This window comes from Pseudomonas sp. G.S.17, assembly GCF_038096165.1.
Taxonomy (GTDB): Bacteria; Pseudomonadota; Gammaproteobacteria; order Pseudomonadales; family Pseudomonadaceae; genus Aquipseudomonas.
The window spans coordinates 4,500,610-4,558,280 of record NZ_CP151076.1 but is presented as its reverse complement, the minus strand read 5'-3'; the positions used below and the strand labels follow the sequence as shown (position 1 = coordinate 4,558,280).

Annotated in this window: 40 protein-coding genes and 2 tRNA genes (2 of these 42 only partly in view); 15 read left to right on the top strand and 27 right to left on the bottom strand. The window is 58.6% G+C overall.

Annotated elements, in window-relative coordinates; all coding sequences use genetic code 11:
* The 6 genes from AABC73_RS21305 to AABC73_RS21280 form a co-directional block, all read right to left on the bottom strand.
* A protein-coding gene (locus tag AABC73_RS21305; protein ID WP_341520836.1) for an ABC transporter ATP-binding protein crosses the window boundary here: on the bottom strand, positions 1-297 show its beginning. The gene continues 708 nt to the left of window position 1, outside the view; the window shows 297 of its 1,005 coding nt (coding positions 1-297); its start codon is at positions 295-297; its stop codon lies off the left edge, out of view.
* Positions 294-1,031, bottom strand: a complete 738-nt coding sequence (locus AABC73_RS21300) for an FCD domain-containing protein (RefSeq protein ID WP_341520835.1) — start codon at positions 1,029-1,031, stop codon at positions 294-296. The genes AABC73_RS21305 and AABC73_RS21300 overlap by 4 nt, the downstream gene beginning before the upstream one ends.
* 593 nt (positions 1,032-1,624) lie before the next feature.
* On the bottom strand, positions 1,625-1,885 hold the full coding sequence (locus AABC73_RS21295) for a hypothetical protein (RefSeq protein ID WP_341520834.1): 261 nt from the start codon (positions 1,883-1,885) through the stop codon (positions 1,625-1,627).
* 60 nt (positions 1,886-1,945) lie between these two features.
* Positions 1,946-2,662, bottom strand: coding sequence for a hypothetical protein (locus tag AABC73_RS21290; RefSeq protein ID WP_341520833.1), 717 nt, complete (start codon positions 2,660-2,662; stop codon positions 1,946-1,948).
* A gap of 2 nt (positions 2,663-2,664) precedes the next feature.
* A complete protein-coding gene (locus AABC73_RS21285) occupies positions 2,665-5,349 on the bottom strand; it encodes a hypothetical protein (protein WP_341520832.1) in 2,685 nt (894 codons plus the stop codon).
* Between the two features lie 1,048 nt (positions 5,350-6,397).
* Positions 6,398-7,531 carry a cupin-like domain-containing protein gene (locus AABC73_RS21280; protein ID WP_341520831.1) on the bottom strand — a complete coding sequence of 378 codons (1,134 nt, stop codon included), beginning with the start codon at positions 7,529-7,531 and terminating at the stop codon, positions 6,398-6,400.
* A 286-nt stretch (positions 7,532-7,817) separates the two neighbouring features.
* On the opposite strand from AABC73_RS21280, the gene AABC73_RS21275 reads away from it, so the two are divergent.
* The 3 genes from AABC73_RS21275 (at position 7,818) to AABC73_RS21265 (ending at position 24,153) form a co-directional block, all read left to right on the top strand.
* On the top strand, positions 7,818-18,188 hold the full coding sequence (locus AABC73_RS21275; protein ID WP_341520830.1) for an amino acid adenylation domain-containing protein: 10,371 nt from the start codon (positions 7,818-7,820) through the stop codon (positions 18,186-18,188).
* Positions 18,185-21,319, top strand: coding sequence for an amino acid adenylation domain-containing protein (locus AABC73_RS21270; protein ID WP_341520829.1), 3,135 nt, complete (start codon positions 18,185-18,187; stop codon positions 21,317-21,319). The genes AABC73_RS21275 and AABC73_RS21270 overlap by 4 nt, the downstream gene beginning before the upstream one ends.
* Positions 21,320-21,702: 383 nt before the next feature.
* Positions 21,703-24,153 (top strand): TonB-dependent siderophore receptor, encoded by a 2,451-nt coding sequence (locus AABC73_RS21265; RefSeq protein WP_341520828.1) that lies wholly within the window; start codon positions 21,703-21,705, stop codon positions 24,151-24,153.
* Positions 24,154-24,230: 77 nt separating this feature from the next.
* Here AABC73_RS21265 and AABC73_RS21260 read toward each other — a convergent pair whose 3' ends face one another.
* Positions 24,231-25,196, bottom strand: coding sequence for a bile acid:sodium symporter family protein (locus AABC73_RS21260; protein WP_341520827.1), 966 nt, complete (start codon positions 25,194-25,196; stop codon positions 24,231-24,233).
* A 150-nt stretch (positions 25,197-25,346) separates the two neighbouring features.
* Positions 25,347-26,267, bottom strand: a complete 921-nt coding sequence (gene rdgC, locus AABC73_RS21255) for a recombination-associated protein RdgC (protein WP_020289237.1) — start codon at positions 26,265-26,267, stop codon at positions 25,347-25,349.
* Positions 26,268-26,428: 161 nt separating this feature from the next.
* Between rdgC and AABC73_RS21250 the strand changes: the two genes are divergently transcribed.
* The 6 genes from AABC73_RS21250 (at position 26,429) to AABC73_RS21225 (ending at position 29,436) form a co-directional block, all read left to right on the top strand.
* Positions 26,429-26,504: transfer RNA gene (locus AABC73_RS21250), tRNA-Val, on the top strand.
* A gap of 19 nt (positions 26,505-26,523) precedes the next feature.
* Positions 26,524-26,600, top strand: a tRNA-Asp gene (locus AABC73_RS21245).
* A 381-nt stretch (positions 26,601-26,981) separates the two neighbouring features.
* Positions 26,982-27,743 (top strand): FKBP-type peptidyl-prolyl cis-trans isomerase, encoded by a 762-nt coding sequence (locus AABC73_RS21240; protein ID WP_341520826.1) that lies wholly within the window; start codon positions 26,982-26,984, stop codon positions 27,741-27,743.
* A 390-nt stretch (positions 27,744-28,133) separates the two neighbouring features.
* Positions 28,134-28,586, top strand: coding sequence for a YkvA family protein (locus AABC73_RS21235; protein WP_341520825.1), 453 nt, complete (start codon positions 28,134-28,136; stop codon positions 28,584-28,586).
* Between the two features lie 134 nt (positions 28,587-28,720).
* A complete protein-coding gene (locus tag AABC73_RS21230; protein WP_341520824.1) occupies positions 28,721-29,074 on the top strand; it encodes a helix-turn-helix transcriptional regulator in 354 nt (117 codons plus the stop codon).
* Positions 29,071-29,436 carry a hypothetical protein gene (locus tag AABC73_RS21225; RefSeq protein WP_065831301.1) on the top strand — a complete coding sequence of 122 codons (366 nt, stop codon included), beginning with the start codon at positions 29,071-29,073 and terminating at the stop codon, positions 29,434-29,436. Before AABC73_RS21230 ends, AABC73_RS21225 begins: the two co-directional genes overlap by 4 nt.
* Before the next feature lie 28 nt (positions 29,437-29,464).
* On the opposite strand, the gene AABC73_RS21220 is transcribed toward AABC73_RS21225, so the two are convergent.
* Both AABC73_RS21220 and AABC73_RS21215 read right to left on the bottom strand, forming a co-directional pair.
* Complete coding sequence (locus AABC73_RS21220) at positions 29,465-31,240, bottom strand: bifunctional diguanylate cyclase/phosphodiesterase (RefSeq protein ID WP_341520823.1); 1,776 nt, start codon at positions 31,238-31,240, stop codon at positions 29,465-29,467.
* A gap of 119 nt (positions 31,241-31,359) precedes the next feature.
* Positions 31,360-33,441, bottom strand: coding sequence for a carboxy terminal-processing peptidase (locus tag AABC73_RS21215; RefSeq protein ID WP_341520822.1), 2,082 nt, complete (start codon positions 33,439-33,441; stop codon positions 31,360-31,362).
* Positions 33,442-33,581: 140 nt separating this feature from the next.
* On the opposite strand from AABC73_RS21215, the gene AABC73_RS21210 reads away from it, so the two are divergent.
* Complete coding sequence (locus tag AABC73_RS21210) at positions 33,582-34,544, top strand: NAD(P)H-quinone oxidoreductase (protein ID WP_341520821.1); 963 nt, start codon at positions 33,582-33,584, stop codon at positions 34,542-34,544.
* Positions 34,545-34,666: 122 nt separating this feature from the next.
* Here AABC73_RS21210 and AABC73_RS21205 read toward each other — a convergent pair whose 3' ends face one another.
* The 6 genes from AABC73_RS21205 to AABC73_RS21180 form a co-directional block, all read right to left on the bottom strand.
* Complete coding sequence (locus tag AABC73_RS21205; RefSeq protein WP_341520820.1) at positions 34,667-35,320, bottom strand: HAD family hydrolase; 654 nt, start codon at positions 35,318-35,320, stop codon at positions 34,667-34,669.
* 84 nt (positions 35,321-35,404) lie between these two features.
* On the bottom strand, positions 35,405-36,394 hold the full coding sequence (locus tag AABC73_RS21200) for an ABC transporter ATP-binding protein (RefSeq protein ID WP_341520819.1): 990 nt from the start codon (positions 36,392-36,394) through the stop codon (positions 35,405-35,407).
* A gap of 1 nt (position 36,395) precedes the next feature.
* Positions 36,396-37,193 carry an ABC transporter permease gene (locus AABC73_RS21195; RefSeq protein ID WP_341520818.1) on the bottom strand — a complete coding sequence of 266 codons (798 nt, stop codon included), beginning with the start codon at positions 37,191-37,193 and terminating at the stop codon, positions 36,396-36,398.
* Positions 37,180-38,022 carry an ABC transporter permease subunit gene (locus AABC73_RS21190; RefSeq protein ID WP_020289248.1) on the bottom strand — a complete coding sequence of 281 codons (843 nt, stop codon included), beginning with the start codon at positions 38,020-38,022 and terminating at the stop codon, positions 37,180-37,182. Before AABC73_RS21190 ends, AABC73_RS21195 begins: the two co-directional genes overlap by 14 nt.
* On the bottom strand, positions 38,019-38,825 hold the full coding sequence (locus AABC73_RS21185; protein WP_341520817.1) for an alkaline phosphatase family protein: 807 nt from the start codon (positions 38,823-38,825) through the stop codon (positions 38,019-38,021). Before AABC73_RS21185 ends, AABC73_RS21190 begins: the two co-directional genes overlap by 4 nt.
* Positions 38,826-38,948: 123 nt before the next feature.
* On the bottom strand, positions 38,949-40,016 hold the full coding sequence (locus AABC73_RS21180) for an ABC transporter substrate-binding protein (protein ID WP_341520816.1): 1,068 nt from the start codon (positions 40,014-40,016) through the stop codon (positions 38,949-38,951).
* Positions 40,017-40,375: 359 nt separating this feature from the next.
* Between AABC73_RS21180 and AABC73_RS21175 the strand changes: the two genes are divergently transcribed.
* Positions 40,376-41,095, top strand: a complete 720-nt coding sequence (locus tag AABC73_RS21175) for a UTRA domain-containing protein (RefSeq protein WP_341520815.1) — start codon at positions 40,376-40,378, stop codon at positions 41,093-41,095.
* A 136-nt stretch (positions 41,096-41,231) separates the two neighbouring features.
* On the opposite strand, the gene AABC73_RS21170 is transcribed toward AABC73_RS21175, so the two are convergent.
* The 7 genes from AABC73_RS21170 to minC all read right to left on the bottom strand — a co-directional run bounded on the left by AABC73_RS21170 (position 41,232) and on the right by minC (position 48,613).
* Entirely contained in the window at positions 41,232-43,409 is a 2,178-nt protein-coding gene (locus AABC73_RS21170) for a mechanosensitive ion channel domain-containing protein (RefSeq protein ID WP_341520814.1), read from the bottom strand.
* A gap of 155 nt (positions 43,410-43,564) precedes the next feature.
* On the bottom strand, positions 43,565-43,729 hold the full coding sequence (locus tag AABC73_RS21165; RefSeq protein ID WP_170826270.1) for a hypothetical protein: 165 nt from the start codon (positions 43,727-43,729) through the stop codon (positions 43,565-43,567).
* 195 nt (positions 43,730-43,924) lie between these two features.
* The gene (locus tag AABC73_RS21160) at positions 43,925-45,214 is read right to left on the bottom strand and encodes a M18 family aminopeptidase (RefSeq protein ID WP_341520813.1); all 1,290 of its coding nucleotides are present in this window, start codon (positions 45,212-45,214) and stop codon (positions 43,925-43,927) included.
* Between the two features lie 654 nt (positions 45,215-45,868).
* Positions 45,869-46,504: an RluA family pseudouridine synthase gene (locus AABC73_RS21155; RefSeq protein WP_065831313.1), complete on the bottom strand. Its 636-nt coding sequence runs from the start codon at positions 46,502-46,504 to the stop codon at positions 45,869-45,871.
* Between the two features lie 93 nt (positions 46,505-46,597).
* Entirely contained in the window at positions 46,598-46,852 is a 255-nt protein-coding gene (minE, locus tag AABC73_RS21150) for a cell division topological specificity factor MinE (RefSeq protein ID WP_020290796.1), read from the bottom strand.
* Positions 46,852-47,664: a septum site-determining protein MinD gene (gene minD, locus AABC73_RS21145; RefSeq protein WP_020290795.1), complete on the bottom strand. Its 813-nt coding sequence runs from the start codon at positions 47,662-47,664 to the stop codon at positions 46,852-46,854. Before minD ends, minE begins: the two co-directional genes overlap by 1 nt.
* A gap of 208 nt (positions 47,665-47,872) precedes the next feature.
* Positions 47,873-48,613, bottom strand: a complete 741-nt coding sequence (gene minC / locus AABC73_RS21140) for a septum site-determining protein MinC (protein ID WP_341520812.1) — start codon at positions 48,611-48,613, stop codon at positions 47,873-47,875.
* Between the two features lie 119 nt (positions 48,614-48,732).
* Here minC and AABC73_RS21135 point away from each other — a divergent pair, with 119 nt between their 5' ends.
* Together AABC73_RS21135 and AABC73_RS21130 are read left to right on the top strand one after the other, a co-directional pair.
* Positions 48,733-49,665 (top strand): lipid A biosynthesis lauroyl acyltransferase, encoded by a 933-nt coding sequence (locus tag AABC73_RS21135; RefSeq protein ID WP_341520811.1) that lies wholly within the window; start codon positions 48,733-48,735, stop codon positions 49,663-49,665.
* 18 nt (positions 49,666-49,683) lie between these two features.
* On the top strand, positions 49,684-50,865 hold the full coding sequence (locus AABC73_RS21130) for a patatin-like phospholipase family protein (RefSeq protein WP_341520810.1): 1,182 nt from the start codon (positions 49,684-49,686) through the stop codon (positions 50,863-50,865).
* Between the two features lie 122 nt (positions 50,866-50,987).
* Here the strand turns inward: AABC73_RS21130 and AABC73_RS21125 are convergent, their stop codons facing one another.
* Positions 50,988-51,842, bottom strand: a complete 855-nt coding sequence (locus tag AABC73_RS21125; RefSeq protein WP_341520809.1) for a pirin family protein — start codon at positions 51,840-51,842, stop codon at positions 50,988-50,990.
* A 350-nt stretch (positions 51,843-52,192) separates the two neighbouring features.
* Here AABC73_RS21125 and AABC73_RS21120 point away from each other — a divergent pair, with 350 nt between their 5' ends.
* On the top strand, positions 52,193-52,579 hold the full coding sequence (locus AABC73_RS21120; RefSeq protein WP_020290790.1) for a DUF805 domain-containing protein: 387 nt from the start codon (positions 52,193-52,195) through the stop codon (positions 52,577-52,579).
* Positions 52,580-53,027: 448 nt separating this feature from the next.
* Here AABC73_RS21120 and AABC73_RS21115 read toward each other — a convergent pair whose 3' ends face one another.
* Both AABC73_RS21115 and AABC73_RS21110 read right to left on the bottom strand, forming a co-directional pair.
* Positions 53,028-53,840, bottom strand: coding sequence for a VacJ family lipoprotein (locus AABC73_RS21115; protein ID WP_341520808.1), 813 nt, complete (start codon positions 53,838-53,840; stop codon positions 53,028-53,030).
* The gene (locus AABC73_RS21110; protein ID WP_065831319.1) at positions 53,833-55,131 is read right to left on the bottom strand and encodes a serine/threonine protein kinase; all 1,299 of its coding nucleotides are present in this window, start codon (positions 55,129-55,131) and stop codon (positions 53,833-53,835) included. The genes AABC73_RS21115 and AABC73_RS21110 overlap by 8 nt, the downstream gene beginning before the upstream one ends.
* Positions 55,132-55,368: 237 nt before the next feature.
* On the opposite strand from AABC73_RS21110, the gene AABC73_RS21105 reads away from it, so the two are divergent.
* Positions 55,369-55,740: a hypothetical protein gene (locus tag AABC73_RS21105; RefSeq protein ID WP_341520807.1), complete on the top strand. Its 372-nt coding sequence runs from the start codon at positions 55,369-55,371 to the stop codon at positions 55,738-55,740.
* Positions 55,741-56,441: 701 nt separating this feature from the next.
* On the opposite strand, the gene AABC73_RS21100 is transcribed toward AABC73_RS21105, so the two are convergent.
* Positions 56,442-57,671: the 3' portion of a glycosyl hydrolase family 17 protein gene (locus AABC73_RS21100; protein WP_341524298.1), read on the bottom strand. Its footprint extends 360 nt past the window's final position; 1,230 of the gene's 1,590 nt are visible here — the last part of the coding sequence; its start codon lies beyond the right edge, outside the window; it ends in the stop codon at positions 56,442-56,444.

Genomic DNA, 57,671 nt, shown 5'->3' with positions numbered 1-57,671 from the left:
CATCGCCATGCGATTGCCGCGCACGTCCAGCAGACGTTCTTCAGGCATGCCCAGCAGCGGTTCATCCAGCAGGCCGGAAGCGCTGGCGCCGACCGTTGCGCTGTCGGGCAGCAAGCCCATCAACGCCATGGACGTCACGCTCTTGCCACAGCCGGACTCGCCGACAATTGCCAAGGTTTTGCCCCGTTGCACCTTGAATGAAACGCCGTCGACGACATTGGCGGGCGCGCCGGCAAAGCGCACGGTCAAGTCGCTGATGCTGAGTACCGGATGGCTGTCGTGGCTGGTCGCAGTCATACACTCGCCTCCAGGTCTTGATTGATAACGGTGTCGAGCGCCTGTTGCAGCGCTCGCAGATGGCCGCGCATGGCGGTGGCGGCCTTGATCGGATCGCGGCTTTCAATGGCCCCGACAATGTCGTCGTGGTCGTGGCGATACGTGTTGAGGCGATCGGTATTGCGCGCCCGCTGCCGCAAATCGCGCCACGCGGGGTCGAGGCGAATCGCGTCGAGCATTTCGAAGATATCCAGCATCAGCCGATTACCTGCCGCTTCGGCGATACCCCGATGCAGCGCGCTGTCCCACAGTTCCAGACCTTCGGCATCGATTTCAGCGGCGTCCTGCTGGCGCGTGGTGCGCTCGGCCAGGCGCCGCAGAATCGCCATCTGCTCGCCGTTGGCCCGCACCGCCGCCAGCGAAGCCAGCGCGGGCTCCAGATGCAGCCGCGCTTCCATGACCTCACTGAAATTGGTCCGCCCGGACAACCGCGCAAAACTCAACGCCGCGCTGGGCGGCGTCGGCCCCACAAACGTGCCCTTGCCCTGGCGCCGCCAGATCTGCCCTTCGGCTTCCAGCACCGACAAAGCCCGGCGAATAGCCCGGCGACTCACGCCAAAATCCGTCGCCAGATCCCGCTCCGTCGGCAACGCCCGCTGGGGAAACGCCGCATGCTGCGCCACCATCTGCCGCAAGGCATCCAGCGCCAGCTTCGAAGCGTTATCGATGGTTGTGTCGGGGACGAACCTTTGCATCGTGGTCACTCGCACCAGGCCGAAAAAGAAGCCCTTGATCGCGATAACGCTGGAACCAGGGCTTCTGGGGTGGGTGCAAGAGCGATGCCAATGGAAATTGGTTCACTGGATTGGGCTATGGCCTTGCCGCGTTAATGCCTGCTTTCGCAGCGAGCGGGCCAATGGCCAATGGTTCGGGGAGTTGGTTCAGTGGCAGGGAAGGGGATTGGTTCGCGTGAAGGTGAACCAATTTATGGGTGGGGGCGGGGTTGTGCATATTTTTGGGCGGGGAGTGCGTTGTGCTGGGGCGTGGTGCACATGACAAACGACTAGGCCAGCAGCTTTTTCACTGTGATCAGGGCAGGTGATATCCCAAAAGCGATATTCAACTCCTCGTTGTCATTCTGCGATTGCTTTAGCAAGCCATGAACACCGAGTGATCTGGTCGTTAACTCGACCCCTGGTAGTGTTTTGATCGTTACATTTAGACGATACGCTCGGCGCCCTATCAGTACTCCGTATGAATATACGATCCCACTAAGTTTTGGACGAGCGCCCCGTCAACGTAATCCATTGGAAGTGAAAACGAGCAAATATGTTGATCCGCTTGCGTGCTATACAGGGTTAACCCACTCGGTTTCGTAGTCGATGATCAGTTGCGAGATGGATTGGGCGTGGGCCGGCAGGTTGAGGGCGGCCTGTATTTCGTCACCGGATATTTTGCCGTCGCGGTCGATGATGTCGAACAGACGGCTCATGACCGGCCCTTGGTCTACGTCGTCGGCCAGTAATCCGAAGTGATACCAATTACAGGCTCTCCAGTCGTGGGCGGCCGCTTGCGCCCTTTTTTCGGAGGGAATTCGATTTATTGACATTGGTGGACTTCTTCGGGCCTTGAATTTAGATCGATTAACTAGAGTATCAGTCGATTTTCTCTATTCGCAGCTCTCAACTGCGATTCTTATCAAGTCGTTTTCATCTAGGCGCTTAAATATTTTTGGATCATGAGACTGCACCACATCCAAATATCTTAGGCGTGAATTTTCTTCTTTTAAAAAAACTAAAAACACTAGGGAATTACCGAAATCAAAGCAACCTAAGGCGCTTTTGATATGTTTCTGAGGCGAGGCATTCTCAAGTGCCTCTAATGACGAATATCTATCATAGATATCGACTTCCCCAATCCTCCCGAGGGGAAAATTGGCTGAGAAACCACCTTTAATAACTTGGCTAGTATCAAAAGAAAAGAGTGACGCTTGCCATTCGTCTGAATAGGCCCGCCCTATTTCATCATAGGATTTACCAAGAGCCGCATTGATTCCGCAAATCGCAGCAGAAACTCGGGCTCCATTATTCTGGTTTCTAGTATCAGAATATGCGCAATCTATTAATAAGCCATTTCGTCCCGCCTTGAGTGTGTAGTAATATGTATCGCGATCGAGAAGAAATAATGCGGGAGTGTTGTTAATGCTTGTTAGACCCTTGCTGATACCATACGAGTTTCCCGTTATATTTTCATACACAGTTTCTTGACCATCACGCAATAACTTAATACTTCCGCTCTCCTTTTCATTAAAAATCTCTATGGTCTGCGCTGTCGCACATGTCAAAAATAGGGATAGATATGCAATGATAGATTTTCTTAGCGGCATCCTCATAACTCCACTGACAATTGAGAAGTTTTTTTAAGGATTTTTTCAAATCTAACCGCATAGGAGGCAATCAGTTCTTTTTGATTGGTACCATTTATAATGTATCTGGCTGATGAATAATCTATTTTAGTTGCACTAAAATAATCACCAAGTTTTTTTCCGGTGAACAATCCTTTAGTCATACCTACGATCATTATCGGTACCGAATACTCAAATTTTGCTGCGGCACTTGGATCGGTTACAAAATCAAATGACAACAATTTTGAAAATTTTCTGTAGTTATTTTTCCATGTCAAATGCACGCAACCACGACCTCTATATTTGTATCCATCACCCTCCTCGGTATTTCCGTTCATCTTAGCCCTTTCCCTGCCCTCATGATCCGCGGCAAAAACCGGATCGTATTTGTTAAAATAAGAAATCCCGCCCACTTCAGGCTTCTCACTAAAGTACTCCCCAGTAGGATAGTGATATGTCTCATGCCTAGCAGTCGCCAACATATAAGACACTTCGTATATATTAGGTCGCAGAGCAGCTGATGCATAATAGATATTTATGGCGCTAATTATTTTTCTCAGATTCTCCACTGAGTCGGTACTAAGGGCAGGTGTGCCTGGCGCAAAAAAAGTATGTTCTTGCTCATACTGCACCAAAAATTCCTCCACATTAATCAATCCAGAGGGTTTAGCAAAACACCCCACCAACCCCACCGGATGAAAGTGACAAACCTTCGCCCACGAATCCAGCCCCACTTTCTCCGCAACTTCATCCCACCAACTCAGTTGTTTGATGCGCTCTTTTTCCGCCAGCCAGTTCAGGTGCGGGGTTGACCCGCTGTGGCCGAGCATTTCGTCCATGGCGTCCCACTTGCGTGGTCGGTGTACCCACTCGGTTTCGTAGTCGATGATCAGTTGCGAGATGGATTGGGCGTGGGCCGGCAGGTTGAGGGCGGCCTGTATTTCATCGCCGGACATTTTGCCGTCGCGGTCGCGGTCGATGATCTCGAACAGGCGGCTCATGACTGGCCCCTGGTCCACATCGTCGGCCAGAGCACCGTATTGCGCGAGTTGCGCTTCGCTGAACTGGTTGACGGCGCGCAGGTAGGAGGCGAGGAATTTGCGCGGCACGTCGTAGTTGAAGATGACGTCGTAACCTTCCCATGCCCACGGACTGAACCATGGGGTAACGCCCACTTCCTCGCGGACCCAGCCGTCGAGCAAAGTGTTGTTGGCGTCATGCAGCAGACCATCGAGGCGATACCAGTTACAGGCTTTTTTGTCCGGGGTGGCCGCGACCGCGATTTTCTTTTCAGGGGGCAGCCCGTCGAGCAGGCTTTTTGGAACGAGCAGGTCGGCGTCGCTGAGGGCGTGGGGCGCGTTTAGGGTGGGTGGCTGTTTGGCGTTGAAACGCTCTTGATGGGTCACCACGGCGCTGCCTTTGGCGAGTTTCAGCCAGGTCTTGCTGGTGGCAGGTAAACGCTGCGCCCAGGCGCGACTGGCCGCGATAAACGCTTTGACGTTATCGCCGCTGAACACCTCCAAATGCAGTTTCTGTTCCGGCTGGTCCGCGTAGCAGTCCTGATACTGACCAATGTGGCCGATCAGGTCCCCGGCTTTGATCGGCACGGGCTTTTCCAGCACCACCACCTGATCGTGAGCCTGGGGTTCAAGGGCACTTAGCAAGGACTTGAAATGAACGTACTGGTTAACGCGCTCCAGCTTGCGGTAGTGGCCGGTGCCGCTGACGGTGACTTCCGTGCCGTGGGGCAGTTCGCCGATGACCTTGCTGTCAAAGTTCGCTTCGGCCCGGACCCTGAGCGAGCTGTCGCATCTGATCCGATACTCGCCTGCGGCCAGGGGCTCCAGATAATGGCTGGCGAGGTAGCCGAGCAATTTCCCGTCACCATCTTGCAGAAAGGTCGGCCCCGGGGTGTTTTCCAGTTTGCGGAAGTCACCCTGGCCGCTGATCGTGACCTCTGCACCTCTTGGCAGCAGGTCGAGCACCTTGCCTTGCCAGTTCTTGTTGCGCACGTTCAAGCCCACCTGCTCCGGTTGACCGGGACGGGGGTCTTTGACGTCAGACTTGACCCGTCGAATCGCCGCTTCGGGCCAGAACGGCGGGCGGGTGATGGCAGGATCATCCCGGTAAACGGCCCAGTCCTGCAGGTGCATGTACAGGCTGAAGAAGGTCAGGCTGGGCGGCGTATCGGCGCTGCCGTCGATCTTCGGCGCCTGAAGACGGTGCCGCACCAGCACAAAATTGCGCGAGAAAGGTTTCTGCACCGAGAGCTTGTTGACGAAAAACCCCGTGGTCGGTGAATGCTGATCAATGCGGTAGGCCACCACCTCGCCATCGGCCAGACAATGCACGCTGGACTGATCGAGTGTGCCAGCGGTACCGCCATCGAAATGCACCCCGCCGTGCCACAGGCCGCTGCGGCCCAGCGGATAAAAGCCGGCCGCCGCTTTGGCCATCTGGGTCAATTGCAGCAACGGGTCGCGCTTGTCCCTGAAGGGGTGGCTCCAGTTCTTCACCGCAGGCAGTGCGGCGATAGCGGCATCGACGGGTGAAGAAGGGCGAACCGGGCCTGCGTCGGGGGTGGGCAGGACAGGGCGAGGATGGGTTTCTGACCTCGTTTTTCGATCAGGGGCGGGATGCCAAAACAGCCAATCGAACCATTTAGCCATAACGTATTTGCTCCTTGCATAAGGTCAGCCAGAGAAGTGCCGAAGTCCTTGGGATTCGGTGTCGTGCTCGGTGAGTTGGGGGGATGGCGGCATGGCCGGGGCTTCTGTCGAATGACGCAAAGACATCAAGAACGTGGAGTGTGCGGTGGTTGAGGTCGGGAACGCGCGCGGTGCTTTCTACATGTTCAGGACTACTGGGTGATGTGGACGGAGCCGTCGAACCGGGTGGTGAAAAGAAGTAGAGACATTGGAAGTCGCTGGAGATTGACCCAATACGCCAAAAGGCTAGATCCGGTTTCGTGCAGGAGTAGTTTGCAGGCATAGATGAGCCTTCTTTCAAGATTTCAAAATAAATGTTTAAAATAGATCGTTAAGTTGTGTGGCTTCCCGAATTCAGGTCGGGCTGTTGGTAGGCTCCAGATATACGATCCGTTTAGTTGGTAATAAACATGTCGTGAGTGTCGCAGGCAAGTTTCTACAGGCTTTGTGAGTAAGTCGGCCCGAGACAATGCATTGTTTTAGAGAAATATCCAACCCCCTAAAGCAAGGTTCGGAAAATTCCAGCTAGATATCGGAAAAGACCTACAAGAATTTCTTGTTCTCTTCGAAAGCAATGAAGCTCTTATCGCTGTTAGCTCTTAATAGATGATTTCATCACGCACACAGTCTAAGTTTCTTGGTCTCGCTGGGTCTCGAAAGTTTTCGTTCTGAGTGGCGATGCGTTTGGCAAATATATACACATCGGCCTGTGTCAAAAAAACTTGGGGGCGGCGGTGGTGATTTTTTTATATTTCGCTTTTCAATGTTGACACTTTAAAACGATTGAGTCTTACAATCTATTTAATGTTGCAGTTATCAAACTCCCAACAATAACCGCCGTGATAAGCATCATCATCCTTGATAAGTCAGATAGGACAGGTCGTAGCGTTTTTTGTCTGATGCAGATCGTTGTATAAATTGCAGCAAAAACCAAAATGCTACAGCTGAACGTTATTAATGCTTCCGTCATTTACTGTCAGGCTTCCGTACTAAGGAGTTCATCTATGCGCTACCAACCCCGCCCCGAATTCACCCAGAAGTTCACCGACAGCGACGTGGTAATTGATTCCACCTGATGAAACCAGCCTTCGGGCAGGAACAGCAGGTCGCCGGCTTGCAGGGTGATGCGCAGGAAGGTTACGTCGCGGGCGGTGGGGAAGCGTTGGTAGTCGGGGGTGTCGGGGTTGAAATCGCAGCCGTCCAGGCCGCCTTTGGGGGAGGTCGACCAGGTACCCAGCGCTTCACGGTGATGGGGCGCGGCGAGGATGAAGGATTTCTGGCCCCAGACCTGGGCGAACAGGTTGTCGGTGTCGTCCCGATGCAACGGGGTCAGCGTGCCTTTGGGGCCGATCCAGATGCGCGGGGCGATGTACAGCGATTGCTCGAAGTAGGGCGGGTACTTGATTTGCGCCAGTAATTGCGCAGGCAGGATGTTGTTGCCCATGTACGCCGGCGGCTGGCCATCGGCGCCTTTGCTGGCGGGTTTTTCCAGCGAGGCGATGAAGTCGGCCATGGACGTGGAACGGAAGTCGCGGTCGGTGGAGAAGGTTTTCTTCACGTAGTCGCCGTGACGGGTGATGCCCTGCAATTCGGCGAAATGGCTCAGGGATTGTTCGCGACTCATGTTGAGCAGCGGCCAGTCTTGCAGGGCGTCGCTGATGATCAGCGGAATGCCTTCGAGCAAATAGTGGTTCCTGAATTCACTGACCGTCACTGCGCTGCGCGGTCGTCTTTCGACGCTGACCTGGGTTGGCAGGCTGGCCGAGACGCGTTCGCTGAAACGCGGCGGGGTCGGGTAGCGCTGGTTGATGTCGACTTTTTCCTGCTTGACGGTGCCGCGTCGGGCGCTGTCGATGATTTGCGGCAGCAACGTCGCCAGCCCCATATTGCCGCCGATCTTCAAGCGTCCGCTGGCAAACAGTTCTTCGACATTGGCGACGCCGCTCATGATGCCGAGAAAATCAGTCTTGCTGACTTCAATGGTCACGTCCGGTCGCGCGTGGCGGCCGGTTTCGGTCACGGTGCGCGCCTGCACATCGGACCAGATCGCCAGCTCGGCACCGAAGATGAACTGAAAGACGCCTTCGATACCGACCGAGCCGGCATTGACGAACAACTTTGACAGGACGGGTTGCAGATCCACGGCGCTCACTCTTGTTGGTTTGGGCTTGAAGGGGGAACGAGTGAGCGGCCGGGAAATTTATTGGAGTGGGCCGTATGCCACGGGCAACACAGAACTTCGTGGGAGCGAGCTTGCTCGCGAAGGCAATATTTCAGGCCCAAGGCATGTGGTGGCGGCACCGACCGCTTCGCGAGCAAGCTCGCTCCCACAGGAAATGGGCACGCGCTAATTTTTGCCCCATGCCATCCGTTTTCTGAGGACTGGTCGAGCCCATGGCTCCCACTCTTCTTTGGACGGATGCCTGCTGATGAATGCACAAGACTCCCTGAAACTCGCCCGCCGCTTCATCGAGTTGCCGTTGCAGAAACGTCAGCTGTTTCTCGATGGTTTGCGCCGCGAAGGGATCGATTTTTCGGTGTTTCCGATCCCTCAGGGAGTGGCGGCCGAAGACCGCGATGCGTTGTCTTACGCCCAGCAGCGCATGTGGTTTCTCTGGCAGCTGGACCCGCAGGGAGCGGCGTATAACTTGCCGGGCGCGGTGCGGCTGACCGGTCCGCTGGATGAAGCTGCCTGCGAGCAGGCGTTCGCCAGTCTGATCCAGCGTCACGAAACCCTGCGCACGGTGTTTGAACGTCAGGCCGATGACAGTCTGCGCCAGGTGCCGTGCGCCGCCGCGCTGGTTATCGAGCGTGAGGACTTCAGCGATTTGCCCGCTGCCGAGCGCGAAGCCAGAGTGCTGGAGCAGGCGCAGCAGCAAGCAACCCAACCGTTTGATCTGGCTCGCGGGCCTTTACTGCGAGTCAAACTGCTCAAGCTCGATGCTCAGGAGCATGTGCTGCTGTTGACCCTGCACCACATCGTCTCCGACGGTTGGTCGATGAACGTATTGATCGACGAGTTCACCCGTTTCTACGACGCCCATCAGCTGGGTCGCGCCGCGCAGATGGCCGAGTTGCCGATCCAGTACAGCGATTACGCCTTGTGGCAGCGGCGCTGGCTGGAAGCGGGCGAGCAGGCGCGGCAGCTGGAATATTGGCAGGCGCAACTGGGCGACGAACATCCTCTTCTGGAGTTGCCCACCGATCATTCCCGACCTGCGGTTGCCAGCTATCGCGGCGTGCGTCACGAATTTGCCGTGGACGGGCAACTGGTCGAACAGCTGCGCAGCCTGGCCCAGCAGCACAACGTCACTTTGTTCATGCTGTTGCTCGGTTCGTTCAATGTGCTGCTGCATCGCTACAGCGGCCAGCGCGATATTCGCGTCGGCGTGCCGATTGCCAACCGCAATCGCAGCGAAATCGAGGGTTTGATCGGCTTTTTCGTCAATACCCAGGTCCTGCGCTGCCAGCTGGACGGCCAGACTCGCGTCAGCGATTTGCTGCAAGGCATCAAGGAAACCGCACTCAGCGCCCAGGCGCATCAGGACTTGCCGTTCGAGCGTCTGGTCGAAGCGCTCAAGCTGGAACGCAGCCTCAGCCACACGCCTTTGTTTCAGGTGATGTACAACCATCAGCCGCACGTCGCCGACATCAGTTCGATCACCACGGCTTCCGGCCTGATCCTCGGGGTGGTGGAAAATCAGGGCCGCACCACGCAGTTCGACCTGACCCTCGACACCTGGGAAAAGGCTGGCAAGCTGCAAGCGGCGCTGACCTATGCCAGCGATCTGTTCGAGCCCGCGACCATCGCGCGGATGGCTCGTCATTGGACCAACCTGTTGCGGGCAATTGTCAGCGATCCTCGGCAATGCATCGGCGAGTTGTCGATGCTCGACCCGGAGGAATATCAAACCCTGATCCATGCCTGGAATCCCAAGGCTGATGTTCAACAGCCGGGCCGCTGCATCCACCAGTTGATCGCTGAACAGGTCGCGGCGATGCCGGACAGCGTGGCGCTGATCCACGGCGAGCAGCGCCTGACGTATCGGCAACTCGACACTCGCGCCAACCAGCTGGCACACAAACTGATCGAGCTTGGCGTTGACCCGGAAGTGCGGGTTGGTGTGGCCATGGCGCGCAGTGATGGCTTGATCGTTGCCTTACTGGCGGTGCTCAAGGCCGGTGGCACTTACGTGCCGCTGGACCTGGAATACCCCGCCGAGCGCGTCGCCTACATGCTGCACGACAGTCAGGCTCAGGTCCTGCTGACTGAAAGCGCGGTCATGGGGGGGGTGCCGGAGACTCAGGCGGCCGTGGTGTTGCTCGATCATGCCGGATGGCTGGCGGATTACCCCCAAGTTGCGCCGCAATCGAGCGTGTCGGCGCAGAACCTGGCCTATGTGATTTACACTTCGGGTTCGACCGGTAAACCCAAAGGCGTGGCGATTGCCCATGGCAACGTTGCGGCGCTGATCCATTGGTCGCAGCAGGTTTACAGCCGGGAGGATGTGCAGGGCGTACTGGCCTCGACGTCGGTGTGCTTCGATCTTTCCGTCTGGGAGATTTTCGTCACCCTGGCCAGCGGTGGCTTCATCATCCTGGCGCGTAATGCGCTGGAATTGCCGCAACTGCCAGCGCGTAATCAGGTGCGGCTGATCAACAGCGTGCCGTCGGCGGTCGCGGCGCTGCAGCGCAACGGCGAGATTCCCGACAGCGTGCGGATCATCAATCTGGCCGGCGAGCCGCTCAAGCAATCGCTGGTCGAGGCGCTGTATCAACAGCAGACCATCGAGCACGTTTACGATCTGTACGGCCCGTCGGAAGACACCACGTATTCCACCTGGACCCGCCGCGAAGTCGGTGGCAGCGCCAATATTGGCCGACCTTTGAGCGGCACTCGCAGCTACATGCTCGACGTCGATCTGCAACCGGCCCCGGTGGGTGTCGCCGCCGAGTTGTATCTGGCGGGCGCCGGGATTACCCGAGGCTATCTTGAGCGCCCAGGGCTTACGGCGGAACGGTTCGTGCCTGATCCGTTCGCCGCAAACGGCGAGCGTCTGTATCGCACCGGCGACCTGACCCGTTATCGCCCGGATGGCGTGATCGAGTACGTCGGGCGCATTGATCATCAAGTGAAGTTGCGTGGTTTTCGTATCGAACTGGGCGAGATCGAAGCGCGCTTGCTCAGCCATGCGCGGATCAAGGACGCGGTGGTGCTGGTTCACGACGGCAAGACCTTGCTGGCGTACGTCGTGCCGGATGTCGCGCCCGAAGATCCTGCGGCACTCAATCAGCAGCTCAAGGATTACGTGCTGCTGACGCTGCCGGAATACATGGTGCCGAATCTGTTCGTGCAGCTCGACCAGTTGCCGACCACGCCCAACGGCAAGCTGGATCGCCAAGCGCTGCCGCAACCGGATGCGGCTCAGGCCCAGCGCTTCACCGCGCCCGGCACCGTCAAGGAGCGGGCCTTGGCGGAAATCTGGCAGCAAGTGCTGGACGTTACTCAGGTTGGGCTGGACGACAATTTCTTTGAGTTGGGCGGTGATTCCATTGTCTCGATTCAGGTGGTCAGCCGCGCGCGGCAGGCCGGTCTGACGCTGACGCCACGGGATCTGTTCCAGTATCAAACCCTGCGCAGCCTTGCCGAAGTCGCCCGCGAAGACACACCGCTGTTGCTCACTCAGCAGCCGGTGACCGGTCCGGCATTGCTGACGCCGATTCAGCAGTGGTTTTTCCAGCAGCCCATCCCGGAACGTCAGCACTGGAATCAGGCGGTTTTGCTGACGCCCCAACAAACGGTGGATAGACCGGCGTTGCAGCGCGCGCTGGACTGGCTCACTCAACAGCACGATGCGCTGCGCCTGCGTTTCACCCTCAACGCTGCGCAGGACTGGCAGCAGTGGCATGCCGAAGCGCAGCCCGTGGAACTCTGGCAACGTGCGGCAACTGGCGACGAGCAACTGCGTGAACTCTGCAACGATGCGCAGGCCAGCCTGAACCTGAGCCAAGGCCCGTTATTGCGCGCGCTGCTGGTGGACATGGCCGATGGCAGTCAGCGTTTACTGCTGGTGATCCACCATTTGGTGGTGGATGGGGTTTCCTGGCGCGTTTTGCTTGAGGATCTGCAGCAGGCTTATGCCCAGGCGCAAGCCGGGCAGGAGCTGCCTGCGGCGTACAAAACCAGCGCCTATCAACAGTGGGCGGCGCGGCTTGCCGAATACGCCTCAAGCCCGGCGCTGCAGGCTGAGCTGCCGTATTGGCAGGCACAGCTGCAACAGGCGGCGCCGGACCTGCCTTGCGACAATCCGCACGGCGGCCAGACCAATGCCGTGGCGCGGCGCATCAGCCTGCGTCTGGACCAGCAGCGCACCCGGCAATTGCTGCAACAGGCTCCGGCGGCGTATCGCACCCAGGTCAACGATTTGCTGCTGACTGTTTTGAGCCGGGTGATCTGCAACTGGACCGGCCACGCCTCGACCCTGATTCAACTGGAAGGCCATGGCCGGGAGCAGCTGTTCGACGACATCGACCTGACCCGCAGCGTTGGCTGGTTTACCAGCCTGTATCCGCTGCGTCTGCTGCCTGCGGCCGATCTCGGCGATTCGATCAAGGCCATCAAAGAGCAATTGCGTGGCGTGCCGAATAAAGGCGTCGGTTATGGCGTGCTGCGTTATCTGGCGCGCAGTCCGTCTCTGGCAGATGCGCCGCAACCGCGCATCACCTTCAACTACTTGGGCCAGTTCGATCAGCAGTTCGACGAGGGCGCGTCGTTCATGCCTGCCAGGGAAGGCAGCGGCTCTGGGCAAAGCGATCAAGCGCCGCTGGCCAACTGGCTCAGCATCGAAGGTCAGGTGTCCGGCGGGGAATTGCAGCTGGACTGGAATTTCAGTCACGAAATGTTCCATGACTCAACCATTCAGCGTCTGGTGGATGACTACGCCCGTGAACTGACGGCGCTGATCGAGCACTGCACGGCCAGCGTCAATCAGGGAATGACGCCTTCGGATTTTCCGTTGGCGCGCCTGAGCCAAAAACAACTGGATGGCCTGACACTGACGGTCAGTGACGTCGAGGATATTTATCCACTGGCGCCCATGCAGCAAGGCATGCTGTTCCATAGCCTGCTGGAGCAGAGCGGCGGTGATTACATCAATCAGATTCGGCTGTCGATTGGCGGGCTGGATACCCAGCGCTTCCGCGCGGCATGGCAGGCGGCTGTGGATTGTCACGATGTCCTGCGCAGCGGGTTCATTGTCGAAGCTCCCGGACAAGCCCAGATTTGTGCAAAACCCGGCAGGAGGGGACTTGTCCCCGATGGCGTTGGATGCCCCGGCTCAATCTGCCTGAATCAACGCCTTCCCGGACAAGTCCGGTCCTACCGAATCTGTGCGAGTCCGGGTAGGAGGGGACTTGTCCCCGATGGCGTAAGTCCGGACAACCTTGAACTGGAGCAGCCGCTTCAGGTGGTCTTCAGGAACATCGAGGTGCCATTCAACGTGCTGGACTGGCGTGATCAGGCCGACCCACATGCCGCATTGCAAACCCTGGCCCAGGCCGAACGCGACCGGGGCTTCGATCTCACCCAGGCGCCCTTGCTGCGCCTGTTGCTGGTGCGCACCGCTGATGATCGCCACGAGCTGATTTACACCAGCCACCACATTCTCATGGACGGCTGGAGTAATTCGCAGCTGTTGGGCGAGGTCTTGCAGCGCTATCAAGGACAAGCGCCGCAGCGGCAGGTCGGGCGTTATCGGGATTACATCGACTGGCTGCAAGTTCAGGATGCCGGACTCAGCCAGGGATTCTGGACCGAGCAGCTTGCCGTCTTGCAGGAACCTACTTTGCTGGCGCCGGCCATAACCGCAGCCACTGGTTTACAAACCAAGGGCTACGGCGACCTTTACCAGCGCTTCGACGTCGGCCAGAGCCAACGCTTGAGCGAGTTTGCCCGCCAGCAAAAAGTCACCGTCAACACGCTGCTTCAGGCGGCGTGGCTGCTGCTGTTGCAGCGTTATACCGGCCAGGACTGCGTTACCTTCGGCGCCACAGTTGCCGGACGTCCGGCGGACATCGACGGCATCGAGCAGCACATCGGCCTGTTCATCAACACCTTGCCGGTGATCGCCAGCCCGCGCAGTGAGCAGCCTGTCAGCCAATGGCTGCAAACGGTGCAGACGCAGAACCTGGCGTTGCGCGAGCACGAACATACGCCGTTGTTCGATATCCAGCGCTGGGCCGGGCAGGGCGGCGCGGCGCTGTTCGACACGATCATGGTCTTCGAAAACTATCCGGTCGCTGAAGTGCTGAAAAGCAGCGCGCCGCAGGGTTTGCAGTTCGGCGAGCTGCTCAATCATGAACAAACCCATTACCCGCTGACATTGGCGGTAGGCCTGGGTGCGACTCTGGATGTGCATTTCAGCTATGACCTGCGGCACTTTACCCAAGCCAGCGTCGAACAGTTGAGTCGGCATTTGTCGGCGCTGTTGCTGGGTATGCTTGAGCAGCCACAATTGGCCGTCGGTGAGCTGGCGATGCTGGCTGCGGACGAAGCTCGGGCCATTCTCGCGCTCAATCCGCCATTCACGGATGTTGCGCCCACGCCGGTGCCGCAATTGATCGAGCAACAGGCCCAGCGCACGCCCGACGCTGTGGCGCTGGTGTTTGGCGCCCAGAAAATGAGTTATCAACAGCTCAACGTCCAGGCCAATCAGCTGGCGCACGCCTTGATTGCACGCGGTGTCGGGCCGGATGCACGAGTGGGCATCGCGGTGGAGCGTGGTCTGGAAATGATCGTCGGTCTGTTGGCGATCCTCAAGGCGGGCGCGGCGTATGTGCCGTTGGACCCGGCCTATCCAGAGGAACGGCTGGCGTACATGGTGCAGGACAGCGGCTTGAAGCTGCTGCTGACCCAGCGTCATTTACTGGCGCAGCTGCCGATCCCGGCTGATGTCGAAACGCTGATCGTCGAACTGGCTGATAACCCACCCAATGCCGTCAATCCGCCGCAACGTTGCGCCCCGGAAAACCTGGCTTACGCCATCTACACCTCGGGTTCCACCGGCAAGCCCAAGGGCGTAATGGTGCCTCATGGCGCGCTGAGCAATTTCCTGTGGAGCATGGCGAAAAAACCCGGCCTGACAGCCGAGGATCGCATGCTGTCCCTGACGACGTTTTCCTTCGACATTTTCGGCCTGGAGATTTACCTGCCGCTGATCGTCGGTGCCCGCGTGGTGCTGGTGGATAAAGACACGACCATGGACGCGGACGGCATCCTCAACATCGTTGCCGATCAGAAAGTCACTGCGCTGCAAGCCACACCGTCAACCTGGCGCATGGTGCTGGACAGCCCGCAGGCCAGCGCCTTACGCGGTCGAAAATTACTCTGTGGCGGCGAGGCCCTGGCCGATGAGCTGGCGTTGCGCATGGCCGGGTTGGGCGAGGTGTGGAATTTGTATGGGCCGACCGAAACCACCGTCTGGTCAGCGCAACATCCGTTGCTCGGCGAAGATCCGCAGCCGTGGCTGGGCACCGCCATCGACAACACCGCGCTGTATATCCTCGCGGCCAACGGCGAGCTGGCGCCGGTCGGTGTGGCAGGCGAGCTGTTGATTGCGGGCAGCGGGCTGGCGCGGGGTTATTTCCAGCGTCCGGGTTTGACCGCCGAGCGCTTCCTGCCTGATCCATTCGGCAAGGCGGGCGAGCGCTTGTATCGCACTGGCGACCTGGCGCGTTATCGCCCGGACGGGGTGATCGAATATCTGGGACGCATCGATCATCAGGTCAAGATTCGCGGTTTCCGCATTGAGCTGGGCGAAATCGAAGCGCAGCTCATGCAGCAGACCGGCGTGCGCGATGTGGCGGTGCTGGCGCGGGAAATCGCCGGCAGCCAGCAATTGGTGGCTTACGTGAGTGGTGTGAATGATCGCGAAGCGCTCAAAACCGGCCTCAAGCAGAGGCTGCCGGATTACATGGTGCCGACCCATTGGCTGTTCCTTGAGCGCTTGCCGCTTACCCCCAACGGCAAACTGGATCGCAAGGCCTTGCCGACGCCCGACGCCAATGAAGCGGCGCAACGTTATGTCGCGCCCCAGACCGCCCTGGAACAACGCATCGCTTCGGTTTGGCAGGACGTATTGAAGCTGGAACGGGTCGGTTTGAGCGACAACTTCTTCGAGCTCGGCGGTCACTCACTGCTGGCAACTCAAGTGGTGGCGCGGCTCAAGCAACAGCTGGCGTTGCCGGTTGGTCTGCGGGATTTGTTCGCCGAACCGCAGTTGCAGGCATTTGCCGAGCGGCTGGCCGGGCAAGCCGATGTCGCTCCCGGCAACACGCTGGCGCTGGTCGCCGCAGGGGAGCAAAGCGCTGCGCCGCTGTCGTTGGCGCAACGCCGTTTGTGGGTGGCCGAGCAGTTTGGTTCCGGCAGCGGCGCTTACGGCATGCCGTTGGCGCTGCGTCTGCGCGGTGCGCTGAATATCGAATCATTGCGCGCCAGCCTGGCAGCGGTGATCCAGCGCCACGAAATCCTGCGCACGGCGTATCTCGCCAATGACGAAGGCGACCCGATTGCCTTGGTATCGGCGCAGATTGCCCTGGATATGCCGCTGCTCGACATCAGCCAGCTTTCGCCTGTAGAGCAACAAACCCGCGTCGCGTTGGCGGTTACCGACAACACACGTCTGCCGATCAGTCTGGAGCAGGCGCCGTTACTGCGTGCGCAAGTGTTGCGCGTGTCGGCAACCGAACATGTGCTGCTGTATTCGATGCACCACATCATCTCCGACGGCTGGTCCATGGCAGTGCTGGTCAACGAGCTGGTGCAGAATTACGCGGCGCTGGAGCAGGGCGTGTTGTCGGCGTTGCAACCATTGCCGGTGCAATATTCCGACTACGCGCGCTGGCAACTGGCGCTGGAAAGCAGCGGCGCCCTGCGCGAGCAGGCCGGTTACTGGCAGCAAACGCTGGCGGGCAGTTCCGGATTGTTGCCGTTGCACTTGGATTTCCCGCGTCCAGCCGCTGCGTCGTATGCCGGTGCGAACCTGCAATTCAGCCTGCCGCCATCCTTGAGCGATGCACTGAACCGGGTGGCGCAACGCGCCGGCGTGACGTTGTACAGCACGCTGCTCGCGGCGTTTCAGGTGTTGCTGCATCAATGCACCGACGCCGACGACCTGCTGGTCGGCGCGGATGTGGCCGGGCGGCAGCAACCCGAGCTGGAAGGCTTGATCGGCTTCTTCGTCAATATCCTGCCATTGCGCTCGCGCTTCACTGCCGATCAGCCATTTTCAGCCTTCCTCGCGGCCACTCAGGAAACCGCGTTGAGCGCCTTCGAGCATCAGGATCTGCCGCTGGACATGATCGTCGAAGCGGCGGGAACGGCGCGCCACAAAGGCGTCAATCCGCTGATTCAGGTGTTGTTCGTGATGAACAACCTGCCGCTGCACAGCGCCGGAATCCAAGGCATCGCCGTGGAAGTTCTGCCTGATCCGGGCGGTTATTCGAAGTTCGACATGGCGCTGTTCATCGACCAGAGCGCGAGCCAGTTGCAAGGCACCTGGCAATTTGCGAGCGACCTGTTCAAGCCCGAGCGTATCCAGCATCTGCTCGACAGCTGGCTGGAGATTCTCCAACTCATCGTGCGTGACCCAGACATCAGATTGAGGGATATCAACGTGCCCACCCACATTGCAGCCAAACCTGTTGCAACAGAAGCCGCTTCACCGGCCCGATCCAAGGCCGACAAACTGGGTTCTTTCCTGAAAAAGCCGAACAAGACCGCCAGCGCCGCGCCGCTGTTTCGCGAGTCGCTGATTGTGCCTGGCCAGCCGTTTCCGTTGCTGGTGGAGCCCACCGACCCAGGACTGGACCTGATCGAATGGGTCAAGGCCAATCGGCCGTTGATCGAACAGAAGCTCGCCCATCATGCGGGCATTCTGTTCCGGGGTTTTCAGCTGCGCGACATTCAGGATTTCGAAGCCTTTGCCGAAGCGGTGCAGCCGGGGTTGTACGGGCAATACGGCGACTTGCCCAAGAAAGAAGGCGGCAAGAACACCTATCGCTCCACGCCGTACCCGGAAAAGAAAATGATCCTGTTCCACAACGAAAGCGCCCATCAGGACCGCTGGCCGCGCAAGCAATTGTTTTTCTGCGAGCAACCCTCGCCGGTGGGCGGCGCCACGCCTGTGGTGGATTGCCGGTTGATGTATCGCTCGCTGCCCGTTGCGCTGCGCGAGAAGTTTGAAAGCAAAGGCTTGCTGTATGTGCGTACCTTCGCCGACAAACTCGACGTGTCTTGGCAACACTTCTTCAAGACCGACAACCGCGCCGAGGTCGAGGCCCGTTGCCAGTTGGCGGGCATTCAATGGGAATGGCTGGACCACGACGAATTGCAGATTCGCACGCCTTGCCCGGCGATCATCGAGCACCCGATCACTGGCGAGAAAAGCTTTTTCAATCAGGTTCAGCTGCACCACATTTATTGCCTGGACCCTGACGTACGCGACGATTTGCTGGGCCTGTTCGGCGCCCAACGCATGCCGCGCCATGTCTATTACGGGGACGGCTCGCCTATCGAAGACGAGGTAATGCGTCAGTTGGGTGAGTTGTACGAGCAATGCGCGGTGCGCTTCGACTGGCGCAAGGGCGATGTGATCCTGCTCGACAACATGCTCGCCGCCCACGCCCGCGACCCGTTCGAAGGGCCGCGCAAAATCGTCGTGGCCATGGGCGAGATGGTCGAGCGCAGCGCACTGCACCAAACGCCAAAACCGGTCATGGAACCACAAGGGACTGACGCATGAATACGCACGACGAAGTGATCACCGACCTGGGTCTTGCCTTGCTGGGGCAACAGCTGACCGAGCTTGAACCCGTGCAAAACGGCGCCAATTGGGGCGACTCCGCGTATTTTCTGCGCATCGACATCGAGGGGCCGCTGGACCCGCAGCGCTTGCAACTGGCCTTGGATGAATGTGTGAAGCGTCAGCCGGTGTTGGCCACTGAATTGCGATCGGTGCCGGGTTACCACGGCCTGCGCCAGTTCCCGGGCGCGGGTTGTCTGGATTTTGCCTTGATGGTGGATGAGCAGGCTCAGTCGGCGCAGGTCATCGATCAGCGCCTGACGCAGTGGTATGCGCGGCCGCTGCAACTGGTCACAGGCCGGTTCGCCGAAGCCTTGTTGTTACGCCGGGATACGCAGGCCTGGCAACTGGTGCTGGGCGTAGGCAAATTTCTCGTGGATCAGGAAAGCCTGAAAATCCTGTTCCGGGATTTGCTGGCGGCCTACAGCAACCAGGCAGCCGGTGAAGAAGAGCAGGCGCAGTTCGCGCAGTATCTGGAATGGCGCAGCGAAGTGGTGCTCGATGAAGACGCCGGGACTGCCAAAAGCTATTGGCAGGCACAGTTTAATTCGCAGCAAACCGCTGCCCCGGATCTGCCGGAGCGGCGCCGAGGAACAGTAGCTCGTGTGACGACCCGGAGTCTTGCGGCTGCAATCGATCCTGAGCTGTTGAGCCGTCTCGATACGTTGGCCGCGACACAGGCTCGTCCGCTGGAAACGGTGTTGCAGGCGGCCTGGTGGCTGCTGTTGGGCCGGATCAGCGGCCGCGAAGCGTTCGTGGGTACATGGCGTCACGATGCGCGCCGGGATTATGAATTCTTCACGGACAGCCTCGGCCTGTTCGAGAAGAACCTGCCGCTGACGCTCGCCCCCGACATGGGCCAGCCGTTCAGTGTCTGGCTCGCTGGCATTGGCGCGCAACTGGAAGATCACAGCACCTGGCAGGAATACCTGCCAGCGTCAGTGATCATGTCGGCCTATGGCTTTGCCGTGCGCGGATCGGTTCGAAAGCAAACGGCTGCGGGCTTGAGCTGGACGCCCGGCGAGCTACCGGAAACGGCCCCGCAGTTCGAGCTGGTGTTGAACGTGCTGCTTGATCAGCACCCGAACGCCAGCAGCGTACGCCTGGACTTTCTGTCAGAGCGGCACACAGAAAACACCGTGCAGCGCTTGCTGAATCAGTATCGGGTGCTGCTGCACAGCATTGCCGAGCCGCACAACGCGGCTACGCCAATGGCCCAGCTCAATGTGTCGAGCGAGCAGGAACGGGCGGCATTGCTGGCGCTCAACCCAGCGCCGCTGAACCTGCCCGATCAGGGTTTGCTGCCGGCGATCATTGCCCGTTGGGCGCAGCAAACTCCGGACGCCGTCGCGCTTGAAGCCGATGGGCAGCGCCTGACTTACGCCGAGCTTGAGGTTCAGGTTTGTCAGGTTGCCGCAGGTTTTGTCGCCCAAGGCATCAAGCGCGGATCAATCGTTGCCCTGGCGCTGCCACGTTCCATGAATCAGGTGCTGGTCATTCTGGCTGCGTGGCGCGCGGGTGCTGCTTATCTGCCGCTTGATCCGGCCTGGCCGCTGGCGCGCCGCCAGTTGATTGTCGAGCAGGCGGGCGCAAGCCTGGTGATTGAAGACGCCGCTGACCTTATGACGGTTGAGTCGCCGGAGTTGACCGAACTTGAGCTGAGTGGCGCTGACGCGGCCTACGTGCTGTTCACCTCCGGCTCAACCGGAACGCCCAAGGGCGTAGTGATCGAGCATCGCCAATTGCTCAATTACACGGCTGGGGTAACGCGCCAATTGGGTCTTGGTGCTTGTCAGCATTTTGCCTTGGGTTCGACCGTGGCAGCTGATCTGGGTAATACCACCCTATACGGTGCGCTGTTCAACGGTGCCACCCTGCATATTTGCAGTGATCAGGTGATGCAGGATGCACAGGGTTTTGCGCGCTTTATCCAGGCGCAGCGGATCGATTGCCTGAAAATCGTGCCGTCGCATCTAAGCGCTTTACTGGATGTCGAGCGACCGAGCCTGCCGGCGACGCTGGTGCTGGGTGGCGAGGCGGTCGCGAGCAGTCTGGTCGAGCGGATTTTGCAGATCCGCCCCGATTGCCGGTTGTTCAATCATTACGGTCCGACCGAAACCACGGTTGGCGTTATGGTCCATCCAGTCACCCGCGCCGATGCGCAGCAACCCGGTATCCCGCTCAGCCAGGTGCTGCCCAACAATCAGGTGTACATCCTGGATGCCCGGCAACAATTGGTGGCGGGCGGCGAACTGGGTGAGCTGTATATCGGCGGCCGGCAACTGGCGCGGGGCTATCTGAACGCTGCTGCTGACGATCAGGTGTTTATCGCCAATCCGTTTGCGACGGGCGAGCGGCTGTACCGCAGCGGCGATCTGGCCCGCTATCGCGCCGATGGCAGCATCGAGCTTTATGGGCGCAAGGATCAGCAGGTAAAAGTGCGCGGTTTCCGTATTGAATTGGCGGAAATCGAAGCGCAGTTGCTGCAGCTGCCAGAAGTCAGCGAGGCCGTGGTCTTGTTGGACCCGTCATCCGCAGAGCCGGTGGCCTTTGTCGTGGCGGGGCAGGGCGTAACGGGCGAAGCGCTCAATGCCGAGCTGGCGCTACGTTTGCCCGCCGTAATGGTGCCGGGGCGTATTCAGACTCTGGAGCGCATGCCACGTTTGGGCAATGGCAAGGCGGATCGCCAGGCGTTGTCGCGACTGGAAGCCAGCGAGCCAGCGCACGCGTATCTGGCACCGCGCGATGCGTTGGAGGCGCTGCTGGCTTCGCGCATGGCGCAGTTGTTGGGGCAGGGCACCTTGAGCGTTGATCAGGATTTTTTCGCGGCCGGCGGCCATTCGCTGCTGGTGATCAAGCTGGTGGCCGGGATTCGCAAACTGCTGCAATGCGAAGTGCAGCCAGGCATCGTCTTCGACAATCCAACCCCGGCGGCGCTTGCCCTGGCGTTGCGCGAACGGGAGGCGAGTCCGGGCCAACTGGAGAAAATTGCTCAGGCGCGGCTGACACTGGATGCCATGACCCCCGAAGAGAAAGCGCAGATGCTGGAGCGCGCCCGGCAAGGGGCCTGATCGGGCGCTCGGCTGTAGGACCGGCTTTAGCCGGGAGGGCAATTGACGCCCTCGCGACTAAAGTCGCTCCTACGGCCGTTCCTACAGTCGCTCCTACGGCCGATTCGCGGGGATGCCTCGAGAAATTTCCCCCATTTCACTAAATTTTCACTTTCCCGTTCGTTCATTCAAAGCTCGATACCGTTTTCGCTGCCCGCTTTACGCCTGGGCGCGTGTCTTTGGGCAGTAAACACGCCGCCTTCACGCAAACGACGAGCAACTCATTTTCCACTGGTCAGCCATCCTCAGAGAAGGCGGCCCGCCAACTTAACGATTCAATCGGGGTGATTCATCGCATGAAATCCAGGAACCAGACATTTGCCAGGCGCTTGTTGAAATCGCCGATGCCTTCATGGAGAACTTCCGCATCCGTAGTGGTATTGGGGTTGGCGCTGGGGACGTGCGAGGGCGTATTCGCCGAAGTCCGTCACGTGAATATTCCGGCCCAGCCGCTGGACGCCGCGCTGAATGCGCTGGGCGCGCAAACCGGGCTGCAAGTGCTGTATCGACCAGAAATGGTCAGCGGCAAGAAGTCCGTGGCGGTCAATGGCGACCTTGAACCGGGTGCTGCGCTGGACAAGTTGCTCAATGGCGCCGGCCTGACGTATCGCATCGAAAACAACACGATTTTCCTTAGCGAAGAGTCGCTTGCGGGTGGCGCGATGGAGCTGGGCGCGACGACGATTCAGGGCCAGGGCATGGGCCAGGCGACTGAGAACTCCAAGTCCTACACCACCGGGTTGACCAGCGTGGGCTCGAAGACCCCTACCAGTCTGCGCCAGACGCCGCAGTCGATCTCCATCATCAGCCAGCAAATGATGGCTGATCAGCAGTTGACCGATATCAACGATGCACTGCGCATGACGCCGGGCATTACCGTGCAGAACAGCACTTATCGGACCTTCGACATTCTGTCCCGTGGTTTCAAGATCGAAAACTTCCAGCTCGATGGTGCCGCGCCGATGGCGTTGGGCAGCTCGCTGGGCAGCTTCTATTCGTCCAACGTCTACGATCTGGCCGAGTTCGACCACATTGAAGTGCTACGCGGTTCGGCGGCACTGTTCGGCGGTACCGGCGACCCGGGCGGCATCGTCAACATGGTGCGCAAGCGTCCAATGGACACTTATCAGCTGAAACTCACCGCGTCGGCGGGCAGCTGGGACAACTATCGCCAGGAAGTGGACCTCACCGGCCCGATCGCCTTCGACGGCAAACTGCGCGGGCGTATGGTGGTTGCCAACACCGATCGGCAGTACTTCATCGATAACCGCAGCACGGAAAAACCGTTCGTTTATGGCGTCCTTGAAGCTGACGTCACCGATGACACCATGCTCACCGCCGGTATCCGCTACAACAAAGCCCATGAAAATGGCACGCAAAACTCTGTGCCGCGCTACCTCGACGGTTCCGATATCGGTCTGCCGCGTCACACCAGTCTGGGTCAAGCCTGGGGGTATACCGACACCACAGGCCGCGAGATTTTCGCCAAGATCGACCACAAGCTTTCCGATGACTGGAAACTCAACGTCTCCTACACCGATCTCTGGGACGTCGGTTACTTCAAAACCACTACTGTCAGCGGTGTAGGCGTCGATAAGGCGACCGGAGCCGGATTGTCCTGGAGCAGCACGACTGCCAAACAGGAAAACCAGCAGCGCATGTGGGACACCAACCTGTCGGGTACTTTCGATATGTTCGGCCTGAAACATGATCTGGTCGTCGGCGCCGATTATCAGGACGTGACCAGTCGCTGGCTCGGCGTTGCCCGAGTGGTGGGTGGCGCAATCAACCCTTACGACCCGGACAGCACGCCGTTCGCCGAGCCGCCCAACAACACCAACTACACCCGCGATTACAGCCCCAACGATCAGAAGCAGTACGGTCTGTACGGCAGCCTGCGCATGCAGTTGGCCGAGCCGCTGCACTTGATCCTCGGTGCGCGGGTGCAACGCTACAAGTTTGATCAGACCTACAAGACGCTTAATGCTGGCACCTGGAGAACTTCATCGGAAATCTCCATGCGCGAACCGACCAAAGTCACGCCATATGGCGGTCTGGTCTATGACCTGAATGATGAGTGGTCGGTGTACGGCAGCTATTCGGAGATCTACAAGCCGCAGGTAAGTCTGCTGAGCGGTTCGGGCTCCTCCCTTGAAGCCATGGAAGGCAAGACCTACGAAACCGGTCTTAAAGGCGAGTTGTTCGGCGGCGCCGTCAACACCAACTTCGCGCTGTACTACACCAAGCGTGACAATCAGGGCGTGCGCGATCCGGCTTATCCTGCCAACGACTATGATTTCTCCGGTAGCTGCTGCTGGATTGGTAGCGGCGAAGTGGTGAGCAAGGGCGTCGACATGGAAGTGTCGGGTGAAATCATGCCTGACTGGATGTTGATGGCGGGTTATACCTATAACCAGAACCACAACAAGAGCTCCAAGACGCTGCTCAGCACCCAGACGCCCAAGCACTTGTTCAAGCTGTTTTCCACCTATCAGCTGCCCGGCGTGTTGTCGGACTTTAAAGTGGGTGGCGGTGTGAACCTGCAAAGTTCCAACTACTACAGCGGCACGGTGACCAATAGCGGCGGCACCAATACCTACGACTTCGAACAGGCGGGTTATGCGGTCTGGAACGCGTTGGCCGAATACAAGGTCGACGAACACTGGACTGTCACCTACAACGCCAACAACATTTTCGACAAGACGTATTACTCCACCGTGGGATCGACATCCGCCACCAACTGGTACGGTGAACCGCGCAACCACATGCTGACCTTGCGCGGCACCTTCTGGTAACAGAACGCGCTTGAATGAAAAGGGGGAGCCAGATCACTGGCTCCCCCTTTTTTGTTGCCGATATTGCGGTCCGGCAATCAGTCGACGACGGCAACCGGAGCCTTCGTCGGTTCCTCGTCCTCTTTCATCTTGCGGAAGTACGTCGAAAGCAGTGCGCCGGAAATGTTGTGCCAGACGCTGAACAACGCGCTAGGCACCGCCGCCAATGGCGAGAAGTGCGCGCTGGCCAGTGCCGCGCCCAGGCCGGAGTTCTGCATGCCGACTTCCAGCGCCAGGGATTTGCGTTGCGCCAATGGCAGCTTGAAGACCTTGCCGGTGAAGTAACCCAGCAGGAAACCGAAGCTGTTGTGCAGGATCACCACGAGCATGATCAGCAGGCCGGATTCGGCGATTTTCGCCTGGCTGGCGGCAACCACGGCGCAGACAATCATCACGATGCTGACCACCGAAACCAGTGGCAGTGCGTCCACGGCATAGCTGACCCGCTTGCCGAGCAAGCGTTGCGCAAGCACGCCGAGCACGATGGGCAGCATGACCAGTTGCAGGATCGACCAGAACATATCCATGAAGGACACCGGCAACCAGGCCGAGGCCAGGAACCAGATCAGGGTCGGCGTCAGCAGCGGGGCGAGCAGGGTGGTGACTGCTGCGATGGCGACTGCCAGGGCCAGATCGCCCTTGGCCAGCCAGGCCATGACGTTGGAAGACGTGCCGCTCGGGCAGCAGCCCACCAGAATCACACCGACCGCGATTTCCGGCGGCAGATGAAACACCTGACACAGCAACCACGCTACGCCGGGCATGATCACGAAATGCGCGACCACACCCAGGGCCACGCGCCACGGATGGCGGGCAACTTCGGAAAAATCATCGAGCTTGAGGGTCAGGCCCATGCCGAACATCACCAGCCCCAGCAGCGGGACGATCAGCGTTTTCAGACCGATGAACCATTGTGGGAACAGGAACGCCAACACGGCGAACAGCAGCACCCAGTACGCAAAGGTATTACCGACAAAACGACTCAAGGCTGCCAATGCACGCATGGCGGGTTCCTTTTTTTATTGGGTTAAATGGCTTTTTGTAACATCCGTAGGACCGGCTTCAGCCGGGAGGGGGGCCGGTACCTTCGCTGCATCTCCTTGATCAGCAAGATGCTCTCCCGGCTAAAGCCGGTCCTACAATGGCATGAGGTCTTAAATCCCCTGCGGTAATTCTTCGCCGCCCAGGGCTTCAACCAGCTCTGGCAGGAACTCGCCGAAGGTCAGCATCATCAGGGTAAAGCTGGCGTCGAGCTGGCCCAGGGCTTCGTCGCCGCCGTCCTGTTCCGCCTGATCCTGCAGCAGGTCTTCGAACTTCAGGCGCTTGACCACCATCTTGTCGTCCAGCACGAAGGACAGCTTGTCCTGCCAGGCCAGGGACAGTTGGGTAACGACTTTGCCAGTGCTCAAGTGCAGCTGGATTTCATCGCTGGTCAGGTCCTGACGCTTGCAGCGCACGATCCCGCCATCTTCATGGGTGTCACGCAGTTCGCATTCGTCGAGCACGAAAAAGTTGTCAGCCGCTTTCTGCGTGGTGACCCACTCGGTCATGACCGCAGTTGGCGCGGTCTTGACAGTGAGAGGACGCACCGGCAGCGAGCCGATCACTTCACGCAGCGTCGACAGCAGGTCTTCGGCGCGCTTGGGGCTGGCCGAGTTGACCAGAATCAGGCCCTGTTTCGGCGCGATGGCGGCGAAGGTGGCGGAGCGACGAATAAAGGCGCGGGGCAGGAACGCCTGGATGATTTCATCCTTGATCTGATCGCGTTCCTTCTTATAGACCTTGCGCATTTGCTCGGCCTCGATCTCTTCGACCTTTTCCTTGACCGCGTCGCGCACGACGCTGCCCGGCAGGATGCGTTCTTCCTTGCGTGCCGCGATCAGCAGGAAGTCGCCGCTGATGTGTACCAGTGGAGCGTCTTCTCCTTTGCCAAAAGGGGCGACGAAACCGTAAGTGGTCAACTCCTGGCTGGCACAGGCGCGGGCCGGTTTGGTCGCCAGTGCGGTTTCCAGCGCCTCGGCGTCAAAAGGCAGATCCTGGGTCAGGCGATAGATAAGCAGGTTTTTGAACCACATGAGGTGAATCTCTCCTTCTATACAAAGGGGGGCATTATTCGCTCCTCGGGGCTTGCGGCCAACCCTGCGCTAAGCCTTTGGAAGGATTATAAAAATTATTTAAAAAAGTGCTTGCCAGAGGTAGGGTCGCTACGTAGAATGCGCGCCACACGATGAGTGAAGGGTGATTAGCTCAGCTGGGAGAGCAGCTGCCTTACAAGCAGCGGGTCGGCGGTTCGATCCCGTCATCACCCACCAATCATTCAAAGTGTTACGCGCAGCGGTAGTTCAGTCGGTTAGAATACCGGCCTGTCACGCCGGGGGTCGCGGGTTCGAGTCCCGTCCGCTGCGCCATATTCCGCTTCAAGGCCCTTGAACTCCTTGAAGCAAAAGAAAGCCCGCCTAGTGCGGGCTTTTCTTTGTCTGCGTTTTTTCATTCCCGCCTTTTCCCCTCCTTTATATAGCGCTCATGCGCTGCGGAGAGTCTTCAGTTTGCCTCTGCGCCGTCCTATTCAAACGATTTGATGTGTAGGACGAATCTAGTAGATTTGTACGATTCTGCTCAAAGTCCCTGAACCCGAACTGAACAAGCGGCCCTGCATCTCAAGAAAACCTTTGGATACCTGAACTTATCTGTATTTTCTGCCTCTCATGCCGGTAGCCATTGATCGCGGCGGCCTGATAAGCTCGCGGCTTTACTCGTTTGCCCTATTGGCGCATGAACAAGGAATTAGCATGAAACAGCATCGGTTGGCAGCGGCGATTGCCCTGGTCGGTCTGGTACTCGCAGGTTGTGATAAGCAAGCCAGCACTGTTGAGCTGAAAACCCCGGCACAGAAAGCGTCTTATGGTATTGGCCTGAACATGGGCAAAAGCCTGGCTCAGGAAGGCATGGATGATCTGGATTCCAAGGCAGTAGCCTTGGGCATCGAAGACGCCGTCGGCAAGAAAGAACAGAAGCTCAAGGATGATGAATTGGTCGAGGCTTTCGCCGCGCTGCAAAAGCGTGCCGAAGAGCGTCTGGCCAAGATGAGCGAAGAGTCGGCCTCGGCCGGCAAGAAATTCCTCGAAGAAAACGGCAAGAAAGCCGGTGTAGTTACCACCGCATCCGGCCTGCAATATGAAATCGTCAAGAAAGCCGATGGCGCTCAGCCTAAGGCGACCGACGTTGTGACTGTTCACTACGAAGGCAAGTTGACTGACGGCAAGGTGTTCGACAGCTCTGTTGAGCGCGGCAGCCCGATTGATCTGCCGGTCAGCGGTGTGATTCCGGGTTGGGTTGAAGGCCTGCAACTGATGCACGTGGGCGAGAAGATCAAGCTCTACATCCCGAGCGATCTGGCTTACGGCGCACAGAGCCCTAGCCCGATGATCCCTGCCAACTCGGTATTGGTCTTCGACCTGGAACTGCTCGGTATCAAGGATCCTGCTTCGATGCCGGCTCCTGGCGCTGATGCTGACGAGGAAGAAGAGACTGCACCTGCTACTAAAAAATAAGTAGCGGTTCAGGCTTGAGCAAAACGCCCCGTTTCGACGGGGCGTTTTCGTTTCTGTGTAATTTGTCGAACGGATGCAAACGGGTGCAGTCCCAACTACAGCAGCGAGAGATGGGTCTGTCGATTGTCAGACGATCCAACATTAATCCACAGGCTTGGCTGTGGGTAACTTCCACAGGCCTGCAAGTCAACGAATTTTGTGGCTTTTTTCAGGTGACTAAAAAACGCCCGATTTGAGTCAGGAGCCTATAGAGCGGGCCTCTGCGGCCTGAAAAGAAGCTCTGTTCACAAGGTTATCCACAAGTTGTGTGGATAACCTTTTTGATGACCAGACGCCGGAAATTGTAGGATCGGCGTTTATTCACAGAAAAGTCGCTCAACAGGAGTGCACATGAAAGCACCGTGGAATTTTCTTCGCTATTTACCCATGGCTCGCCGATTGATGGCGGCAGGGCGTTTGCCAGGCTTGCTGTTTGCCGTTGCGCGCAAGGGCTCTGCGGAAGGCAGTCGCCTGGGCAAGATCAAGGACGATCTGCGGCTTTTGCAGTCCTTGTGCCTGGCGTACTGGCGCGGCGAGTATCGCGCGATCAGCCCGACGGCGATTCTGTCCATTGTTGCCGGGCTGATGTACTTCCTCAGCCCGCTGGACGCCATTCCCGACTGGATCCCGGGCTTGGGCATGCTCGACGACATCGCGGTGCTGGCGTGGGTCATGAAGCATCTGGAAGCCGAGTTGTCGGCGTTTCGCCAATGGCGAGAGCGCCAGGCGCCTGAAAAGCTGCTGGTGGTGGAACGTTTGCCGGCTACACCAGCGTTGCTTGAACAGGAAAAAGCCAAGGATTGACGTCTATACGGCCATTTGCCGCGATATAAGACGCAGTTACACATTGAAGAAAGGCATATGGCCTTCATCCGCTGTTAAGATGCAGCAACATGGAAACGCCTACTCGCATGTGTAGTTGTCCTACAGGGGGTTGTATGGATCTTCAGGTCATTTCTCGTGATGGAGAGCCAGAGTACGCAGTGTTGCCATGGGCTCAGTACCAGGCATTGCTTCGCGCAGCAGGTCTGGTGTCCAAAGGAAGCCCTGCGTCGAGCACTCAGCCGGTCGAGCCGGAGGAGGCCACTGCTGATGCTGATTTGCCAGGTCTGGATCAGTTGGCGACGCTTCGAGCGGCCAAGGGGCTGGAAGTCGCGCAGTTGGCGCGCACGGTAGGCATCAGCCCTTCGTACCTGGAATTGATTGAAAGTGGGGTGCGCCAGCCCGACGCCGCTATCCGCCGCAGCCTGGCCTGGGAATTGGGTGTCGCTGGCTGGCGAGGTGAGGTATGAGCGTACGCATCAGTCGCCAGCACTGGGAAGGGCTTTTGGCTGAACTGGATCAGGCGCGTCGCCAGCGCCACTTGTTGACCTATCGCGCGCTATTGGAGCGTCTGCAACTGCCCAGCCCCGCGATGCAAACCCTCACTGCCGCGCTTGAGCATCTGGCCGCGCTGGATGCTCGCGCCGAGCAGCCGTTGCGCAGTGCGCTGGTGATCAGCCAGGGCGCGAGCCGTTTGCCGCGCACCGGTTTTTTCGAATGCGTTGAACGCCTCGGGCGTTTTTCGGGGCCATCCGACGGGATCGCCGCGGCGTCCTGGCATGCGTCGGAAGTGGTGCGGGTGTTTGAATTTGTGTATCCGGAATCGGAGTGACGGCATTTTCGCGGATCCATTCGCGCCATCACCCCATCGCCAACAAATCCAGCTCTCGCGTATCGATCACATGCAGGCTCGCCCCGGCGACTTCCTTGGCGTAGTGCTTGGCCTGTGAGGCCAGTTCGGCCAGGCGACTGGCGTCCAGCTCCGCGCAGGATTCAGGATGCAGGTGGATGACGCCGATGGACAGCGACAGCAGGGCAAACTCCTGGCGCTGACCATGGCGGTTCAAGGCGATGAAGCAGCCCGCTTCCAGATGTTCGGCCCGATAGAAACGTCGGCACTGATTCTGGAAGTCTTCCAGCAGGGCGTTCAGACGCTTGTTCCAGTCTTCCGAGCCAAGCACCATCAGGAAATCATCGCCGCCAATGTGCCCGACAAAGTCGCGACTGGGGTCAATCCGGTCGTTCAGGCATTGGGCGAGACACAGCAGAACCTCGTCGCCGCGCCCATAACCGTAGATATCGTTGAAGGGCTTGAAACTGTCGATATCCACGTAGCAGATCATCGATTCCCGGCCCTGTTGCAACAATCGGGTCAGGCACTGCTGGATTGGCACATTTCCGGGTAGCAAGGTCAGCGGGTTGGCGTAACGGGCCTGCTGGATCTTCATCTCGGTAATCAGCTTGAGCACATCGATCACCCGGCCCAGGCCCAGATAACGGCCGTTCTGGGTGATGATGAAGTCTTCTTCGATCCGCTGCCGGGCGCGACTGGTCAGCAGGCGGCTGACCTGCGCCAGGGACTGGCTCAATTCCACAGCGAGAAAGTCATCGCTCATCAGGCGACTGATCGGCTTGCGGGCGAACAGCTCGGTGGCAAAGGGCTTGAGGAGGATTTCCGATAACGAATGCCGATGAACAATCCCGCACGGCTGGCCGTTTTCATCCAGCACCGCGAGGGAATTGAGATTGGCCTGCTTGCGAAACGCTTCGAGCACCGAAGCGGTCGGCATGTTGTGCACCACCGCCGCTTGCTCGTTGAGCAGGGCACTCAAATCGCTACCTTCCTCGGTAAGCACCAGTGTTGAGCTGCTTTCCAGCTTGGGCAGCATCGCTTGCGCGTCTCGCGGTGGTTGTTCTTGCGGGCGACAGAGCAGATAGCCCTGAACCAGCTCCACACCCATTTCCCTGAGCACCGCCAGTTCCTCGGGCAACTCGATGCCCTCGGCGATGACCAGCGCCCGGGAAGCTCTGGCCATTTGCAGCATGGAGCCGACAAACTCGCGCTTGACCGCGTCCTGATGGATACCGTCGATGAAGTGCCGGTCAATCTTGACGTATTCCGGACGCAGTTCCGACCACAGGCGCAGGCTCGAATAGCCCGCGCCCAGATCGTCCATCGCGATGGAGAAACCCATATCGCGATAGTGGTGCAGCGCGGTGTACAGCAGCTCGAAATCTTCGGTGGGCGTCTGCTCGGTCAGTTCGATCACCACATTGCTGGGCGCGATGCCGTAGCGTTGCAACAGCTGCAAGGTTCGACCTGGCGGGTGCGCAGGTTCCAGCAAGGATTCCGGAGAAATATTGAGGAACAGCTTGCCGGGCAGCTTCTGCTGGCTGAACCGCCGACACGCGCTCTCCCGGCACTGCAACTCCAGCTCGCTGAGGCGACCGGACTGGCGGGCAATGGCAAACAGGTTGATCGGTGAGTGCAACGAGCTGTTCGATGGGCCTCGGGTCAGGGCTTCATAGCCGAGAATGCGGCGTTCGGACAGTGACACGATGGGCTGGAACAGACTGTGTAAATCGCCATGAGCCAGAATTGAACTCAATGCGTTCAGCTGTTCAGTTGCGGTCATGGCGATCTCAAGGCAAGAAAAAGGGGCTGAGCGTTGTAGCGTTCAGCCCCTGTATTTCACGACAGATTCATGACTGTTTGATGACCGTTGCCATTAAACAGCCATTATCCATGTGGTTTTTATTTCTTGGCCACTGCCGCGTTCAGCCCCAGATAGTCGATCAGGATTCGCCCGGTTTCCGACAGGTAAGCGTCGTCTTCCGGTTTGGTCTTGTCGTCTTCAACCGGCAGCGCGTCTTCGTCCTCTTTTTTCAGCTCCTTGAGTGGCTCTTCACCTTTGGCCTTGCGGCGGGTGTTTTCCAGAGTCAGCTGCTTGGCTTCGATAGAGGCATGTTCAGCGCGACGGTCAACTTCGTTGAGGCTGACGGTTTTCTCGCTCATCAATTTCTTGGCCAGGGCCAGACGGTCTTCGATGAAGACGAATTCGGCGTCTTTCGCCGAACGGGCTTCATGTCGGGTCTGCAACTGCGCCAGGAATGGCTTGAACGGATCGACCGCCGGCTTGATCGCCGGTTTGATGCTGTCCCAAGGCATGGCCTCAGGCAGCGCGCTTTCGCCGATTTCCTTGGTATCGATGATCGACGGGTAGGCGATGTCCGGCACGACGCCCTGATGCTGGGTGCTCTGCCCGGAAACCCGGTAGAACTTGGCCAGAGTCAGTTTCAGCTCGCCATGATTGAGCGGCTGAATGGTCTGCACGGTGCCTTTGCCGAAGGTCTGGCCGCCGATGATCAACGCGCGGTGGTAGTCCTGCATGGCACCGGCGAAAATCTCCGAAGCCGAGGCGGACAAGCGGTTGACCAGCAACGCCATCGGGCCTTTGTAGAAGGCGCCGGTGTCTTCGTCTTCCAGCACGTCGACTTTACCATCGGCGTTGCGCACCAACACGGTCGGGCCTTTGTCGATGAACAGACTGGTCAGCTCGGTGGCTTCCTGCAGGGAGCCGCCGCCGTTGTTACGCAAGTCCAGAACCACACCGTCGACTTTCTCGGCTTGCAGTTCGGTCAGCAGTTTCTTCACGTCGCGGGTGGTGCTCTTGTATTCCGGATCGCCAGCACGGTAGGCCTTGAAGTCCAGATAGAACGCCGGGATGTCGATGACGCCCAGCTTGTAGTCGCGACCGTCCTGATTCAGGTGCAGGATCGATTTTTTCGCAGCCTGTTCTTCGAGCTTCACCGCTTCACGAGTGATGGCGACGATCTTGGTGGTCTGGTCGTTCGGCGCATTGCTGGCCGGAATCACTTCCAGGCGCACGATCGAGCCCTTAGGACCACGGATCAGCTTGACCACTTCATCCAGACGCCAGCCGATCACGTCGACCATCTCTTTGTCGCCCTGGGCGACGCCGACGATTTTGTCAGCCGGAGCGACCTGCTTGGTCTTGGCCGCAGGACCTGCCGGCACCAGACGCACGATCTTCACGTTGTCGTTATCGCTCTGCAACACGGCGCCGATGCCTTCCAGCGACAGGCTCATGTTGATGTCGAAGTTTTCCGCGCTGTCCGGGGACAGGTAGTTGGTGTGCGGATCGTAGGACATGGCAAAGGTGTTGATGTAAGCCTGGAACACGTCTTCGCTGCGGGTCTGGGCCAGGCGCGACAGCTGATTCTTGTAGCGCTTGGTCAGGGTTTCCTGAATCTTCGCCGGATCTTTGCCGGCAATCTTCAGGCGCAGGACTTCGTCCTTGACGCGTTTGCGCCACAGGTCGTCCAGTTCAGCCTGGTTCTTCGCCCATGGGGCGTCCTTGCGATCAACCAGCAAGTTTTCCTTGGCGGTGAAATCAAGTTTGTCGACGCCCTTGTTCAGCTCTGCCAAGGCGAAATCCAGACGCGATTTGATGCGGTCCAGGTAGCGCTTGTAGATGGTGAACCCGGCGTTCAGGTCGCCGCTCTTGAGGAAATCGTCGAACTGGGTCTGCCACTTGTCGAACTCGGCGATATCGCTGGCCAGAAAGTAGCTGCGTGCCGGATCGAGCAGCTTGAGGTAGCTCTCGTAAATGATCACCGAGCGCTTGTCGTCAAGCGGCGGCTTGCTGTAATGGTGCCGTTTCAGCAGCTCAACCACGTTGAGGCTGGCAATCACTTCGTCGCGATCAGGCTGGAGGTTATCCCAGCTGTTGGCGGCGAAAGAGCTGGCAGACATTGGCAGAATACTGAGGCCAACGAGCAGGGCGAGGGCGGTGCCTGGGAAAAAATGCTTCATGCTGATTCGACGCGGGGACAATTGATAACGCATATTAGGCCGTCTTTGAAGTCGCCGGTCCCGTCGGATCCGGTCGCATAATGCAAAAAGCCCGGGCGTCTATAGCTTCGGGCTCAGTCCAGACTCACTATGGAGGCACCGTGAAGGCATTGCAAGGCGTTGAAGGTCGAGTGGAATGGGTCGAGACACCGAGTCCTGCTCTTGATGCAGGTCAAGTCCGGATCAAAGTGGCCGCCGCAGGTTTGAATCGCGCTGATTTATTGCAGCGCGCGGGCCTGTATCCGCCGCCGCCGGGGGCCAGCGAATTTCTCGGCATGGAATGTTCCGGGCTGATTGCCGAAGTCGGTGCGGGTTCTGCGTGGCAGGTTGGCGACCGGGTTTGCGCGCTGTTGGCCGGTGGTGCCATGGCGCAAGAAGTGGTTGCCGATGCGCGTCACGTGTTGCCGGTGCCCGAAGGCATATCGCTGCACGAGGCGGCGGCAATCCCTGAAGTTTACGCCACCGCCTGGCTGAATCTGTTCCAGCTGGCGGCACTCAAACCGGGCGAAAAAGTTTTGCTGCACGCCGGGGCAAGTGGAGTTGGTTCAGCGGGTATTCAGCTTTGCAAGGCGTTCGGCAACCCGGTCTGGGTCAGTGTCGGATCGGCCGAGCGTCTGGCGTACTGCATCGAATTGGGCGCTCAGGGCGGTGTCGTGCGCAGCGAAAGCATCGACAGCCTGAAAGACTTCGCACCCTTTGACGTGATTCTCGATCCGGTCGGCGCCAACTATGCGGTGCTGAATGTGAAGCTGCTGAACGTCGATGGTCGCTGGGTCTTGATCGGCCTGATGGGCGGCCGCGAAGCGCAGTTGGATCTGGCCCAGATATTGGGTAAACGCATCCAGTTGCTGGGTTCGACTTTGCGCAGTCGTGACGACCAGTTCAAGGCCGACTTGCTGCTCGACCTGGCGCACAACGTCTGGCCGTTGTTCACCGAAGGCCGCCTCAAACCACAGCTGGCCCGCAGCTTCCCGATCAACGACGCCGAAGCGGCGTTCGCCGAACTGGCGACCAATCAGGTTTCCGGGAAAGTGGTGTTGGTGATTGATGAAAGCCTGGTGTGATTGAAGCGGTTTTAAAACCTGTGGGAGCGAGCTTGCTCGCGAAGGCGGTATCCAGCGTATAGAAATTTAACGGATGTACTGGCCTATTCGCGAGCAAGCTCGCTCCCACAATGATGTAACGATTATTTCCAGTGATGCACCGGCCAGCCGGCCTTTTGGGCGTGTTCCAGCAAGGTCGGGTCCGGGTTGACCACATGCGGATGATCGACCTTGAGCAGCAGGGCCAGATCGTTGCGTGAGTCGGAATAAAAGCTCGCGCCTTCGAGGTTTTCGCCTTCGGTGTCCAGCCACTCCATGAGCCGGGTCACTTTGCCTTCGCGATAGGTCAACGTGCCAACGGTCTTGCCGCTGTAAACCCCGTGCTGCACCTCCAGCTCAATCGCCAGCACTTCGTCGATACCGATGCGCTCGGCAATCGGCTTGACCAGATGCACGCCCGACGCCGAGATCACCAGAATCCGGTCGCCAGCGGCGCGGTGTTCGGCGATGCATTTGGTGGCGTCACTGAAGATGATCGGCTCGATGAAGTCCTCGACCCACGGGCCGACCAGGTGATCGACTTCCTCCGGCGTACGACCCAGCATCGGCTCCAGGCTGAAGGCCATATAGTCTTCCATCGCCAGCTTGCCTTCGCTGTAGGCATGCATCAGTTCGTGATCGCGCTTGATGAACGACTCGGGATCGACCCAGCCGAGGCGGCCCATCTGCTCGCTCCATAAACTGGCGCAGTCGCCGGCGATCAAGGTTTCGTCCAGGTCAAAAATTGCTAAAGGCATTACCCACGGTCCTCAAAATTACTCGATCTCGTTGGAGGGAAGCTTGCTCGCAACACAGAATCTCCAACAGTTTTGCGTCGGCGATCACGCGACTTCACAGAGCGCCGAGGCATCAATGCTCAACGTCACACGTCGGCCATTGGGATGCAAATCGTCCGCCGAGCGGTTGAGCACGTCTACCACCAATTCCACGCCGCGGGCTTCGACCCGATAACGAATCACGTTACCCAGCAAGCTGTGGCTGCGCACTTCGCCTTCCAGGGAACCGGTCAGGCTCAATTGAATGGCTTCCGGGCGAATCGCGATGCGGCTGCTGATCGGGCGCTGCATCAGGCGGCTGGCTTCATCCGCTTCGAGCAGGTTGTAGTTGCCGATGAAACCTGCGGCAAACGCATCGACCGGGGCAGTGTAAAGGGTTTCGGCATCGCCGCTTTGCACGATGCGGCCCTGGTTCATCAGGAAGATGCGGTCCGACATGGTCAGCGCTTCTTCCTGATCGTGGGTGACAAAAATCGTGGTCAGGCCCAATTCCCGCTGAATGGCGCGGATCTGCTCGCGCAGGTGTTTACGAATCCGTGCATCCAGCGCCGAGAGGGGTTCGTCCAGCAGCAAGAGGCGCGGACGGGTAACCAGCGAGCGCGCCAGGGCCACACGCTGGCACTGGCCGCCGGACATCTGATGCGGATAGCGGTTGGCCAGTTCGGTCAGTTCCACCAGTTTCAGCACCTCGGCGACACGCTTGTGGGTGTCGTCGGCGTTGACCTTCTGCATGCGCAGGCCAAACGCGACGTTTTGCTCCACGGTCATGTTCGGGAACAGTGCATAGCTCTGGAACACCATGCCGATATTGCGCTTCTGCGGTGTGACGGGTACCAGGTCGACACCATCGAGCAGGATTTGCCCTTTGTTGACCGAGGTCAGGCCGGCGATGCAGCGCAGCAAGGTCGATTTGCCACATCCGGACGGGCCGAGCAGGGTGACGAATTCACCGCGTTCGATCGTGCAATTGATGTCGCTGAAGACCGCTGTGCTGCCATAGGTTTTTTGCAGATTTTCGACACTGACAAAACTCATATCAGTCCTTGTCCTTATTCAGTCGGTTGGCAGCCCAGGTCAGCAGCAGCACGAAGAGGAAGTAGGAAACCACCAGCGCACTGTTGAAGTGCCCGCTGCTGTTGCGCATGTTGTTCAGGTACACCTGCAAGGTTTCGTAGCGGGTGCCGACCAGCAGGTTGGCGAACACGAATTCGCCGAACAGGAAGGAAAACGACAACAGCAGCGCGACCATCAAACCCTTGCGCAGGTTGGGCAGCACCACCAGAAACGCCGCCTGCCAGGTGTTTGCGCCCAGCAGTTGGGCAGCGTCCATCAGGTCAGTCAGGTTGATGGCTTGCAGGTTGTTGGTGATGGCGCGGTACATGAACGGCAGTGCGACGGTGAAGTAGCAGCCGATCAGAATCCACGGCGTGCCGACCATCGCCATTGGCCCCGAGCCATACAGCTGCAGCAAACCGACCGAGGACACCACCGGCGGCACGGCGAAGGGCAGCAGGATCAGGATGTTCATCAGGCTGTCCAGACGCGGAAAGTGGTAATGCACCACAAACAGCAGCGGCAGGATCAGCACCACGGACAGGATCAGCGCGCCGACACAGACCAGCAACGACTGACCGAAAGCAGTGAGGAAACGTGGGTCACTCCACAGCGCGATGTACCATTTGAAGGTCAGGCCGCTGGGCAGAATAGTCGCCGACCAACTGGTCGCCACCGAATACAGCAGCGTGCCAGCCAAAGGCAGCAGCAGGATGAAAAACAGCGCATAGACCACGAACCGGTGGTAAAGCCTGGCGGGACCTCGTTCAACGCGAGACATGGTAGCTCCTCTTCAGCAACCACTGATGGACGACAGTGACCAGCGTCATCAGGCCGACCAGAATCATCGCCAGGGCGCTGGCCATGTTCGGATCAAGGGTGATATCGCCAGCCACCATGGCTGCGATGCGAATCGGCAGCACGTTGAAGTTGCCGGTGGTCAGCGCGTAGACGGTGGCGTAAGCCCCCAGTGCATTGGCCAGCAGAATCACGAAGGTGCCCAGCAGCGCGGGCGTCAGCACCGGCAAGCCGATGTAGCGCCAGAACTGAAAGCTGCTGGCGCCGAGCAGTGACGCCGACTCTCGCCAGTCTTCGCGCAAGGCGTCGAAAGCCGGGTAGAGCAGCAGCACGCCCAGGGGAATCTGGAAGTAGGTGTAGAGAATGATCAACCCGGTTTTCGAATACAGATTGAAGTCGTCGATGATGCCGGCCTGCTTGAGGATCAACGTCAGCGCGCCGTTGAAGCCCAGCAGAATGATGAAGGCGAACGCCAGCGGCACCCCGGAAAAGTTGCTGGTCATATTGGCGAAGGCGTTGACGAAGTCCCGCAGCCGCGAGTCCACCTTACGCAGCGAATAACTGCCGAGCACCGCAATCACGATGCCGAACAGGCTCGACCAGAAGCTGATCTCCAGGCTGTATTGCATCGCTTGCCGATAGAACCGCGAGTTGAATGCAGTGATGAAGTTCTCGATCCCCCAACCGGCATCGGAGTGCAGGCTGTTGATCGCCACCCACACCAGCGGCGCGATCTGAAAGATGATGAAGAAGATGGCGAAGGGCACCAGACACAGCAGCCCCAACCATTTGCCTCGGGTAAGTGTGCTCAATTGAATATCTCCCGGCAGACCGGTTTGTCGTGGGCCACGCCGAGCAGTTCGCAGACAATGCCGCACAGATCGGTTTGTTTAGGGGCAGCGTTGGCATTGAAGCTGAACGCATCGCCGAGCACGAACAACGGCACTTCGCGCTCCTCCGGCAGCAGACCGTTGTGCGAGCGGTCGTTGTTCATGCCGTGGTCGGCGGTCACCAGCACTTGATAGCCGGCGTCGAGCCAGCGTTGCAGGTAATCGGCCAGCACGATATCGGCGCTGCGTGCGCTGTTGCGGTATTGCGCGGAATCGAGGCCGTGCTTGTGCCCGGCGTCGTCGATGTTCATGGGGTGAATCAACAGAAAATTGGGTCTGTGCCTGACGCGCAGGCTTTCTGCGTCGGCGAACAGGTGCGAATCCGGGTAATGGTCGGCGTAATAGAAGTGCCCGTGCTGGATCGGTAGCTCCAGGTCATCGGTATGCCGGTCGCGGGCGGCGTCGAACGGAGTACGGTTATACAACTCGCTGACCCAGTGATAGGCCGCGGCCGCCGTGGTCAATCCAGCGGCTGTCGCGTAATGAAACACACTGCGCTGGTTGGACAGCCGTGAAACCTGGTTATGCACGATGCCGCTGTCGATCGGCGCAACGCCGGTCAGGATGCATTCGTACAGCGGACGGGAAAGTGCCGGCAACTCGCATTCCAGCTTGTAGAGGGCGGCCCGACCAGCGTTGCTGTAGGCCTGCAAATGCCCCATCGCATGCCGGGCCACTGCGTAGTTCAAGCCATCGAGCACGATCAGGATGACGTTGTGTTTCATGAGCCAGCGCTCCGGCGGAATTCATACAAGACAGGCGAGACAGTGAGCCTGTCCCGCCTTCTGTTGCGTGTGTTGCAAACGTTGCGTGAGCGGTGTGGCTTCATCCCTGAAGCTGATTGCGGATTACTGCATTTCGACGATGACTTGCTCGTTCCACTTTTGTGGCAGCGCCTTGGAGGTCGCTTCCCATGCCGCAGGGTTCTTGATCGGCGTTACGCCTTTGTACTGTTCGTTCGGCAGCAGTTGTTTCTGCACGTCTTCCGGCAGTTTCAGGTGCTCGGCACGAATCGGACGCGCGTTACCACGGGCCAGGTTGGTCTGGCCGGCGTCGCTGAAGATGTATTCACGGGCCAGTTTGGCCGCGTTCTGGTGCTTGGCGTATTTGTTGATGATGGTGGTATAGCCGGAAATCACCGATCCGTCAGATGGAATCAGCACAACGTAGTCATCCGGGTTGGCCATCTTGGCTTTATAGCTCAGGCCGTTGAAGTCCCAGACGATACCGACTTCGACTTCGCCTTTTTCCATGCTCTGGATAGTCGGGTTATTGATGCCCAGGCGTTTTTGCTTGGCCAGCTCGGTGAACAGTTGCAGGCCCGGGGCGATATTGGTTTCGTCGCCTTTCATGGCGATCGCTGCTGCCAGCACGCCATTGGCAGCCTGGGCCGCGGTGCTGACGTCGCCGATGGTGACTTTGTATTTACCGTCTTTCAGGTCAGCCCATTTGGTTGGGGCTTCCGAACCGTGCAGCAGCTTCTTGTTGACGATAAATGCGATGGTGCCAGTGTAGGCCAGCGCCCAGTGACCCTCTTTATCCTTGGCCCAGTCCGGAACCTGCTCCCAGGTGCTTGGCTTGTAGGGTTGCGTAACACCCTTGGCAGTGGCGATGGGGCCAAAGGCCGCGCCTACGTCGCCGATGTCGGCACTGGCGTTGTCTTTTTCCGCGTCGAACTTGGCCACTTCCTGGGCCGAGCTCATGTCGGTGTCCATGTGCTTCAGACCATATTTGGTTTGCAGGTCTGCCCAGGTGCCTTTCCAGTTCGCCCAGTCATCAGGCATGCCGACGCTGTTGACCGCACCTTCCGCCTTGGCGGCGGCTTCGAGGGTCTTGAGGTCAACGTCCGCAGCCATGGCAGCGGTGCTAAAGGCAATAGCGGAACCGAGGAGTGATGCCAGCAAAAGGTGTTTCATTCGAAGCTCCTTGTGCACTTCTTCAAGATTTTTAGAAGTGTTCGTTGCGGGTGGGTTGGTCTAGGTCAGCAATACCTGAGCCAAGTTAAGCTCGTTCAATGACATTTTCATGTCGGCATGGCTTTTTGGTGGCTTCGTTCCGAGGCGGGACGCAGGCCGTCGCGTAAGCGTAGACCATCAGCAAACGATTGATCTGCAAGGGCTAAGTCTTTTTAGAAAGCTGGCTTGGCATGGTTTGTGATGCGCCTTGTCACTCAATAGTCATCTACGCTCAATAGGCTGTTTACACGCATCGTGCGGTGCGCCCCGAGCAGCCGGTGCCCCGAAATGGCGCTGGTCTAGTCCAGATAGGTAACTTGATGCGCGAAGACGTACCACGTGCGGTGACGACGATTTGCAATGCGCTGCAAGAGCAGATCGAGCATGGCTTGCTGCCGCCCGGCAGCAAGCTGCCCGCCGAACGCAAACTCAGCGAAGTGTTCGATACCACTCGCATTACCTTGCGCGAAGCGCTGGTGCAGCTCGAAGCACTCGGTTTGATTTATCGCGAGGAACGCCGTGGCTGGTTCATTTCGCCGCCGCGTCTGGCCTATGACCTGATGCGGCGCAGTCACTTTCACGCGATGGTCAGCGCCCAGGGCAGGATTGCCGAGACCCAGGTGATCAGCGCGCGTCTGCAGCCGGCTTCGGCGAAAATCTGCGAATTGCTCCAGTTGCCGGCGCTGTCCAGCGTGATCCAGATCTGCCGCGCACGCCGTATTGATCAACGGCTGGTGCTGTACGTGGAGCATTACCTGAACCCGGAATACTTCCCCGGAATTCTCGATTACGACCTTAATCAGTCACTGACCGAGCTGTACGACAGCCAGTACAACCTGCGCTACGGCCAGGTCCAGTTCGAAATGGTGCCCACTGCGCTGCACGCCGAAGCCTCGGCAGCCTTGAAGGTTTCCCTCGGCAGCCCCGGCCTGCGCATCGCCAGGGTCAATTTCGACCAGCAAGGGCGGCTGATCGACTGTGACCTGGAATACTGGCGCCATGATGCGATTCATGTGAGTGCGGTAGTGAAGGATATTTGAGCGCACGAAGCCTTTGGAGGAGCGATCTTGTGTGGGAGCGAGCTTGCTCGCGAAAGACTTTCAGACGCCGCAGATGCATTGTCTGGACTGGCCCCTTCCCGGCTAAATCCGGTCCCACAGGTTTCGCGAAAGCATTTCAACTTCCCGATCTGACTTCCTTGCGCTCCGCACTTCCCGCCGTCATCACTTGCACACTCAACCTCGGCGTCGCCAGGTCCATCCCGGCTTCATCCAGATGGCGTTTCAGGGACAGGTTGAACTCTCGGGAAACTTCCCATTGCTTGATCGGCGCGGTCTTGAAACGGGCGCGCAGGATCGCGTTGCCCGACTCGAAGCTTTCCACGCCCTGAATCTCCAGCGGCGACCAGATGTTGCGGCGCTGCAACGGGTCGGTGCGCATTTTCTGACCCACATCGCGGATCATCTTCAGCGCATCGTCGATGTTCATGCTCGACGGGATGGCGATCCGGAAAATCGCATAGCCGAACTCCCGGGAGTAATTCTGTATGCTTTTGATTTCGCTGAACGGGATCGTATGCACGATGCCGTCGATATCCCGCAGGCGAACGGTGCGGATGGTCAGGCCTTCGACAGTACCGAGATGCCCGCCGACGTCCACATAGTCGTCGATGGCCAACGAATCCTCGATGATGATGAACAGCCCGGTGATCAAGTCCGCTACCAATGACTGGGCGCCGAAACCGATGGCCAGGCCGATCACGCCGGCACCGGCCAGCAGCGGCGTGACGTTCATGCCCATGTTGGCGAGGGCGACGATCATCGCAATGATGAAGATTGCCACGAACAGCACGTTGCGAATCAGCGGCATCATGGTCTGCGCCCGGGCATTGGCCAGCCCTTTGCGCGAACGCGTCAAGGCGTGATGCACGGCGGTGTCGCTGAGAATCCACACCAGCCAGGCAAACATCAGCGTTGTGGCCAGATTAATCAGCTTCATGCTGATGTCGTGACCATCACCCTCGGCGAAACGAATCAGCGACAGGCCCCAGACTCGCAGGCCAAGCTCAATGAAGACCAGCCAGACCAGCAGATGCATCAGGGTGTAGAAAAAACTGTGCAGGCGCTCGGAATACAAAGCGTGGCGTTTATGACCATGACGCGGCCTCATGGCGTGACGGCGCACCAGGCCGTTGATGACCATGCCCACCACCAGCAACACTGTGGACAACAAGGCCTGGCGCAGCGCGGTGCTGGTATCGCCCGCCGAAAAGAAGGTGGCAAACAGCGACACACCCACCAGCATCAAGGCGGGCACGTACCAGAAGCTGCCGATGATCTCGATGGAATCGGTCAGGGCGCGGCGGGTCAGGCGCCGGGACAGCGGCTGGTTGCGGATCAGGTGCGCGATGGGCCGCCGAAACCGCAGGATAAACAAGCCGGTGGAAAGCGCCGCCATGACATTGGCAAAGGTCGCGGCCGTGTGGGCCAGATGCACGCCAAGGCTGGCGATCAGGCGCGGGTCGCTCAGTGCCTCACCGAATGCCGCGAAACTGCCGATCAGCCACAACGGGCGGAAGGCTCGGTGACGCAGGATATACAGAGCCCGGTGGCGATGCGGCCCGTCGAGCACTGAAAAAGCGATGACGCAGATTGCCGAAAACAGCGTGCCGACCACCAGCGCGTAGGCCAGCACCATCGCCAGGTCCTTGCCCAGGGAAGAGGGCAGGGAATAGCTCAGATAAACCGTGATCACCAGTGCGATCAGCCATGGCCCCAATTTGCGCAAGGTAAAGCGCAGCATGTCGAGGGTGCCGGGATTTTGCGGCAGATCTTCCGACAAGCCGAAACGCACACGCACCCAATGGCCGAGCCAGATCAGCGCCGCGGCCAACAGGCTCCAGAGCAGCAGCACCAGGGCGAAACCGAAGATGATCGGCAGCCACTCCTTGGCCGGTAAGGCCAGCGCCAGGAGTTCATCCTGAGCCAGATCGATTTCTTCGGCCCAGCGTCTGATCGGGCTGTCTTCACCGGCGAATTTTCTCTCGAAGTCACTCAAAGTGCTGCCGATCAACCCCAGCACGCCCTGATCGGTGCCGGGCTGGGCTTTTTGCGTGGCGTCGCGAAGTTTTTTCAGGTCGGCCAGCAACTGGCTGCGTTGCTGGTCGTTTTCCAGGGTCTTGATCACCTCATCCAGCGACTGCCCCAACGGTTCCTGCGCCTGCGGCTGGGTTTTCTGTCCTCCGCCCAGCACGCCCGGCAGAGCGACCGCCTGAGCTGCGGCGATGGGAAACAAGGCCAGCAGGCAGACGAAAAACAGGCGAGTCAGCAGACAACAGCGGGGGAAAGCAGTCACCGGGCGGTAAACCTCAAGTCAACATCGAGTTGCCTGAGACTGAACGGCGTCAGCTGTCATCCCAGGCATGAGTGAGCGATGAGTTTACGAGTGGTCTGCGGGCTTGGCGAGCAGCTTTTCTCCCCTGCGGACCGCGCATTGCCTGAGGTTGACGTTCAGGCAAGCTTTTCCAGAATCTTGAAGCCGATCGTGCCGAGCATCAGCATCATCCCCAGCCAGATCATGAACACACCGCCACCGCGCTCCTGGTAACTGAAGCCGATACACAACAGCAACATCCCGATCATGATCGGCAGCAGCATTGCATAAAAGGCGTTCATGGCATCGACCCTCTGTAGCTCGATACCTTGAGTCTAGGTCGGGTTTCGGAGAGCGAGCATTGGTTGTAGGACCGGCTTTAGCCGGGAGGGCAATTGATGAGCGGCTCGCGACTGAAGTCGCTCCTACAGCCGCTCCTACAAGTCGCTCCTACAGCCGATTCGCGGGCAAGCCCGCTGCTTCAGCTCAAGAAGAAATCACGGCAACTCATGACTCGCATAAAAAGCACCAAGTACTTTCACCAGATGCGCCAGGTCGTGGCTGCCCGCCAGTTCCCGAATCGAGTGCATGGCGAAGGTCGGCAGGCCGATATCCACCGTGCGTACCCCCAGATGACTGGCCGTGATCGGGCCGATGGTCGAGCCGCAGGCCATGTCGCTGCGCACCACGAAGCTCTGCACCGGCACTTCTTCAGCCATGCACAGATGACGGAAGAATCCGGCGGTTTCGCTGTTGGTGGCGTAACGCTGGTTGCTGTTGACCTTGATCACCGGGCCGGCGTTGAGTTTCGGGCCATGGTTGGCGTCGTGCTTTTCGGCGTAGTTAGGGTGCACGCCATGCGCGTTGTCGGCAGACACCAGCAACGATTTCTGAATGGTACGCACGTAATCTTCGCCATCGGGCAGCAGGCGCTGGATGATCTGTTCCAGCATCGCACCGTCAGCACCGCAGGTTGACGACGAGCCGACTTCTTCGTGATCGGTGCAGACCAGCAGACAGGTTTCGTCGCTATCGGTGCCGAGCAACGCTTGCAGTCCGGCGTAACAGGACAGCAGGTTGTCCAGGCGTGCGCCAGCGATGAAGTCAGCATTGAGCCCGATCACCGCAGCGCTCTGGGTATCGTAGAAGCTCAGCTCGTAATCGAGCACGACGTCGGCGTTCAGTCCATGTTCACGGGCCAGTTGGTCAGTGAGCAGGGCGCGGAAGTCAGCGCGCTCGTCACCGGCCACCTGAGCGAGGATCGGTGGCAATTCGAGTTGCGGATTAATCGGCCAGCCTTCGTTGGCGGTGCGATTGAGGTGGATCGCCAGGTTCGGGATCACGGCAATCGGCAGCTTGAAGTCGATCAGCTGGCTTTCGACCTTGCCGTCGCGGCGGAACGTGACTCGTCCGGCCAGTGACAGGTCGCGGTCAAACCACGGGGCGAGCAGGGCGCCGCCATAGACTTCGACGCCCAACTGCCAGAAACCCTGGCGCTGTAACTCAGGCTGCGGCTTGACCCGCAGGCACGGACTGTCGGTGTGCGCGCCAACCATGCGAATACCGCCGGTCAGCGGCGACTGGCGACCCAGGCGGAACGCGACAATCGAAGAATCGTTGCGGGTGACGTAGTAACGCCCGCTGGTTTCGGTGGACCAGGTTTCCCGCTCGTCCAGACGCTGAAAGCCCGAGGCTTCCAGGTGTTGAACGAGGGTGGCAGTGGCATGAAAGGGTGTAGGAGAGGCCTTGAGGAAATCGATCAGACCCTGGTTCAGCTCTTCGCGCATAAGTTACTCCAGACAGCAATGGCGCGAGTTTACCGTATTGGGGTGGGGCGTGTGGTTGTGGGTTTGTTTTGGGTTGGCCTAAACGCTGCGGTGTTGGTGAGTTCCGGTATTTTCAATCGTGCAGTGCCAATAGCACCGTGTTGCTGCTGATGTCGGTTCCGTCCTGACGGCCGGGTCACTTTTGTTTCGACAAAAGTAACCAAAACCATTTTCGCTGACGTCCGGCCCCCGCTTCGCGGCGGTTCCTTCGACTCCGGTGCCGTGGTGTGGGCACGCGCCGACGGGCCATCCATGGCCCAACGGCGCTCGCTCGGCATCCATGCCGAGCGACCCACACCACGACACCTGCGCTCAGCCTCCCGACGCTCGGTTGGTGGTGTCTCCCAGATCGCATTTCACTGTAGGAGCGAATTTATTCGCGAAGCAATGTTGCAGACGCTGAATCTGTGCTGGATGTACCGGCCCCTTCGCGAACAAGTTCGCTCCCACAGGGATCGTGTTTCACATGCGATATAAGGGTGGATCACATAGTTTTGGCAGGTGAAGGCACGGAGGCTGTCAGGGCGCAAAAGTAAATGTACGTCAACGCCGCTGTTGGATATGCCTGCGATTCCATTACTCTGCAAAAGGGTATTTACAGGGTGGCGTACCCCATCAAAACGGCGCCGGACACTCAAACCGCAACCGCTCTCCAGTTTGCGGATGGGTAAACGCCAACATGCTCGCATGCAGACACAGGCGTGGAAACGCGGCCAGCGCTTCGGCATGGGCATACAACCCGTCACCCAGCAGCGGATGGCCAATTGAAAGCATGTGCACCCGCAACTGATGAGAGCGGCCGGTAATCGGCGTCAGCTCGACACGGCAGTAATCGCCGCAACGTTCCAGAACCTTCCAGAATGTCTGCGCATGTTTGCCGACTTCGTGATCCACCACATGCCGAGGTTTGGTCGGCGGATCGTAGCGCAGCGGCAGATCAATGCGCCCACTGTCCAGTGTCGGTTGGCCCCAGCACAGCGCGGTGTAGGCTTTTTCGGTTTCCCGATCATGAAACTGCCGGGACAGTTCGCGATGGGTGTCCGGGTCGCGGGCGAGCAGGATGATCCCGGAAGTTTCCCAGTCCAGGCGATGGACGATTCGGGCTTCGGGGTAACCGTTTTCCTGCAGGCGGGTAATCAGGCAATCCTTGTTGTCCTCGGCACGGCCGGGAACGGAAAGCAGCAGGGTCGGCTTATCGACCACCAGGACGGCAGCGTCCTGATGAATGATGCGGATGTTCGACAACGGCATGTGTAACGGCCTCGAAACGCGAGAAACGCCAACGGCGGTATAGACGATGCTCTTTGCAGAACACCGCTTATACCGCCGCGGGCACCCGCCGGATCAACGATCTGGCAGGGTGATATTGAGTTCCAGGATCGAACAGCTGCCCTGGTTTTCCAGAGCAACCTGCACGTCATCGGAGCCGATGTTGACGTATTTACGGATCACTTCCACCAGTTCTTTCTGCAAGGCTGGGAGATAGTCCGGGGTCGTACGCTGGCCGCGTTCGTGCGCCACGATGATCTGTAGACGCTCTTTCGCCACCGACGCGGTGCTGACCTTTTTGCTGGCACGAAAGAAGTCGAAAATGTTCATTATTTGCCTCCGAACAACCGCTCTATCCAGCCCTTTTTACGCACATCGAGGAACCGGTGCGCCACTTCCTTGCCCAGCAAGCGATCCACAGCATCGCTGTAGGCCTGACCGGCGTCGCTCTGGTCGTCGAGGATGACCGGAACACCCTGGTTGGAAGCCTTCAAGACTGCCTGGGATTCCGGAATTACGCCCAGCAAACGGATCGCGAGGATTTCTTCAACGTCTTCAACGCCCAGCATCTCACCATTGACCACGCGCTCAGGGTTGTAGCGGGTCAGCAGCAAATGTTCCTTGATCGGGTCTTCGCCACGCTCGGCGCGCCGGGATTTGCTGGCCAGCAGGCCCAGCATGCGGTCCGAGTCACGTACCGAAGACACTTCCGGGTTGGTCACGACAATCGCTTCATCGGCGAAGTACATGGCCAGGTGAGCGCCTTTCTCGATACCGGCAGGAGAATCGCAGACGACGTATTCGAACGTCTCCTTGAGCTCCATGAGAATTTTTTCGACGCCTTCAACCGTCAGGGCGTCCTTGTCGCGAGTCTGGCTGGCGGCCAGTACGTATAGATTTTCCAGGCGTTTGTCTTTGATCAGCGCCTGGGTCAGCGTTGCTTCGCCATTGACCACGTTGACGAAGTCATACACCACGCGTCGCTCGCAGCCCATGATCAGGTCGAGGTTACGCAAACCGACGTCGAAGTCGACGATCACTGTTTTGTGGCCGCGCAATGCGAGGCCGGTACCGATCGCGGCGCTGGTGGTGGTCTTACCCACACCGCCTTTGCCGGATGTAACTACGAGAATCTTGGCCAAGGTGTTTCACCCCTAGAGGAAAAGGACAGTTAGTCCCTGAAGAGCGTCTCTTGAAGCGGCGGCAGTCGAACAATGATGGAAATTACTCAACCCTGACTTCTGAATCGAAGGGAGATGTGCCGGAAAAGTGAAGATCCCCGGATTTCCTACAACCTTTGCTACGTTTTCGCGACGAATCAGAGATGCTTTAAAAATGGCGCAGTATCCGTTAAAGCCGGATGATGTTCAACACGTCACCGGACAGGCTGACCTGTACGGCAGCTCCCCACAGCGGGTCCCTGCGCAAGTCTTCGGATACCTTGTATTGCCCGGCAATGGAAATCAGTTCGGCGCCTAATTGCTGACAGAAAATCCGCGCTTTGGTGTCGCCCTTGATGCCTGCCAATGCTCTACCGCGCATAGGGCCGTAAACATGGATGTTGCCATCGGCAAGAAGTTCCGCACCGGGACTCACCGGACCAATCACGATCAGGTCGCTGCCTTGAGCATAGATCTGTTGTCCACCGCGCACAGGCAAGGTTACGACCCGGGTTGGCCTGATCGTCGGCTCGGGCGGTTTTTCGATTTTTGGCTTGGCCGCTTCACCTTCGGCCGGGTCCAGTGGACGCTCTCGGGCGCCTGACGGCGGCAGTACTGGCAGATCGATGGCGATGGCCGCGGCGATGTCTTCAATGCGATTGGCACGAATCGCCAGGGTGCGCAAGCCATGTTGGCGGCAGATGCGCATCAGACCAGGCAGATCCACCGGGCCACCATCGGCTGGAAGCTTGTCCAGCGCCAGCACCAGCGGGGTGTTGCTGAAGAAATTCGGCGCCTGCGCCACCTTCGCCGCCAATTGACGGTCGAGCGCTTCAAGATTGTTCCGGGCCAGCTCCAGCACCGTGATGGCCAGCATGCTGCCCTTCAGTTGGAAGACGGGATCCTGGTCTTGCGATTCGATTTGGCTCATGGTCGAAATACAACAGCTTGTCGCTAAAAGTGCCGAGACTTATAACGAGAACGCCCGCTAGCCGCAAGCCGGGTCGAACCGATGTAGAATGCGCGGCCATTCTTCTGACGGAAGCTTTGATGGATCGCCCGCGTTTTCGAGCCTGTTTTCTCCACCCCCGATTCTGGCCATTGTGGCTTGGGCTGGGGCTGCTATGGCTGATCGTCCAGCTGCCATTTCGCGTGCTGCTGATCATTGGCCGTGTCCTGGGCGCGGTCATGTATCGATTTGCCACTGATCGAAAATACATTGCCTCGCGCAATCTGGAGCTGTGTTTCCCGCACCTGACCAAGGTTGAGCGCAAGCGTCTGCTCAAGGAAAATTTCGCCTCCACCGGCATTGCCTTCTTCGAGATGGTCATGAGTTGGTGGTGGTCCAAGGAGCGTCTGGCCAAACTCGCCCATATCGAAGGGCTGGAGCATCTGCAAACCGCGCAGCAACAAGGCCAGGGCGTGATTCTTATGGCATTGCATTTCACCACGCTGGAAGTCGGCGCGGCGTTGCTGGGGCAGCAGCACACCATTGACGGGATGTACCGCGAGCACAAGAACCCGCTGTTCGACTTCGTTCAGCGTCGCGGCCGCGAGCGGCACAATCTGGATTCCCTGGCTGTGGAACGTGAAGACGTGCGCGGCATGCTCAAGCTGCTGCGTGCCGGCCGCGCCATCTGGTACGCGCCGGATCAGGATTATGGCGCAAAGCAAAGCGTCTTCGTGCCGCTGTTCGGTATCCAGGCGGCCACGGTGACGGCTACCAGCAAGTTCGCCAAGCTGGGCCGCGCCCAGGTCGTGCCCTTCACTCAGCAGCGTCTTGCAGATGGCAGTGGTTATCGGTTGGTGATTCATCCGCCCTTGCAGGATTTCCCCGGAGAAAGCGACGAGGTGGATTGCCTGCGTATCAATCAATGGGTAGAAAGTGCCATCACTGAATGCCCGGCGCAGTATCTTTGGGCGCACAGACGCTTTAAAAGCCGACCGGTGGGCGAAGCGAAGCTGTATAAGAAGCGTAAATGACCCGAGGCTGACGCCCACATGCTCGAAAATGCCATCGCGATGGACGCTGTGAATGACGTTGAACCCGTCACCGGGTTGATTCTGTCCGGTGGCGGCGCCCGAGCGGCTTATCAGGTTGGCGTGTTGGCGGGGATTGCCGACCTGTTGCCCGCAGGCGCACCCAACCCGTTCCCGGTCATAGTCGGCACCTCGGCCGGGGCCATCAATGCTGTGAAACTGGCCAGTGGCGCCTTGCATTTTCGCACCGCGATCCATCAACTCACCGAGTTCTGGCAAGGCTTTCGCAGCCATCAGGTACTGCGCAGTGACTGGCCGGGGGTCAGCCGACAGGCCGCACGTTTCCTCGGTAAAAGCTTGCTCGGGTTGGGTTCGCAGATCCCGGTCGCGCTGCTCGACAGTTCGCCGTTGCGTGGCCTGCTGACAGAACGGCTGGACCTGGAGGGTATCGACGCGGCTATCCAGGCGCGGCATTTACGGGCGGTGGCGGTGACGGCGTTCGGTTACGAATCCGGGCACGCGGTGACATTCTATCAAGGCAAAGGCACCATCGATCCGTGGTTGCGCCACCGTCGTGTGGGTGTTCCGACCCAGTTGACCATCGATCATCTGCTGGCCAGTTCAGCAATTCCGCTGCTGTTCGCGCCAGTGAAAATCGATCAGGAATATTTCGGCGACGGTGCCGTGCGCCAGTCAGCGCCGATCAGCCCGGCGCTGCATCTGGGCGCCAACCGGGTGCTGGTGGTGGGCGTCAGCGGTAACCCGCGGGGTGTCGACGCCAACCGTGACGTGCGGCGGGTCACCACCGGTGGGCAGCCGAGCCTGGCGCAGATCAGCGGGCACTTGCTCAACAGCACCTTCATCGACAGCCTCGAAAGCGACATCGAAGTGCTGGAACGCATGAACCTGCTTAGCCATCTGCTGCCCAGTGAGCAGCGCATACGCCAGCAAGGTCTGGCACCGGTGGAAGTGCTGGTGATCGCGCCCAGTCAGCCAATTGACCAGATAGCCGCCCGCCATCGCCGGGAATTACCCCCGGCACTGCGCACTTTCCTGCGCGGACCCGGTGCAACCAAAACCAGCGGCGCCAGTGTGCTGAGCTATCTGCTGTTCGAAGCGGGATATTGCAGCGAACTGATCGAACTGGGCCGCTACGACGCGATTGCCCAGGGCGAGCAGTTGAAGCGGTTTTTGCGGTTGTAACCGGTGCGACCCTTGTGGGGGCCAGCTTGCTGCCGAAGGCAGTATTTCAGGCTCTAAAGATGTGTGGAGTGCTTATTCGCGAGCAAGCTCGCTCCCACACAAGCTCGCCCAATCAGCCAGATTCAAGCCGTCAACCGATCATCACGAAAATCCCGCAGTGCCTGTTCGATCTCTTCCCGCGTATTCATCACGAACGGGCCGTATTGCACGATGGGTTCGCCCAGCGGCTTGCCGGCAATCAACAGCACCCGAGCTCCGGCGGTGCTGGTCAGCTGTAGTTCACCCTCATTCGACAAACGCACCAGACGGCTGGCGCTGACCGCTTGCGGCTGACCGGCAACCTCCAGGGTGCCTTCATAGACATACAACAACGCGCGGTGGCCTTCAGGAAGGCGCGGACTGATGCTGCTGCCAGCCGGCATGTGAAAGTCGAAATACTGCGGCTCGGTGTCCGGGCGCTGCACCGCGCCAGCCTGTTGCACCGATCCGTCATCGAACTGACCGGCAATCACCACCACTTCGACGCCAGCGTCAGTGGTCAGTCGCGGGATGTTTTCCGGCTGGATGTCCTGGTAACTGGCATCGCTCAGCTTGGTTTTGCCGGGCAGGTTCAGCCACAGCTGGAAGCCGCGCATCACGCCTTCTTCCTGCTCCGGCATCTCACTGTGAATAATGCCCCGCGCCGCCGTCATCCACTGCACGCCGCCGCCCTGAAGCAAGCCGACGTTGCCCATGTGGTCCTCGTGACGCATGCGGCCTTCGAGCATGTAAGTCACTGTCTCGAAACCCCGATGCGGATGCGGCGGAAAGCCCGCGATGTATTCGTCCGGCTTGTCCGAACCGAACTCATCAAGCATCAGAAACGGATCAAACTGCTCGACCCCCGGCCCGCCAAACACACGGGTCAAACTGACGCCGGCGCCATCCGAAGTGGGTTGACCTGCCTGAATCGACAGCACTTTGCGAAATTGAGTCATGAACCTGCTCCTCGAGTGGGAATGCTGGCTATGTTATGCCTGTGGGGTTGATGAATGGGTGGGTTTTTTGCTGTGTTGTAATCGAATTTTTCGATGATGAATTTTTCCCTTCGTCAAGACGAAAAGTCCGACGGCCATGAAGTCTTTTTCGTTGAATAGACCTTTCCGCGTCCTGCATACAAAAAAATAACTATCTATATATTGCCAGCGTCTGTTTCGGACGTCGGCTTGTGGATAGGTGTAGCTAAAGACAAGAAATATGAGTGTTGTTGTATTTGGAATAGCGCATTTCTCATGGACGGCCATTTTTCGTCGTGTGGTTGAGATAAATAGTAATTAAAGGAAGATTCATGGCTTTATATTTTGAAAGTTTCGAAAAGAGTTTTGATTTTGATGGGCGCGCCAGAAGATCAGAGTACTGGGTTTTCCAATTGGGCAATATCTGTTTGGGGTCACTCTGTGTATTGCTGGATGCGGTACTCGGTCTGTACATTCCCTTGATCGGGTTCGGGCCGGTTACCGTGCTCTTCTTGATGATGGTCATGGTTCCTTCTTTATCTTTGACAGTTAGGCGCTTCCATGATTATGAGTCCAGTGGCTGGTGGTGGCTGACGTTCTTAATTCCCGTAGTGGGGCTAATATTGCAAGTAATTTTTATGTCGGTAGAAGGAACAAAGGGCCCCAACAAATACGGGCCTGATCCATTGGCGAGTGAGCGATCAGATGCGCAAGGGTAGGAGCGAACTTGTTCGCGAGGCGATTTACTTATTCTGGCGCTGCGTGTCAAATCGAGTGGCACCAACAGCATTCGCGGTGCGGCTTATTGAGGTTTCGCCCTGACGGTCGAGTCCTTTGTTTCGGCAAAGGACGAAACCATTCTGCGCTGACGTCCGGCCCCTGCTTCGCAGGGGTTCCCTCGCTCCGGTGCCGTGGTGTGGGTACGCGCCGACGCGCCATCCCTGGCGCAACGGCGCTCGACCGGCATCCATGCCGGTCGCCCCACACCACGACACCTGCGCTCAGCCTCCCGACGCGCGTTTGGCGGTGTCTGCCAGGTCGCGGCACGGAAGAGCGAAGCAAAAGCAATCCACGTGCGGCGATGGAGTATCTACAGCTTTTGGTTTCACCCATAAAAAAACGGCCAACCCGATCGCTCCGGTTGGCCGTTCCTGTGAAGCCTTTCAGTTACTCGGCAATCTGCAATTTGCGGGCTTCGGTGTAGACGTAGCGCACTTTCTCGTATTCAAACGGCGAGTTCATCTGGCCGTAGCGGAAGCTGGTGGTGTAGCGGCGGTCGACGATACGCAGGGCGTAGATTTCCGGATGGTCCTGGCTGACTTGCGAGACGTTCAGGAAATTGATCTGGGATTCGGCGGCGAAGTCGAATACCAGGCCGCCGGTGTCGCGCAGGTTCGATGGGCCGAGAAACGGCAGGACCAGGTAGGGGCCGCCAGGTACGCCGTAGAAGCCCAGGGTCTGACCGAAGTCTTCGCTCTGGCGCGGCAGGCCCATCATGCTTGCCGGGTCCCACAGGCCAGCGATGCCGATGGTGGTGTTGACCAACAGGCGACCGGTGGTATCCAGCGAGCGCTTGCCCTTGAACTGCAGCAGGCTGTTCAACAGGTTAGGCACATCGCCCAGGTTGGCGAAGAAGTTGCTGACGCCGGTACGCAGGAAGCTCGGCGTGACATATTTGTAGCCGTTGACCACGGGCAGGAACACCCATTCGTCAAAGCGATAGTTGAAGTGGTAGACCCGGCGGTTCATCGACTCCAGCGGATCGTAGACTTCCAGCGCGTTGAGCGTGGCGCGTTCGAATTCCCGCTGGTCCAGGCCCGGATTGAACTTCAATGCGTTCAGCGGATGCGTGAAGCCGTCTGCATCGTCCTCGCGGGCGACGGTGGCGGGGTGGGCCGCAAGGTTGCTGTTGGTCGCGTCAGCGGCATAGGTCGCACCCGAGCAGAGCAGGGCAGCGATGAGTAAAAGACGTTTAGCCACGGAAAAACTCCAGCATGGCGTCGCTGTTGACGCGGTAATTAAGGTTGCCGCAATGTCCGCCGTAAGGGTAAACGGTCAGACGATCACCGAAAGTCTTGCGCAGGAAACCCAGGTCGCCGGCGCCCAGGATCACGTCGTCAGCGTTGTGCATGACAGAGATCTTGGTGCTGGTGTGCAGATAATCCTTGAGCGCATACAGGCTCACTTGATCGACCAGTTGCAGCAGACTGCCGCCGTCGGTACGGGCACGCCACATCGGGATGACTTGTTCGGTCAGGTAGCAATCGAAGTCGCATTGCAGCGCGCGCTTGAGGAACGGCGACAGGCTGGTGCCTTCGGTGATCGGGAACTTCGGTGGCGTGATCAGACCGCGACGGTTGATCAGGTCGGAAGTGAACGCGATATCAGCCGAAGAGAAGCGGAACGAAGTGCCGATCAGCATGGCCATTTGTTCGTTGGTCAAATGCTGCTTGGACTGCTGGAAGTCGTAAAGCAATGCGTCGTTGAGGTCGATATAGCCTTTCTGACGGAAGTAACGGGTCAGCTTTTCCAGGACCAGTTCGTAGAACGTGGTGCTGTTGTCGATGCCCTTGACGTTGGTCTGCACCAGTTTGTCGAGGTTGGTGATCGACGTGTAAAGGTTCACCGGCGGGTTGATCAGCAAGACTTTCTTGAAGTTGAAGCTGCGACGGGTTTCGTCCAGGTGCGCGACGAATGCAGCATCCAGCGCGCCCAGGCTGTAACCGGTCAGGTAATAGTCGGTAACTTGCAGTTTGCTCTGCTGTGCGCGAACGCCCTGCATGACGCGGTACAGGTCTTCGGCATCTTCCTTGGAAACACCCGGCGTTGCGAAACGCGAGGCCGAGCTCATGAAGTCATAGCTGGTCGGCGAAGACAGTTGCACCACGTTGTAGCCAGCGCCGTAATAAAGCTTCTTCAGAAACTCGTTCAGGGTGCTGTTATAAGGTGCGCCGGTGCCCGCGATCAGGAAGATCAGCGGTGCCGGGTGATCCTGCTTGGCCAGGCGATAACGCAGTTTTTTCACTGCCCAGAAGTTATCCGGCAGGGTGAACTCGCGCTCGGGGTGCAGATTGAGGGTGTAATCGTCTTGGTCGATATCCTCATCAGCCGGCAAATCCGGGCGTAGATCCGGAGGTGTCGTGGCGATGGTCGCTTCGAACGGGTTGGTCAGAGGGAAGCCATAAGTGGCGGGGTCGACATTGACCGCCATAGCGGACGCACTCAAACAGAGGCCGCCAATGACGGCAGCAAAGCGCAGAAAACGGAGCATGACTAAATCCCTTGGGAACGAAGTGCTGATGAGGTACGCGGGCTATGACCGCTGATCGAGTGCCAAGTGCCGCACTGACAGTCTAAGTTTCGTAAAATCTTCGAGACAATACACGTTCTGTTGCATCAATAGCGAAGCACGAGTCTTTAAATTCGCCCGCAGCCCTTGCATGGCGAGGCGAGGCGGCTATTCTGGGCGCCATTTCGCGCCAAAGTTTTGACCTGGATGGAGTCCTCGATGCCTCGCCGTTTGCCCTTGATTCTGTTGCTGATCGCCTTGCCACTTTGGCTCGGCGCCAGCTATGGCGTGCGTTACCTGTTGATGGAAGACGCGCAATGGGTTGGCATCTGTGCCAACGAGGCCATGCAATGGGAGTGCCAGTTTCGCTCGGGATTGGGCTGGATGATCCACTTCGGGATTATTTCCTGGTCGGCGCTGGCGGTTTCGCTGGTGGCGTTCCTTTTGCGCGGCGTTGCTGGTTGGCGTCTGGCAGTGCTGGCATTGCTGCTGGGGATTGCGGCACTGGTGCTTTATAGCGCAAGCATCGGGGTTTTTGCGGTGGTAATTGCGGGTTTGCGACTGGTTCGTGCGCCTAAGCAAACGGCCTGATCCAAGTCTTCGGAATTGCAATACGGTTTCGTTGGAGCGAGGCTTGCCCGCGAAGGCGTCGTTGCAAGCGATAAATAGGTCGACTAACAATCTGGTTCGCGGGCAAGCCTCGCTCCAACAGATCAAGAAAACCCAAACCCCAGACAGCATAAAGGGGAGCCGAAGCTCCCCTTTTAAATCGTTTTGCATGCTCTATTTTTATTATTTTAGGGTGGCCTGTTCTTGTTTTTGGCGACCGGTCCCTTTACTGCGTTCTTGTGCGATCCCCATGCGGGATCAAGAGCAAACGTATTTTTTTGAGCGCTGACTCGCTTTGATCAAAGCCGCTGATCCAACCAGTTCGGGAGCTACCTGAGGGTAGTTTTATTGTTCTCTGCCCGGTTGCGAAGCCCTTACGGCGCTTCTGTAAAGCTGATCCACTCCAAAAAAATCTGTTAGCTTCGTCTCTGTGCCGTTGTTTTTGTTATGTCAGAGCCGTTACGTCTTGTTCTTATTAGGTATGCCGCTTTTTATTCTTGTTATGCCAGAGATATAGCAGGACCTGTGCCAACTTTTACGAATGCTTTAAAAACAATGACTTAGGTTGATGTGTCGGAACGGGTCAGGCAAAAAATCCATACCGTTTGTTTCCGTGTTACCCGCTTGCGGCGTTCGCTGACGCGAAGAGGTAACACAATATGTTTCCGCCAGCGTTGGCCGGGTTACACCGACGGCGCAGCGCGCATCGCCGTAACGGATTGCTGCTGTCGCACCCGCAAGCAGCGCCACAACGCTGCGGTCATCAGCACGCTGACCAGCGCCCAGCCGAGCGCTTGCTGATTGGCAAGGCCTTCGCGGAACAGTTGTGGCGCGATGCCTGCACCGACGATAAACGTCAACAGCGCAACTTCACGACGGGGGGCCGCCACCGGGCGCGCCAGATAGAAGAGCGCGGGCACAATCAGTGTCGGCGTCGCAAAGCTGCGGTAGCGCGGATCAAACACCAGCGCGAGCATCATGATCGCCGCCGCGAAACCCGCCGCTGCCACCAGCCAGCCGGCTCGCGCCTCGAACCACAACAGCGCTTTGCTGCGCCATCCATCACCCGCTGAAAGCACCAGTACCGCATGGGCCATCACCACCAGATTCAAGCCCACCAGCAAAGCGGCCCAGAGGTATTCGCCGTAAAAGCGACTGGTGATGCGCGCCAGCTCACCCCAGGTGCCGATGCAACAAGCGCCAAGCGCGGCCAACAGCGGCAGAATCAGCGCGTTGCGGTTAGTGTCGACACGCCCGGCAAACGCCAGGGTCAGCAGGAAAATGCCACCACTCACGCTCAGCCAGAACGGCCACCAGCCCAGATTCGACACCGGTCCGGCCAGCACGCCTTTTTCCTGTCGATCAGCGTCGAACAATCCCCAGTAACCGCCCACCGCACCTTCGGCAGCGCGTTTCCAAGGTTGGTCGAAGGCTTCGATCAGGTTGTAGTGCCAGCCGTTCTGCTCGGCCATGGCGACAAAGCCACGGATGAACTTCGCCTCGTTGACCCGGCTCGGCAGCGCAGTTTCCCGTTGACGGCCTTCGCTGGGCCAGCCGGTTTCGCCGATCACGATGTCCTTGGGCGCGAATTTGCTGCCGAATATCTGCCGGATCTGCGCCACGTGCGCTAATGCGTCATCGATGCCTTTGGGGTCGTCTTCCCAATAAGGCAGCAAGTGGATGGTCAGGAAGTCCACGGCCGGTGCGACTTCCGGGTATTGCAGCCAAAACTCCCAGACGTCGGCATAGGTCACCGGTTGTTGTACCCGGCTTTTGACTTGAGCAATTAGCTTCGCCAGCTGCGCGCCAGTGACTTCCTTGCGCAGCAAGGCCTCGTTGCCGACGATGACCGCCGTTACCACGTCCGGATTGGCGTTGGCCGAAGCGATCAGCGCGTCGACTTCCTTGGCCGT

Bases quoted from the DNA above. Each gene is read 5' to 3' on its own strand.
- AABC73_RS21300 (WP_341520835.1), bottom strand. From the start codon at position 1,031: ATGCAAAGGTTCGTCCCCGACACAACCATCGATAACGCTTCGAAGCTG.
- AABC73_RS21295 (WP_341520834.1), bottom strand. From the start codon at position 1,885: ATGTCAATAAATCGAATTCCCTCCGAAAAAAGGGCGCAAGCGGCCGCC.
- AABC73_RS21290 (WP_341520833.1), bottom strand. From the start codon at position 2,662: ATGCCGCTAAGAAAATCTATCATTGCATATCTATCCCTATTTTTGACA.
- AABC73_RS21285 (WP_341520832.1), bottom strand. From the start codon at position 5,349: ATGGCTAAATGGTTCGATTGGCTGTTTTGGCATCCCGCCCCTGATCGA.
- AABC73_RS21275 (WP_341520830.1), top strand. From the start codon at position 7,818: ATGAATGCACAAGACTCCCTGAAACTCGCCCGCCGCTTCATCGAGTTG.
- AABC73_RS21270 (WP_341520829.1), top strand. From the start codon at position 18,185: ATGAATACGCACGACGAAGTGATCACCGACCTGGGTCTTGCCTTGCTG.
- AABC73_RS21265 (WP_341520828.1), top strand. From the start codon at position 21,703: ATGCCTTCATGGAGAACTTCCGCATCCGTAGTGGTATTGGGGTTGGCG.
- AABC73_RS21260 (WP_341520827.1), bottom strand. From the start codon at position 25,196: ATGCGTGCATTGGCAGCCTTGAGTCGTTTTGTCGGTAATACCTTTGCG.
- rdgC (WP_020289237.1), bottom strand. From the start codon at position 26,267: ATGTGGTTCAAAAACCTGCTTATCTATCGCCTGACCCAGGATCTGCCT.
- AABC73_RS21240 (WP_341520826.1), top strand. From the start codon at position 26,982: ATGAAACAGCATCGGTTGGCAGCGGCGATTGCCCTGGTCGGTCTGGTA.
- AABC73_RS21235 (WP_341520825.1), top strand. From the start codon at position 28,134: ATGAAAGCACCGTGGAATTTTCTTCGCTATTTACCCATGGCTCGCCGA.
- AABC73_RS21230 (WP_341520824.1), top strand. From the start codon at position 28,721: ATGGATCTTCAGGTCATTTCTCGTGATGGAGAGCCAGAGTACGCAGTG.
- AABC73_RS21225 (WP_065831301.1), top strand. From the start codon at position 29,071: ATGAGCGTACGCATCAGTCGCCAGCACTGGGAAGGGCTTTTGGCTGAA.
- AABC73_RS21220 (WP_341520823.1), bottom strand. From the start codon at position 31,240: ATGACCGCAACTGAACAGCTGAACGCATTGAGTTCAATTCTGGCTCAT.
- AABC73_RS21215 (WP_341520822.1), bottom strand. From the start codon at position 33,441: ATGAAGCATTTTTTCCCAGGCACCGCCCTCGCCCTGCTCGTTGGCCTC.
- AABC73_RS21205 (WP_341520820.1), bottom strand. From the start codon at position 35,320: ATGCCTTTAGCAATTTTTGACCTGGACGAAACCTTGATCGCCGGCGAC.
- AABC73_RS21200 (WP_341520819.1), bottom strand. From the start codon at position 36,394: ATGAGTTTTGTCAGTGTCGAAAATCTGCAAAAAACCTATGGCAGCACA.
- AABC73_RS21195 (WP_341520818.1), bottom strand. From the start codon at position 37,193: ATGTCTCGCGTTGAACGAGGTCCCGCCAGGCTTTACCACCGGTTCGTG.
- AABC73_RS21185 (WP_341520817.1), bottom strand. From the start codon at position 38,825: ATGAAACACAACGTCATCCTGATCGTGCTCGATGGCTTGAACTACGCA.
- AABC73_RS21180 (WP_341520816.1), bottom strand. From the start codon at position 40,016: ATGAAACACCTTTTGCTGGCATCACTCCTCGGTTCCGCTATTGCCTTT.
- AABC73_RS21175 (WP_341520815.1), top strand. From the start codon at position 40,376: ATGCGCGAAGACGTACCACGTGCGGTGACGACGATTTGCAATGCGCTG.
- AABC73_RS21165 (WP_170826270.1), bottom strand. From the start codon at position 43,729: ATGAACGCCTTTTATGCAATGCTGCTGCCGATCATGATCGGGATGTTG.
- AABC73_RS21160 (WP_341520813.1), bottom strand. From the start codon at position 45,214: ATGCGCGAAGAGCTGAACCAGGGTCTGATCGATTTCCTCAAGGCCTCT.
- AABC73_RS21155 (WP_065831313.1), bottom strand. From the start codon at position 46,504: ATGCCGTTGTCGAACATCCGCATCATTCATCAGGACGCTGCCGTCCTG.
- minE (WP_020290796.1), bottom strand. From the start codon at position 46,852: ATGAACATTTTCGACTTCTTTCGTGCCAGCAAAAAGGTCAGCACCGCG.
- minC (WP_341520812.1), bottom strand. From the start codon at position 48,613: ATGAGCCAAATCGAATCGCAAGACCAGGATCCCGTCTTCCAACTGAAG.
- AABC73_RS21135 (WP_341520811.1), top strand. From the start codon at position 48,733: ATGGATCGCCCGCGTTTTCGAGCCTGTTTTCTCCACCCCCGATTCTGG.
- AABC73_RS21130 (WP_341520810.1), top strand. From the start codon at position 49,684: ATGCTCGAAAATGCCATCGCGATGGACGCTGTGAATGACGTTGAACCC.
- AABC73_RS21125 (WP_341520809.1), bottom strand. From the start codon at position 51,842: ATGACTCAATTTCGCAAAGTGCTGTCGATTCAGGCAGGTCAACCCACT.
- AABC73_RS21120 (WP_020290790.1), top strand. From the start codon at position 52,193: ATGGCTTTATATTTTGAAAGTTTCGAAAAGAGTTTTGATTTTGATGGG.
- AABC73_RS21110 (WP_065831319.1), bottom strand. From the start codon at position 55,131: ATGCTCCGTTTTCTGCGCTTTGCTGCCGTCATTGGCGGCCTCTGTTTG.
- AABC73_RS21105 (WP_341520807.1), top strand. From the start codon at position 55,369: ATGCCTCGCCGTTTGCCCTTGATTCTGTTGCTGATCGCCTTGCCACTT.